53 protein-coding genes and 2 pseudogenes (1 of these 55 running past the window's edge) are annotated in these 57,671 nt (G+C 42.6%); 25 read left to right on the forward strand and 30 right to left on the reverse strand.

All coding sequences use genetic code 11. From position 1 onward, the window contains the following. Together EYW48_RS05315 and EYW48_RS05320 are read left to right on the forward strand one after the other, a co-directional pair. Positions 1-117, forward strand: a pseudogene (locus EYW48_RS05315) (IS630 family transposase); the annotation flags it as partial. Positions 118-994: 877 nt separating this feature from the next. After that, positions 995-1,873: a hypothetical protein gene (locus EYW48_RS05320; RefSeq protein WP_277431974.1), complete on the forward strand. Its 879-nt coding sequence runs from the start codon at positions 995-997 to the stop codon at positions 1,871-1,873. A gap of 114 nt (positions 1,874-1,987) precedes the next feature. On the opposite strand, the gene EYW48_RS05325 is transcribed toward EYW48_RS05320, so the two are convergent. Next, positions 1,988-2,509 (reverse strand): DUF2058 domain-containing protein, encoded by a 522-nt coding sequence (locus EYW48_RS05325; RefSeq protein WP_053311701.1) that lies wholly within the window; start codon positions 2,507-2,509, stop codon positions 1,988-1,990. 71 nt (positions 2,510-2,580) lie between these two features. After that, the gene (locus EYW48_RS05330) at positions 2,581-3,711 is read right to left on the reverse strand and encodes an MFS transporter (RefSeq protein WP_053311700.1); all 1,131 of its coding nucleotides are present in this window, start codon (positions 3,709-3,711) and stop codon (positions 2,581-2,583) included. A gap of 98 nt (positions 3,712-3,809) precedes the next feature. Between EYW48_RS05330 and EYW48_RS05335 the strand changes: the two genes are divergently transcribed. Beyond that, positions 3,810-4,592 carry a helix-turn-helix transcriptional regulator gene (locus EYW48_RS05335; RefSeq protein WP_277431975.1) on the forward strand — a complete coding sequence of 261 codons (783 nt, stop codon included), beginning with the start codon at positions 3,810-3,812 and terminating at the stop codon, positions 4,590-4,592. A 33-nt stretch (positions 4,593-4,625) separates the two neighbouring features. Here EYW48_RS05335 and EYW48_RS05340 read toward each other — a convergent pair whose 3' ends face one another. After that, entirely contained in the window at positions 4,626-5,597 is a 972-nt protein-coding gene (locus EYW48_RS05340; protein WP_277431976.1) for a hypothetical protein, read from the reverse strand. Then, a complete protein-coding gene (locus EYW48_RS05345) occupies positions 5,598-6,929 on the reverse strand; it encodes a sphingomyelin phosphodiesterase (RefSeq protein ID WP_277431977.1) in 1,332 nt (443 codons plus the stop codon). Positions 6,930-7,290: 361 nt separating this feature from the next. Between EYW48_RS05345 and EYW48_RS05350 the strand changes: the two genes are divergently transcribed. Then, positions 7,291-7,794: an RNA methyltransferase gene (locus EYW48_RS05350; protein ID WP_080996412.1), complete on the forward strand. Its 504-nt coding sequence runs from the start codon at positions 7,291-7,293 to the stop codon at positions 7,792-7,794. On the opposite strand, the gene EYW48_RS05355 is transcribed toward EYW48_RS05350, so the two are convergent. The 9 genes from EYW48_RS05355 to EYW48_RS05395 all read right to left on the reverse strand — a co-directional run bounded on the left by EYW48_RS05355 (position 7,791) and on the right by EYW48_RS05395 (position 18,664). Then, positions 7,791-8,342, reverse strand: coding sequence for a hypothetical protein (locus tag EYW48_RS05355; protein ID WP_053311696.1), 552 nt, complete (start codon positions 8,340-8,342; stop codon positions 7,791-7,793). The genes EYW48_RS05350 and EYW48_RS05355 overlap by 4 nt on opposite strands. Before the next feature lie 37 nt (positions 8,343-8,379). Further along, positions 8,380-9,456, reverse strand: coding sequence for a beta-eliminating lyase-related protein (locus EYW48_RS05360; RefSeq protein ID WP_171980633.1), 1,077 nt, complete (start codon positions 9,454-9,456; stop codon positions 8,380-8,382). Positions 9,457-9,575: 119 nt separating this feature from the next. Next, positions 9,576-10,592: a substrate-binding domain-containing protein gene (locus tag EYW48_RS05365; protein ID WP_171822935.1), complete on the reverse strand. Its 1,017-nt coding sequence runs from the start codon at positions 10,590-10,592 to the stop codon at positions 9,576-9,578. A 56-nt stretch (positions 10,593-10,648) separates the two neighbouring features. After that, complete coding sequence (locus tag EYW48_RS05370) at positions 10,649-13,234, reverse strand: glycoside hydrolase family 3 protein (protein ID WP_277431978.1); 2,586 nt, start codon at positions 13,232-13,234, stop codon at positions 10,649-10,651. Positions 13,235-13,248: 14 nt separating this feature from the next. Continuing rightward, a complete protein-coding gene (ugpC, locus tag EYW48_RS05375; protein ID WP_171980634.1) occupies positions 13,249-14,343 on the reverse strand; it encodes a sn-glycerol-3-phosphate ABC transporter ATP-binding protein UgpC in 1,095 nt (364 codons plus the stop codon). Between the two features lie 79 nt (positions 14,344-14,422). Continuing rightward, positions 14,423-15,289, reverse strand: coding sequence for a carbohydrate ABC transporter permease (locus EYW48_RS05380; RefSeq protein WP_053311691.1), 867 nt, complete (start codon positions 15,287-15,289; stop codon positions 14,423-14,425). Between the two features lie 4 nt (positions 15,290-15,293). Then, positions 15,294-16,280: a sugar ABC transporter permease gene (locus EYW48_RS05385; RefSeq protein ID WP_261918352.1), complete on the reverse strand. Its 987-nt coding sequence runs from the start codon at positions 16,278-16,280 to the stop codon at positions 15,294-15,296. 101 nt (positions 16,281-16,381) lie between these two features. Continuing rightward, positions 16,382-17,626: an extracellular solute-binding protein gene (locus EYW48_RS05390; protein ID WP_171980636.1), complete on the reverse strand. Its 1,245-nt coding sequence runs from the start codon at positions 17,624-17,626 to the stop codon at positions 16,382-16,384. Between the two features lie 30 nt (positions 17,627-17,656). Beyond that, positions 17,657-18,664 (reverse strand): LacI family DNA-binding transcriptional regulator, encoded by a 1,008-nt coding sequence (locus EYW48_RS05395; protein WP_261918351.1) that lies wholly within the window; start codon positions 18,662-18,664, stop codon positions 17,657-17,659. Between the two features lie 244 nt (positions 18,665-18,908). Here EYW48_RS05395 and codB point away from each other — a divergent pair. Beyond that, positions 18,909-19,087 (forward strand): annotated as a pseudogene (gene codB, locus EYW48_RS05400) (cytosine permease); the annotation flags it as partial. A gap of 9 nt (positions 19,088-19,096) precedes the next feature. Beyond that, a complete protein-coding gene (locus EYW48_RS05405; protein ID WP_171980639.1) occupies positions 19,097-20,374 on the forward strand; it encodes a cytosine deaminase in 1,278 nt (425 codons plus the stop codon). A gap of 133 nt (positions 20,375-20,507) precedes the next feature. Here EYW48_RS05405 and EYW48_RS05410 read toward each other — a convergent pair whose 3' ends face one another. Then, positions 20,508-21,746 carry a carbohydrate porin gene (locus EYW48_RS05410; protein ID WP_171980640.1) on the reverse strand — a complete coding sequence of 413 codons (1,239 nt, stop codon included), beginning with the start codon at positions 21,744-21,746 and terminating at the stop codon, positions 20,508-20,510. Positions 21,747-22,207: 461 nt separating this feature from the next. On the opposite strand from EYW48_RS05410, the gene EYW48_RS05415 reads away from it, so the two are divergent. From EYW48_RS05415 to EYW48_RS05425, 3 genes are read left to right on the forward strand one after another with little or no spacing between them, the layout of a single operon-like run. Then, on the forward strand, positions 22,208-22,822 hold the full coding sequence (locus tag EYW48_RS05415; protein WP_277431979.1) for an NAD(P)H-dependent oxidoreductase: 615 nt from the start codon (positions 22,208-22,210) through the stop codon (positions 22,820-22,822). Next, positions 22,819-24,747: a monovalent cation:proton antiporter-2 (CPA2) family protein gene (locus tag EYW48_RS05420; RefSeq protein ID WP_274676754.1), complete on the forward strand. Its 1,929-nt coding sequence runs from the start codon at positions 22,819-22,821 to the stop codon at positions 24,745-24,747. Before EYW48_RS05415 ends, EYW48_RS05420 begins: the two co-directional genes overlap by 4 nt. A 20-nt stretch (positions 24,748-24,767) precedes the next feature. Next, on the forward strand, positions 24,768-26,099 hold the full coding sequence (locus EYW48_RS05425) for an MATE family efflux transporter (protein ID WP_277432005.1): 1,332 nt from the start codon (positions 24,768-24,770) through the stop codon (positions 26,097-26,099). 247 nt (positions 26,100-26,346) lie between these two features. Here the strand turns inward: EYW48_RS05425 and aroG are convergent, their stop codons facing one another. Further along, a complete protein-coding gene (gene aroG / locus EYW48_RS05430; protein ID WP_261927171.1) occupies positions 26,347-27,399 on the reverse strand; it encodes a 3-deoxy-7-phosphoheptulonate synthase AroG in 1,053 nt (350 codons plus the stop codon). Positions 27,400-27,698: 299 nt separating this feature from the next. On the opposite strand from aroG, the gene EYW48_RS05435 reads away from it, so the two are divergent. From EYW48_RS05435 to EYW48_RS05455, 5 genes are all read left to right on the forward strand, one after another. After that, positions 27,699-28,418, forward strand: coding sequence for an amino acid ABC transporter ATP-binding protein (locus EYW48_RS05435; RefSeq protein WP_171980644.1), 720 nt, complete (start codon positions 27,699-27,701; stop codon positions 28,416-28,418). Further along, positions 28,418-29,218, forward strand: coding sequence for an amino acid ABC transporter permease (locus tag EYW48_RS05440; protein WP_168780539.1), 801 nt, complete (start codon positions 28,418-28,420; stop codon positions 29,216-29,218). Before EYW48_RS05435 ends, EYW48_RS05440 begins: the two co-directional genes overlap by 1 nt. A gap of 20 nt (positions 29,219-29,238) precedes the next feature. Then, positions 29,239-30,081 (forward strand): transporter substrate-binding domain-containing protein, encoded by an 843-nt coding sequence (locus tag EYW48_RS05445; RefSeq protein ID WP_176246356.1) that lies wholly within the window; start codon positions 29,239-29,241, stop codon positions 30,079-30,081. 48 nt (positions 30,082-30,129) lie between these two features. Continuing rightward, positions 30,130-31,011 carry an amino acid ABC transporter permease gene (locus EYW48_RS05450; RefSeq protein WP_171980656.1) on the forward strand — a complete coding sequence of 294 codons (882 nt, stop codon included), beginning with the start codon at positions 30,130-30,132 and terminating at the stop codon, positions 31,009-31,011. A 117-nt stretch (positions 31,012-31,128) separates the two neighbouring features. Continuing rightward, positions 31,129-32,832, forward strand: a complete 1,704-nt coding sequence (locus EYW48_RS05455) for a phospho-sugar mutase (RefSeq protein WP_277431980.1) — start codon at positions 31,129-31,131, stop codon at positions 32,830-32,832. A 59-nt stretch (positions 32,833-32,891) separates the two neighbouring features. Here the strand turns inward: EYW48_RS05455 and EYW48_RS05460 are convergent, their stop codons facing one another. Further along, the gene (locus tag EYW48_RS05460; protein WP_168786984.1) at positions 32,892-33,527 is read right to left on the reverse strand and encodes a LysE family translocator; all 636 of its coding nucleotides are present in this window, start codon (positions 33,525-33,527) and stop codon (positions 32,892-32,894) included. Between the two features lie 229 nt (positions 33,528-33,756). On the opposite strand from EYW48_RS05460, the gene EYW48_RS05465 reads away from it, so the two are divergent. Together EYW48_RS05465 and EYW48_RS05470 are read left to right on the forward strand one after the other, a co-directional pair. Beyond that, on the forward strand, positions 33,757-34,488 hold the full coding sequence (locus EYW48_RS05465) for an AzlC family ABC transporter permease (protein ID WP_171980646.1): 732 nt from the start codon (positions 33,757-33,759) through the stop codon (positions 34,486-34,488). Continuing rightward, positions 34,485-34,805, forward strand: coding sequence for an AzlD domain-containing protein (locus tag EYW48_RS05470; RefSeq protein WP_053311673.1), 321 nt, complete (start codon positions 34,485-34,487; stop codon positions 34,803-34,805). Before EYW48_RS05465 ends, EYW48_RS05470 begins: the two co-directional genes overlap by 4 nt. A 52-nt stretch (positions 34,806-34,857) precedes the next feature. On the opposite strand, the gene EYW48_RS05475 is transcribed toward EYW48_RS05470, so the two are convergent. Then, complete coding sequence (locus tag EYW48_RS05475) at positions 34,858-35,472, reverse strand: fumarylacetoacetate hydrolase family protein (RefSeq protein ID WP_171980647.1); 615 nt, start codon at positions 35,470-35,472, stop codon at positions 34,858-34,860. A 491-nt stretch (positions 35,473-35,963) separates the two neighbouring features. Between EYW48_RS05475 and EYW48_RS05480 the strand changes: the two genes are divergently transcribed. Together EYW48_RS05480 and EYW48_RS05485 are read left to right on the forward strand one after the other, a co-directional pair. Beyond that, on the forward strand, positions 35,964-36,848 hold the full coding sequence (locus EYW48_RS05480; protein WP_053311736.1) for a DMT family transporter: 885 nt from the start codon (positions 35,964-35,966) through the stop codon (positions 36,846-36,848). A 59-nt stretch (positions 36,849-36,907) separates the two neighbouring features. Further along, a complete protein-coding gene (locus EYW48_RS05485) occupies positions 36,908-37,528 on the forward strand; it encodes a glutaredoxin (RefSeq protein WP_171980648.1) in 621 nt (206 codons plus the stop codon). Positions 37,529-37,634: 106 nt separating this feature from the next. Here EYW48_RS05485 and EYW48_RS05490 read toward each other — a convergent pair whose 3' ends face one another. The 3 genes from EYW48_RS05490 to EYW48_RS05500 all read right to left on the reverse strand — a co-directional run bounded on the left by EYW48_RS05490 (position 37,635) and on the right by EYW48_RS05500 (position 39,499). Next, positions 37,635-37,772, reverse strand: a complete 138-nt coding sequence (locus EYW48_RS05490) for a hypothetical protein (protein WP_168524445.1) — start codon at positions 37,770-37,772, stop codon at positions 37,635-37,637. Positions 37,773-37,875: 103 nt separating this feature from the next. Next, positions 37,876-38,226, reverse strand: coding sequence for a hypothetical protein (locus tag EYW48_RS05495; RefSeq protein ID WP_277431981.1), 351 nt, complete (start codon positions 38,224-38,226; stop codon positions 37,876-37,878). Positions 38,227-38,302: 76 nt separating this feature from the next. Continuing rightward, positions 38,303-39,499 carry a multidrug effflux MFS transporter gene (locus tag EYW48_RS05500; protein WP_171980649.1) on the reverse strand — a complete coding sequence of 399 codons (1,197 nt, stop codon included), beginning with the start codon at positions 39,497-39,499 and terminating at the stop codon, positions 38,303-38,305. A 134-nt stretch (positions 39,500-39,633) separates the two neighbouring features. On the opposite strand from EYW48_RS05500, the gene EYW48_RS05505 reads away from it, so the two are divergent. Together EYW48_RS05505 and EYW48_RS05510 are read left to right on the forward strand one after the other, a co-directional pair. After that, positions 39,634-40,521: a LysR family transcriptional regulator gene (locus EYW48_RS05505; RefSeq protein WP_171822933.1), complete on the forward strand. Its 888-nt coding sequence runs from the start codon at positions 39,634-39,636 to the stop codon at positions 40,519-40,521. A gap of 170 nt (positions 40,522-40,691) precedes the next feature. Next, complete coding sequence (locus tag EYW48_RS05510) at positions 40,692-42,524, forward strand: bifunctional diguanylate cyclase/phosphodiesterase (RefSeq protein WP_176245762.1); 1,833 nt, start codon at positions 40,692-40,694, stop codon at positions 42,522-42,524. Between the two features lie 50 nt (positions 42,525-42,574). Here EYW48_RS05510 and EYW48_RS05515 read toward each other — a convergent pair whose 3' ends face one another. The 3 genes from EYW48_RS05515 to EYW48_RS05525 all read right to left on the reverse strand — a co-directional run bounded on the left by EYW48_RS05515 (position 42,575) and on the right by EYW48_RS05525 (position 45,140). Continuing rightward, positions 42,575-43,885 carry a peptidoglycan DD-metalloendopeptidase family protein gene (locus EYW48_RS05515; protein WP_171980652.1) on the reverse strand — a complete coding sequence of 437 codons (1,311 nt, stop codon included), beginning with the start codon at positions 43,883-43,885 and terminating at the stop codon, positions 42,575-42,577. A gap of 188 nt (positions 43,886-44,073) precedes the next feature. Further along, entirely contained in the window at positions 44,074-44,373 is a 300-nt protein-coding gene (locus EYW48_RS05520; protein ID WP_053311665.1) for an isoamylase early set domain-containing protein, read from the reverse strand. 104 nt (positions 44,374-44,477) lie between these two features. Continuing rightward, positions 44,478-45,140, reverse strand: coding sequence for a hypothetical protein (locus tag EYW48_RS05525; RefSeq protein WP_171980653.1), 663 nt, complete (start codon positions 45,138-45,140; stop codon positions 44,478-44,480). Between the two features lie 169 nt (positions 45,141-45,309). Between EYW48_RS05525 and EYW48_RS05530 the strand changes: the two genes are divergently transcribed. From EYW48_RS05530 to EYW48_RS05545, 4 genes are all read left to right on the forward strand, one after another. Then, positions 45,310-45,996: a YoaK family protein gene (locus tag EYW48_RS05530; RefSeq protein ID WP_171980654.1), complete on the forward strand. Its 687-nt coding sequence runs from the start codon at positions 45,310-45,312 to the stop codon at positions 45,994-45,996. A gap of 210 nt (positions 45,997-46,206) precedes the next feature. Next, positions 46,207-47,583, forward strand: a complete 1,377-nt coding sequence (locus EYW48_RS05535; RefSeq protein ID WP_053311663.1) for a YjiH family protein — start codon at positions 46,207-46,209, stop codon at positions 47,581-47,583. 188 nt (positions 47,584-47,771) lie between these two features. Beyond that, complete coding sequence (locus tag EYW48_RS05540) at positions 47,772-48,239, forward strand: molybdopterin-dependent oxidoreductase (RefSeq protein WP_253910142.1); 468 nt, start codon at positions 47,772-47,774, stop codon at positions 48,237-48,239. Then, positions 48,239-49,339: a GGDEF domain-containing protein gene (locus EYW48_RS05545; RefSeq protein WP_261918549.1), complete on the forward strand. Its 1,101-nt coding sequence runs from the start codon at positions 48,239-48,241 to the stop codon at positions 49,337-49,339. The genes EYW48_RS05540 and EYW48_RS05545 overlap by 1 nt, the downstream gene beginning before the upstream one ends. Positions 49,340-49,389: 50 nt before the next feature. On the opposite strand, the gene pstB is transcribed toward EYW48_RS05545, so the two are convergent. The 5 genes from pstB to EYW48_RS05570 all read right to left on the reverse strand — a co-directional run bounded on the left by pstB (position 49,390) and on the right by EYW48_RS05570 (position 54,584). Further along, a complete protein-coding gene (gene pstB / locus EYW48_RS05550) occupies positions 49,390-50,139 on the reverse strand; it encodes a phosphate ABC transporter ATP-binding protein PstB (protein WP_053311661.1) in 750 nt (249 codons plus the stop codon). Between the two features lie 42 nt (positions 50,140-50,181). Continuing rightward, entirely contained in the window at positions 50,182-51,045 is an 864-nt protein-coding gene (gene pstA / locus EYW48_RS05555; RefSeq protein WP_053311734.1) for a phosphate ABC transporter permease PstA, read from the reverse strand. Positions 51,046-51,050: 5 nt separating this feature from the next. Beyond that, positions 51,051-51,983 carry a phosphate ABC transporter permease subunit PstC gene (pstC, locus tag EYW48_RS05560; RefSeq protein ID WP_053311660.1) on the reverse strand — a complete coding sequence of 311 codons (933 nt, stop codon included), beginning with the start codon at positions 51,981-51,983 and terminating at the stop codon, positions 51,051-51,053. A gap of 90 nt (positions 51,984-52,073) precedes the next feature. Beyond that, positions 52,074-52,895 (reverse strand): phosphate ABC transporter substrate-binding protein, encoded by an 822-nt coding sequence (locus tag EYW48_RS05565; protein WP_053311659.1) that lies wholly within the window; start codon positions 52,893-52,895, stop codon positions 52,074-52,076. Positions 52,896-53,237: 342 nt separating this feature from the next. Beyond that, positions 53,238-54,584, reverse strand: coding sequence for a DEAD/DEAH box helicase (locus EYW48_RS05570; RefSeq protein WP_080996408.1), 1,347 nt, complete (start codon positions 54,582-54,584; stop codon positions 53,238-53,240). Positions 54,585-54,924: 340 nt separating this feature from the next. On the opposite strand from EYW48_RS05570, the gene EYW48_RS05575 reads away from it, so the two are divergent. Beyond that, positions 54,925-55,191, forward strand: coding sequence for an Lpp/OprI family alanine-zipper lipoprotein (locus EYW48_RS05575; RefSeq protein ID WP_053311657.1), 267 nt, complete (start codon positions 54,925-54,927; stop codon positions 55,189-55,191). A gap of 172 nt (positions 55,192-55,363) precedes the next feature. Here the strand turns inward: EYW48_RS05575 and EYW48_RS05580 are convergent, their stop codons facing one another. Continuing rightward, positions 55,364-56,284, reverse strand: a complete 921-nt coding sequence (locus EYW48_RS05580) for a L,D-transpeptidase family protein (protein ID WP_053311656.1) — start codon at positions 56,282-56,284, stop codon at positions 55,364-55,366. A 5-nt stretch (positions 56,285-56,289) separates the two neighbouring features. Then, on the reverse strand, positions 56,290-57,671 hold the 3' portion of the coding sequence (gene phrB / locus EYW48_RS05585; RefSeq protein WP_172533299.1) for a deoxyribodipyrimidine photo-lyase. Its footprint extends 31 nt past the window's final position; the window shows 1,382 of its 1,413 coding nt (coding positions 32-1,413); its start codon lies off the right edge, out of view; the stop codon is at positions 56,290-56,292.

The following is a 57,671-nucleotide window of genomic DNA, read 5'->3' on the forward strand; positions in this document are numbered from 1 at the left end:
GACTTCAAGGCGGCAATAGACCAATTTTTTTCTGTGACTCTTCCAGAGATCGCAGGCTCTTTGACATCTCGAATTAATGATCATTTTCAGGTTCTCAAGCCTGCATCTTCAAGTTGATTCGGTATAGGTACTCCTTTGTATATTGTGTGTATATTGCAAATTATTTTGCAAACAACCACAGTAGATATAAAATCAGTATCATATTCAACTGTGTTGATTTGTATTTTAAATCTGATTTTGTGACCGCCTGACTTATTAAAAATTTAAAGAATGAAATTTTTATACAAAACACATTTATATCAGTAAATAATATTAAAATTTAGTAATACTAATGTAATTAAAATGTGCCCCCAGTGAGGTTTATTCATAGATAATCACTAGAGCCATTGCAGTAATAACCAAGGGGAAAAGGGAAAGGGTTCAACATTAATGGTAGTCACTCGATCACACTCGGAAATGCGATCCCATCGGTGTATTTTCACCACAGCCATTTTACTATCGAGTAATCAGAAAAAAGCCCCTTTCTGGGCTTTCTAATAATGACTTATTGAGTAAAGGCTTTTAATACAGAGCCTAATGTAAATCAGCTTAAAGTTTTTAGCGATCATAGTAAAACTCCAATAACTTGAATTAAGTCTCCAATATCTAACTATTATCACTTTAATTCTCAATAGAATCACATGACTTTTCATGAGTAAATAGCTTTGCAGATAGGCTAACTATTTTTAGTGTTTTGCTATTTCAGTATAAAATACACCCAAACTATTTATAGTTGCAGGTAGGAAGGGTATAGAAAAATTAACCAGTCAGAGGGAGTAAGTATAGATATAAAATATTTATGTCGGATGCTTATGCTCAATGATGAAAAGAGCGCTGAGTAAGTCAATATTAGTGAATGAAAAACGGAATAACAATATTTCACATAAATTCTAGTGACATACCTTTCGATTTCAAACGATGATGATCAGATTAATGTTGAACATGGGTGATATTTATGTGTCCATCTACTATTTCTTCAATAAGCAATATCAATTCAGTTGTTACAAGTAATGAGCATCTCAGACCTCCAACTGGAGGTGAAAATAATTTACCAGAAAAGATACGGCATATAAAAAATGTTCTGGAAACATCTGAAACCAATGCCAACGAAATTATAACTAAAATACTTACCAAAGCAGAAGAGGAAAAATTAGATCCTGACCTTTATATAGAAAAAATACCAAAACAGGAATTAAATCCAGAAATTGAACAATTATTACAACAACTATATACAGAACTGGATAAGCAAGATAAATATCAATCACAATTGCCCACACCGAATTTAAAAAGAGAGAGGCTATCAGAACTTGGTATGGATCCCGATTCCAAACGGGCTAAAATGGCTTCTAGTACTCCCTGTCAAAAACCTGAGTTATCAATGACTGAAATTCAGGTTGCTAGTGATGGACTCTGTTTTTTTAGGGCCATTCTTGTTGATCAAACTAAATGTACGGATTATGCCTCTGGGCAAAAAATAAGTGCTCAGGAGATAGAAGGCTTAGTCAAAGGCTCTCTTAATACTGAGCTAGAATTTGCGCTAAAATCAGCATTGTCTAACTTAGTATCAATGAATATGAGACCATCACTCATGCAGTCTAAGAGTGATGATGAAATCATCACGTTACTAAAAGATAATCCAGCAAAATGGTATTCAGGAACTGCACTCGCCCAATTATTTAGTCACTCAGCCAATGACAACGATTTTGAAGAGTTTAATGTTTTTTCAGACGTCATCTTTACGCATTTAAGTACTCAATTCGACACCAGCAACTTAGTTCATAATGGTCGGGATCACTATAACGTAAAGATTAGTAAGTCTACTAAAGGTTCGTAAGCCTATTGAAAACGCAGCACTGTAGTTATACTAAGCAGGAGATAAATGGTGTACGTGTAGCGTTTTTTGCTTATACCTAAACCACTTGAAGTGGTATACACGTACACCAACGGTTTACCACATCAAATCATCAGGAACGACGAAATCGGCATATGGGTCGTCTTCTTCAGGAAGGGATTCATCAGCGGTTTTATTTTCGATGATACTGTCTTCATCTCGCATAAAGATTTTGTCTGCCACCACTCCGGGAATAACTGCGTAGCTCTCTTCATAGCGCGCAATAGCCAGAATGCCTTTACTTAGTTGGTCACGAACCAATGAGTCAACGTACAGTGACTTAACCAACTTACCATCAACAAAGTTGTATTTGATCTCACCATTTTTAAGATCCAACTTGTTCATTTCAATCAGCTGTTTTACTTGTGCTTGAATTTCTTTGCTCAATAGCTGTTCTTTCTGCTGTTTGTTGAGCACTTTGTCGCGCTGTTGCTGTTCAATTTTTTTCGCTTCAACCGCTGCTTTCACTTCACGTGCTTGTACGCGAGATTTTTTAGAGCTCTTTTTTGCCTTACTGAGTTTTTTGGCGTTTACCAAACCCGCTTTTAGCATTTGCTCTTGTAGAGATAAAGTTGCCATGATCAATCCAAGTCAATTATTTACCCGTCAGTTTAACGTTTCATGCGTTGCGAATAAAGCGGTCGATGTATCTAAGTCTGTGGCTTCATAGTCCAACTGATAATAACGACAAACAATGCGCAAACCACCAGTGTTGCTCCTAGATGCTGAGCAGCACCTACCAGCGCCAAGCCTAAACCGATAAGAAGGTAATACAACAGACCAAACCACGCACCAGCCGAACCTACTTGCGCTTTGTAGTTCTTTAAAGCTTGGCTAAGTATATTAGGAATACCAATACCAAACCCCATTACGATCAACATCATAGGCAATAAAAACAGAAGGCTGTCGTCCAGCAGGTAAACACCTATCGCCCCACACAATGACATGCTTGCCGCTATTTGTAGCAATATTGGTTGAGAGGCATCCATATCAAGTAGTTTCTTATTGAGTAGACTACCTAATAATGTCCCTAATGCTAATATCGCACCACTGTAACCAAATATTTGTGGCCCAAAGCCTAACTTTTCAAACAGAAAAGGCCCCTGCAGATAGTATGAGAACAAGAGGATATTAAAACCAGCAACCAGCAGCGCATTACGCCAAATCTTAGTATCAAAAAACATGACTGTTACTAATGCTAAAACTTTGGGTTTGCGAGTATTCTTTGGTTGAGTTTCAGCTAAAGCCACTAAACACGTTAACCATAAAATAACAGCCAACATACTAAGCACCATAAAAACGGCTTGGTAGCCACCCCACTCAGCTAATAAACCACCAGCAGCCATACCCAAAACTGGACTAATCGATAACCCAATACCCATATAGGAAAAGACTTTTGCCAGTGATGCCCCTTCGAAACAGTCACGCAGCATAGTTTGTGTCACTACTGAACCAACTGCGATGCCAAAAGCACTGATGGCGCGCAGTACCATTAGGTACTCAAACTGTTGCGTTTGCATCGCGCCAAAAGCTGCCAGAGCATAAATCGCAATACCTAACATCATCGTTGTTCGACGGCCAAGATGATCCGATACGATTCCCCAAGTCACTACCCCTAGCGCAAAAGCAGTAAAGTAGACGGATAAGGTTTGGCTGGCGACTGCAATCGGCACACTAAAGCCACGAGCAATATCAGGAAGCGCAGGGCTATAGATTGTTTCAACAATCTGCGGGAACATCATTAGAATGACCATCAGGCCAATGGAAGGCGACGTTTTCATTTTTGTTTTTCTCGTTTTAATCAAAGTTGGGCAGAGTTTACGCAGCTTTGTTATAGTCCCAATAACATAACTAAGACAAAAAACAGTAGGATTCAGACATGGCACTGATTAATGAATCGACTCATTTCGATGCCGACGCCTTAGCGGCCGATGTGGTTGGTATTGCAGCACACATAGGTAAACACGATTCCGGTATGCATAAACACCAAAAGGCGCAATTACTTTATGCACCAATAGGGTGTATGAACATTGTACTGGATGGACAGCTTTGTGTGTTGCCTCCCACACGCGCCGCGTGGATCCCTTCAGGTGTGATGCATTGTGCAAAAATGAATAATGTGGTCGAGTATCGGTCACTCTATTTTGATGAATTAAAAACTCCACGACTGAGCGACAGAGTAAAAATCATTGCCGTCACACCATTGTTGCAAGCACTGATTGAGCGCATGTCAATGTGGCCATGGGATAAACCGAGCGGTGAAATGAAAAACACATGTGCTCTATTTTTTGAAGAGTTAGTAGCGGCACAAGAAGAGCACTTATCGCTGCCAACGCCACTTGACAGCAGGTTAAGCCGCTGGCTAAATATTTTTGCTAAAGGTGAGAGCGTTGCGCCAAGTTTGAATGAACTCAGCCAACATATCGGTGCCAGCAGTAAAACCATTACACGAATTTTCCTTAAAGATACCGGCATGCCATATCAAGACTGGCGTCAGCAATGGCGACTCTTGAAAGCCATTGAGCTACTTGCTCAAGGCCTTCAAGTTAATGATGTCGCCCACCAACTGGAGTTTTCTAGCGATAGCGCGTTTATTGCCTTTTTCAAAAAACAAACCGGACGCACTCCGCTAAAATACTTAACTGCCAGTACTTGTTGCTAACCTTATTGATCACCGTTTCGCTATTGGCAATATTTAGCGATTAGCAAAAAAGCTTTGTCTGAATTCATAGCGCTTCTGAGCGACATGCTGCGACCATTGCTCTGCTGTAAGAGAGGCAAATTGCGTTTTCCTTTGTTCTGACAATGTGTCATTAAACTGCGCCAAAGCTTGCTGGTAGCTTTCTATCTGCTGCGCCTGCACCTTTTCTTCAACTTGACGTTGTACGATTTCACCTCTTTCTTGGTCATTTAAATAAAACTCGGCAAGGCGCTGTTGCAGCTCCCCACGTTGCTCTAACGAAAAATGCTCAGGGATCAGGCGCAGTGCTTGTTCATAACGAGCATTGTTAGTGGAAAGTGAGAAACTATCCCACTGATTTTCATACTGCGTCAGTCGCTGAGTGATATGCTGTGATGCTTCTTCAACAGAAGAATACCCCACGCTTTCATCTTGCAGTTGAGCTAAGTCGTAATAGGCGTATTGATCGGCAAACAGGATGTCAGCTTGTTGTCCCCACACTTGTTGATCAATCGCTTTCACATTAGCAATTTTTTCACCTAACTCTTTATTTTGGCTCATAAAATCCTCGCCAAAAAGAGCATCACGTTGCGTTTGCTTTTGCCAATAGGTTGCCACTAACTCAAGCCGTTCTGGCGATAAATTTTCCCGAAGTTGGTCCAATTGCAACTCGCAGTTCTGCTGGTGGCGACATTGCTGCCAAAAGTGCTCGATATTCTGTCTCAGCACACTTCCCAGCGCAGTTTTCAGGTTTTCCTCTAGCTGACTTACAGGGTCTGAAGCGTCATTGCCACCTTTGGACAACAGTAATGCTTCATCTTGGTTTTGTGAGGATAGAGCCTTCGTCAAAGACGCTTTGCTTTCACTTAACTGCACTTGAGAAACCACTGCTTGAACTGGAACAACCACAGAATGCTCCGGCTTTATCCACCAGTAACTTGCGCTACCCACTAGGGCAACGCAAGTCAATAACCATGCATGACGCATTTAACGAATCTCCGCTTTTACTGGGAAATGATCCGACAGGTTATAGTGCTGCCATAAGCGTTTGTCTGTCGTTCTTGGCACTAAAACTGTATTGAGGTTATGCTCACTCGGTTGGGCAAATTCTTTACTAACAACAACATAATCGAGATATTCCACATTACCATCACCTGATGATGGCTTGCCTGCAAAATCATTAATGCGAGGATCAAAGGTTGATTCAGTGTACCCTGCATAGCTTGGCTCGGTAACCGCAAGATTAGTCAGCATACTTTGGTAGTCATCTGCAAATTTTCGTTTGTTGACATTGAAGTCACCACCATAAATAACCGTGTCACTAGGCAGAATAGCTAGAGATTGGGCAAAACTTCGCATCTGCTTAAATTGACGCTGACGATAATGACGAGCGGTATCCGTATCAAAAGCAGCAGTATGAGTGGCAAATAAGTGATAAGCCTTACCATTTTTTATGATCTCAGCGTAGTTGATTCCTTTATCAGCAAAGCAATCAGTCCCCGAACAATCTGGAAATGCATACTGCCCTTGATTGACGATCGGGTAACGGCTGACAATGGTCACACCACCGTCATAAATATTCAAACCGGGTTTATTGAGCATTTTTGTTTGGTATGGATACTCTTTCGCAAGGTCACGCAAAAAAGCGTCTCGCCCTGAGGCAAAGACCTCTTGCAGCATTAACGCATCGTACCCTTTGAGATATTGAGGAATAACGGAAAAACGGTCAGAGATGTGCGATGCAACAACGGGTAATGCCCATACGTTGTAAGTTATCACTTTGAATGTATTGGCATCTGCATCAGGTTTTTCATCAATTTTAGCCGGCGTTATGGTGTAATAAATATCATCATATCTCGCTGTCCTGGCTGATTTAAAGGCAAGTTCCGCTGGTTGGTTAGTCAGTTCCTCCGTTTGGTAACGATGGATATTTCGGTCATCTTGCCAATGCAGCGAAACATCTTGTGCTTGCACGCCATATTCCATTGACGAGTTATACCAATGGCCTTTGACCTTCTGCTGTAATGAAAAGACTTGACCTTGTGGTAAAGTCACTTTGGTCTCAAATTGATAGGTTTTTCCAGAACGGACCCCTTTCCAGCGGTTAAAACTGAGCACCATTTTCGTTTCCCACGGCGCAAGAGTTTCAATGTGCTGCTGCCATTCGCGACCGAGTTGTAACTTGTCTGTCCCTGTATGGTTAACTTTGATTGACATTGGCATATCAGAGTTATTGGTTAAATAAACATCTGTATCTGCGAAAGAAACTTGAGAGGCAAGAGCTAACCCAACCAACAGGGTACTGTTTATTATTTTCATGCGACCATCCTTCATTTGCTGAAAATATAAATGTAACCATCCACATATTAAATATTCATTGAATTAATGCGACATTTTATGTAATTAGATGGATATCACCTAAAAAGTCGAAAATACGGATATGTCACAAATACAACTACACCGCCATTATTTGATAAAGAGGGACTGATTAGTTTTAAAATACGATCGGAGTGAGCAATGAATCAGAGAAGAGGTAGGGCAGCTCACCTGATATCGATATGGCTAACCTTCTGTGTTCATCATCTTTAATCAACAAAACGAGTTTCTCCCTTATCAATTCTCATTTTCTCGGTATACTGCCCATCCAAAATATTTAAGGGATCAGTTTGTGGTGAGTGATATGTCTGTGATCATTGGTTTATGTAACCCGAAAAGCCCGACCAATGTGGGTGGAGTAATGCGAGCAGCAGGGTGTTACCAAGCTTGCGCGGTACGTTATAGCGGTGAACGCTATGATCGCGCGGTGAAGTTTCAAACCGATACTAAAAATGTCAAAAACAGATTACCACTCACGGCAATGGAAGACATCACGCTAGATTTACCCAGTGACATGAAAATCGTGTGTGTCGAGCTGGCCGAAGGAGCAACGCCCTTACCTGAATTCATTCATCCTGACAAAGCGATTTATGTCTTCGGCCCAGAAGACGGTTCTATTCCGCAAGCCATCGTCAACAAAGCCAGTGATGTGGTTTATGTGCCGACGATCGGTTGCATGAATTTAGCCGCAAGCGTTAACGTATTGCTTTATGACCGATTAGCCAAAGCCAATCTCGATATTGACCATAGCGAACGTATCATTAAGAGCAGAGATGTGAAGAACCGTTTGAAATTTCAACGCGATTAATCTCTCGCCCATTCGTGACGAACCCCATTGTTTTGTTTATCGAAATAGTGGGGGTTAAGTTGCATAAATTGGTCTTTTATTAACATTGCCGTATCCCAACTGGCGATATCAGCATGCAGCTCAAAGTTATCAACCGTTAAGGTGAATGTCGGCGGTTTTTTCCATACCTGCCTATACAGTTGCGTTTTGCCATCGCCACTGCACACAAATGCGATAGAGTGAGTCGGCCCATTTTTCTCGGTTAAGTGGGCGGGTTGTGATGCATTTGGCTGGCATTCTTGCTCGCGAATAACCACGACTTCAAATTTGTTATCGATCGTCGTATGAGCAAACACAGCAACTTTTTGGCTGATATCTACTCGACGTAAAAGCAATTGGTTGGTGTCATGCGTACGAGCAATTTGTGCACCAAAACCTGCGGGGCTAAAGTGATACCAACTCCAATCAATATCCATATTCAAATAATGGAGATCACGATATGCTGAGTACCCAATATAAGCGGCACTCGTAAATACCAATGTCACCATCACCGCTAGCAGCTTGTTCATACAGCGTCTTATTACTGAAAACCAAATTGGTGCTATTCTACCCCATATGATTGCTCAGCCAATCTAAAATCTCGGTCAATTTTTCATCTGACATATTCAGCAGATGGTCACCAACATACCATTCAATCATACTTTGCTGTGGCAACGCGGTGATTTGTGGGTTGCCAATCCATACACCTTGTTCGCTCGCCAGTTTATCACGCATCGCGACTGCGTTTTCATAACTAACCGGCAGATAAAGATGGAACATATTGGCTTGCGGTTGCGTGGGATTAAGCACAAATTGAGGGTAGCGACTTAAGATTTGATAAACTTGTTGGGTTCGCTCAAACAACTGCGGCATAGCTGCTATTCGCCGTTCAAACTGCATTGCCGCAGAAACAATATACGGGGTGCGATGATAAACATTACCACCTTGCCGTCTCATCCACATACTGGCGCAATCAAGCAATGGTTTATTTCCTAGCAGCATAGAGCCACCTAACCCATTGATCCCTTTATATAAAGAGACATAGACAGAATCAAAGCCTTGCGCTATTTCTTGGTAAGACTTTTGGTAATAAGCAGAAGCTTCCCACAAACGCGCGCCATCCATATGCAAATGTATTTTCTGCTCGTGGCAGTACTCTTTGATTTCCTGTAATTGCTGCCAAGTCGGTAATTGTCCACCAATTTCACGCATTGGCAACTCGTATAGCACAGCGGCAATATCATCTGGCCACTGTTTAAGATCTTTTAAGGTCCATGGACGAAACATGTCGCCAATCGTCAAAATATTAAAACGATTTTGCAGTTGGTAACCCTGTCTTTCATGACGAAAGATATGACTAGACTCATGCATAGCAACAAGAGAATTATTTTTCTGGTCGCACACTAACTGCAACACAGTGGGCTGAGTCATAGTACCGGAGATAACAAACAGCCCCGCTTCAAAACCCAATAATTGGGCAAGTTGTTGCTCGAACTGCTGAATCAATAGGCCTTCACCATACACATCATGCTCAATGTCATTTTCCAAGCACCAAGTCGACATATTTGCAAACAGCTCTGCTGGGCTGGGCTCTCGGTTGCCAGCAATGAAAGTGTGACACTGTTGACGTAATTCTTGGGCCATCTTATTTCCTTATTCTTTTGACATAAATATGGTTAACCACAATAACATCGACGATAGTGAACGCAACCTACACCGCAACCAGTCCCATTGCGGAGTATTTTACCGATAAAAATTTTTCATTATCGATAGATAGACTTTGTTGATTCTCGAACAATTAAATCAATCGGCGGCAGCCGCGCATCATGCTTTTCCCCACTGAGTAAGTTAAGTATGGAATGCGCGCACACAGCGCCGATTTCCTCAATAGGTTGACGTAACGTCGTTAGTGCTGGGGTAAAGTATTGCGATACCGGTAAATCGTCAAATCCTATCACCGAAACATCTTCAGGCACTCTCAAACCGTGATCAGTTAAGGCTTTAATGGCTCCATAAGCCGTTTGATCGTTGGCGGCAAAAATGGCGGAAAAATGTATTTTCGATTGCAGTAATTCAGCGGTTTTTTCATAGCCAGTTTCTGAACTAAAATCACCTTGCTTAACCAGCTTGGGCATCGGTTTAATACCCGCTTCTCGCAGTGCTTTTTTATACCCGTCGAAGCGAGCGGTCGAGTCAGGTTGATTCGATAGCCCCTTAATATGCGCAATATTGACGTGCCCTTGCTGCAATAAGTGCAACGTTGCTATATAGCCACCGAGCACATTGTCGACATTGATACAGCGAACGTTATTACCAACAATATGGTGCCCAACCGCAATAATAGGAATGGATTCTGAATATTTTAGTATTTGCTCACTTTTCAAACTGCCAGTGACAATGATCATGCCATCAACATGGCTTCGAGTGAGGTATTCAATTGCATGAACTTCTAATTTTTTTTGCCACTGTCCCGTTGCTATCAACATTGAGTAACCCTTCGCCATCAACACTTTTTCCATATCGTTCAAAATACGGCTGGTATGGGGGCTTTCTGCATGCTGCACTAAAACACCGATGGTCATCGAACGTTTATTTTCTTGTCGCTGAATAGAGTAATTGGGTTTATACCCCAGCGCCTTTATCGCCTGCTCAATATTCTGACTTTTCTCGTCTGATACATAAGTGGTGCGATTTAAATAGCGAGAAACGGAGCTGGCAGACACACTGGCAAGTTTAGCAACATCATAAACGGTCGGTGCTTTTTTAGATTTGGTCATGATAATAAGCTCTAAAGGGTAATTCCTTCTCGTCAACGAGAAGGAATTAATAGTTCTATCTATAGCGTATCCCAACAGATGTTGGCGAGCACGAACTTACACTCTCCATGTGTGAATAATGAGAAGGGCGTGTCGAGATGGCTAAAACTTAGCCCTTGTTGTGAAAAATGCGTACATGGAATACGGACATGAACAAAGGTTTCACTTTCGACTGTGAAATATTCACTGACATCCACTTTTAGCAGATTGTCAATGTCACCCATACGCCCTGGAACAGCCGAACGTTGCACAGCCAGATACATAGGCTCAGTCGCCGCGTTCAGCACCTTAATTTCAAAACTGATCACGCCTTGCTCATTATCATAATGGCTGAAATCTTCAGCATGCCCTAATCCAGTTTGCGCGTAGACCATAGATCCACCGCCCATCATGTCTATCTCAACCGCATCTTGCTGCTGTTGGTAGTTGTATGGTCTGGTGTTTAATGTGCTGAGTTTCATCACATTATTGCGCGAAACATCGGTACCCATCCAATGATCGGCATCTGAAACCTTAAGCTGATAATCACCAATGGTTGCCATGATGCCATAGAGATGCTCGGCATGCGTTGCTCGCGTTTTAGCTTCGGTTGGGTCGATATCCAGATCAAGGTTATCCAGATCGCGAGTCTGCTTTTTGTCACTGTAGTCAAGCCCATAGCCATATTCAAATAACGGAGCGTGTTCTCCCAATGGTGACTGTTCGCACTCTGGCACTACATAATTGGGAATATGTCGAGGAATGCGGTTTACGCACGCACTGCGCTTTTTATTTGGCCAACTGAACGATAACGTACCGGTAAAATCATAGTTCGCTTCACCGTCAGCATTCGCTATCAATACATCAGTAATACCCCGCCCTTCACTACCGGGTAGAAACGCAGCGACAAACGCTTCAGACAAGGCAATTTCTTCATTAACAAACAGCGGGCGACCGCTAAAGAATATCGAGACGACTTTCACACCACGTTGATGCAGCGCTTTAATTTTTTCACTGTCAGCGCGGTAGCTGCGTTTTAATGTCGAAAACTCTAACGATTGCCACGCTTTAATGTCACCCATCATTTCAGAATAGGGGTCCTCACCAAACACCACCAACGCGATATCTCCGGCTTGGTATTCATTGGTCAGTTCTGGATCGTAGCATACATTTTTCTGACCCAATTCCGCCTCTAACGCCATTTTCACCGTGGTTGCACCAGGAAAATCCGCTAAGCAGTTTTCATCACCCTGCCAAGTTAAATTCCATCCACCAGACTGTTTTTGTAAGTCATTAGCACCACTGCCCGTCAGGAATATTTTGCGACCACGTTTTAGTGGCAAAATGGATCCCTTATTTTTCAAAAGCACCATAGATTGACGTACTGCTTGACGCGCAATAGCGCGATGTTCTGCACTGCCAATGAGTGATTGATTTCCAGCTAAAGCACGCACAGAGGGATGAGGTTTATGCCATAATCCAGCACGCATTTTTACCCGTAAAATGCGAGTAACAGCATCATCAATGCGGCTCATGCTAATCACACCGCTTTTAGCATCGCTTACCGCTTGATGATAAACCGACTGCCAGTGTTCGCGGATCGGAATCATCAAAATATCATTGCCCGCGTTGATCGCGTAAGTCGCATTGCCGTCGGTGCATTTGCTGATTTCAGAATGACCATGCCAGTCGGTCACTACCAATCCATCAAAACCCATTTTTTCTTTAAGAACGTCTATCAGTAAGTACTTACTGCCGTGGATCTTAAAATTGTAATCAGTTTGTGTTTGTGGTGAGTGGTCGTAGTTCGCCGCATTATCCCAAGTATTAAAAGAAGACATCACCACTTGTGCGCCCGCATTTAAGCCACTGAAGTAGCCCATAGCGTGAATATTACACAATAAATCTTCACTGTAGATATTAGTCCCACGATCAACACCGTTGATTGTGCCGCCGTCACCAACCCAATGTTTCACATTCGAGATCACATGATGCTCACCTTGCAGATCAACTGCATCACCTTGTAAACCGACCACCATTTCACTGGCGTAAGCATAGGTCACTTCAGGGTCTTCCGAATACCCTTCATATACGCGGCCCCAACGTAAATCACGTGGCGTTGCAACCGTTGGAGCGAACGTCCAATCGATGCCCGTTGCTGCAATTTCTATCGCGGTAATACGACCGATTTTACGAATAAGAGCGGTATCTCGCGCGCAGCCAAGGCCGATATTATGCGGAAATACAGTGGCACCATATACGTTATTATGACCGTGAACCGCGTCCGTTCCCCACATAAAGGGAATATTGAATGGGCGTCCTGCAAACGCTTTTTGCGCAGCAAACCAATATTCATCGGCTTTAGCAACCCACTCACTAGCAGGTGCATGTTTGTTATTGTTCGGCCATGAGCCACCGCCATTCAATACCGTGCCTATTTTGTATTGAATGATCTCTTGAGCAGTGATATCGCGAATTTCTGGCTGAATCATTTGGCCGATTTTTTCTTCCAGGGTCATTAAACTGACAATTCTTGCGACTTCTTGCTCGATGGCAGGGTTGCTTTTAATCGCCGATTCAATTTTTGGCCAAGTATCAAAATAAGGAGCTTTGCTGATTGTTGTCATCGCCTTTACCTCTATTAAAAACTAGCCAATGAGTTTTCACTCAAGGCATCAAAGAGGTGAATTGCATCCAAATCGAGGTAAAGCGTAACATCACTCACATCCAGTTCCGCCGCCTGAGTTTCAACCATCAAAGGTTGGTCTGCAATTTGTGTTTTTAGCAAAATGCTCGCACCCAGTAGCTCTTTATCTTTAATTTTAACCGGAATTGGCAACACGCGATCGTGATTCACTTGCTCGGCTCGTAGATGAATATCAGTTGGACGAACGCCAAAATGCAGTGCAAGGTTTTTTGATGCATGCGCTTTAAAACGCTCTGGCAGCGGGATCAGCGTTTCGCCAAGTTTGATCAACCACTCGCCATCTTGTTGAACTAATTGCGCATCCAACATGTTCATTGAAGGGTTGCCGATAAACTGGGCAACAAATTTATTCGCAGGGCGTTGAAATACTTCGGTCGGTGTACCAACTTGCGCGACATAGCCATCTTTAAGAATGACGATACGATCAGCTAATGTCATCGCTTCAATTTGGTCATGGGTAACATAAATGGTGGTGGTTTTAAGTTCGCGGTGCAATTGTTTGATCTCCTCACGCATCACGCCACGTAATTTTGCATCAAGGTTAGAAAGCGGCTCGTCAAACAGGAAGACTTTCGGTGTGCGAACCATGGCACGCCCCATCGCCACACGCTGACGCTGCCCACCAGAGAGCTCTTTTGGCTTACGATCAAGTAGTGGATCTAATTCCAACATTTTTGCCGCTTTACGTACTTCAGTATCAATCTCTGCTTTCGGCATGCCTTTTAGCTTCAGCGCGAACGCAATATTTTCATATACGCTCATGTGCGGGTATAGCGCGTAACTTTGAAACACCATTGCCAAGTCACGGTCTTTGGCATCTATCTTATTCATCAGCTTGTCGCCAACGTAAATATCACCCGATGTGATCGACTCTAAACCCGCCAACATACGTAATGTGGTCGATTTTCCACAACCAGATGGGCCAAGAAACACCACAAATTCGCCATCGTTAACCGTGAAATCAAAGTGCTTCACAACATCCACATTACCAAATGATTTCTTAATATTCTTAAATTCTACTTTTGCCATGATTTGTTCTCCTTCGTGCGCTGCGCGTTAATCGAGGCTGCTCCTGCACACGCAATTAAATTGTCTATTAAAAAGCCGATTAACCTTTTACTGCGCCAGATGTCAGACCGCTGATCATCTGTTTGGAAGCAAACAGATAAATAGTCACCAATGGCAATATGGAAATAGTGGTGCCAAGCATTACAGCACCCCATGGCGTATTCGGAATACCTTGCACACTACGTAGTGCTTGAGTAATGACGTAATTTTCTGGCGACGTCAGCACCACTAACGGGTTCATAAAACTGTTCCAAAAGAAAACAAATTGCACGATAGCCAAGGTAGCAAGTGCTGGTTTCATCAAGGGTAAAACCACACTCCAGTAAGTACGAAATTCTCCCGCACCATCGAGCTTTGCCGCTTCCAACAACTCTTTAGGAATGGATGCCATCACGTGTTGACGCATTAAAAAAATCCCAAACGGAGTGGTCGTAAACGGCAGCCAAACCGCCATGTGGTTATCCATCAAACCCAAGAATTTGACGATCATAAAGTAAGGGATCAAGCTCAATACTGGTGGGATCATCATTGAAGCCACCAACATACCGAACAGGGCGTTTTTACCTTTGAATTTGAATACCGCGAACGCGTATCCTCCCATGCTACAAAACAGTAATGAGATGGTGGTCCCTAAAAATGCAATGTAGATAGAGTTAAACATCGCCTGCCAAAATGGCATGATCTCCAAAAGCTTCGCATAGTTGATCGCCAAGCTATCCCCAATAGCAAAACTAATACCCGAACCAAAAATTTCGGTACGGTCGCGGGTAGAAAGCAGTGCCGACCATAGAAATGGGAAGACCGTAATTAACGCTGACACAATCAACACCACGGCCAGCATAGCCATCGCAATTTTGGTGATAATTTCGATACTGCGATCGCTTGGTTTTAAAGCGTGAATCGACATAGTATTACTCCCCTAACCCTTTCTTTCCAAAGAAGAAAAATTGAACAGCGGTACACATAGCAATCAATGCAAACAACAGCCATGAAATCGCCGAAGCTGTACCCATCTCTAACCATTCCCAGCCCACTTTGTAGAGATACATTGAAATCGTTAAACCAGCTTGGCCCACGCCACCTGTACCACGAGTTAATACAAACGGTTCTTCAAACAGCTGTAAGTTACCGATAATGGTCATGGTGACGGCAAAGAATACAAATGGACGAATCATAGGCAGGGAGATGTTCCAGAAACGGCGAAAGGCGTTGGCACCATCCATACGTGCCGCTTCTAAGATATCCTTAGGAATTGTCATCAAACCGGTAGTGTAAAGTACGATGTTGAAACCGGTATATTTCCAGAACACCATGATAGCAATAGAAGGTTTTATCATGGTTGCATCATCTAACCAGCGAATGGGTTGATAATCATTGACCCATGAAAAGGCCCAACCAAGTAGCGAGCTATCAGCTAGTGCCATCAAGCTTTGGTTGATGATGCCAGAATTTGGCGAATACATATTGAAGAAGATGAGTGAAGCCGCCACCGTTGAGGTAATGAACGGTAAGAAATAGGCTGACGTTAACCAATGACGCAGACGATCACCTAATGACACCAAAATATACGCCACAGGAATAGCCACTAAATGCTGCGCTACACCTGAGGTAATCGCAAGCCATAATGTATTGCTTAGTGAGCGCCATAACCAAGGGTCGGTTAATGCAATTTCATAGTTATCAAACCCAACATAACTCATGGCAGCAACCCCTTCGACAGGGTTCCATTCATGAAAAGACAAATACACCGAAAATAGAAGTGGAAACACTCCAAAAACAGAAAAAATAATCAAAAACGGCAATAGGAATCCATACGGTGTAAGCGCTTTCAAACTCAGGCGAGAAAAAAAACTTTGCGCGGATGATACTTCCATGGCGTTGCTCGTAGCTTGATTCATAGTAACGACCTCTTACCTAGAGGCATGCAATCATGTCTCTATTAACTTGCTTTGATGAACCACCAGTTTTACTGGTGGTTCTTTTAACTCACAATGAGTAATTACATATTACGTGTGCGACGCTTAATAAGACGTTCTGCATCTTTAAGCGCTGTCTTAATGTCTTTGCCTTCATCCAACACTTCCATCAGTGCGTTTTCTAAGATGATAGAACGAGCCACATGGTCACCTTTTGCGGGCGCAACAGGTTTGATGTTTTTTGCTACATCAGCAAACAATAGACGTGCTTTTTGCCCACCAAGGAATTCAATCTCTTGGTTGAATATTGGGTCATCATAAGTCGTAATGTTTGATGGGAAAGCTGCAATGGTTTCAAACGCTTTTAGTTGAACATCACGCTGAGTTGTCATGTATTCAATCAACTTCCATGCTTCGTCTTGGTGTTTTGACTGAGTAGGAATCGAAAGGAATGAACCGCCCCAACTACCGTAAATACCATCAGGCAATTGTGAAACTGCCCATTTGCCCGATGTATCTGGAGCAATCCAATTTTTCAAATGACCAAGTAACCATGCACCGGAAAGTTGAGTCGCAAAAGTGCCGTTGCGGAAACCTTCATACCATTCGTTTGACCATGCCAAAATGCGCCCATCTAACCCTTTATCGCGGATCTCTTTGGCCACTTCAAAAGCGTGCACGAAACGATCAGATGTGACTACAGAGTTACCGTCTTTATCAAAGTACAACCCCTCACCTTCTGGCACTGTGGTAAAGATGATTGCTTGTGCCACGTCAGCGGCTGATGCTATCAACTGAACATTTTGCTTTTTCAGCGCTTCACCAGCCTTGATATAAGAATCCCAATCTTTGATCGCTTCATTAATATCAACGCCTGCTTTTTCAAACACATCGGTGCGGTAATACATAACACCAGGGCCAAGGTCGACCGGAATACCGTACATATTGCCATCAGCACCTTTACCTTGTGTCCACGCGTAAGGTGCAAAACTTTCTTGGAACTTGTCTGCCCCATATTTTTCAGACAAGTTAACTAAGCCACCAGAAGCAACGAAAGGACCGATTTTTTCGACATCCACAACGATGACATCACCGGCTCCTGACCCTGTTGCTAAGTTAGTGGTTAATTTGGTGTGATGGTCGCCGTGGTTATTCATCAAATAATCCACTTTGATGCCAGTCTTCTGTTCAAAATCGGGGAGCAGCACTTTCAAACTGCTATCAAAGTCTGGAAAACCGTCAAAACGAATATTGGTATCGGCAGCGTGTGCAAGCGAAGCAAGTCCTAGAGCCACGGCGCTGGACAGCGCTAAGGTCTTAAATTTCATGATTCATCCTTAATATCTTTATTGTTAGGTTTATAGGGTACTAATTACATTTTTGACTGACTCTCGCACCACCAATGAAGGTGATAACTTGAAGTCTACGTCACGTTTGTTCTTGTGCAGTTTTTGAATAACGAGCTGAACCGCTTCTAAGCTCATTTGTTCAAGGGGAAAATTAACGGTGGTTAAAGCCGGTGTCAGATAGCGAGCAAACAAAATATTGTCAAAGCCGACCAATGAAATATCATTGGGAATTTGCATTCCAACACGACGCAACTCTTCAAAGGCACCGAATGCCATATGATCATTGGATGCAAACACGGCGCTAAATTCACACTGACGCATCAGCAATTTACGCATAGCTTTCACACCTGACTCTTCGGTAAAACCAGCCTCAGAAACCAACGCTTCATCATACTCAAGCCCGGCCTCCTCTAATGCTTTACGATAGCCTTGCAAACGGCCACGGGCATCCGATTTCTCTAATGGTCCTGTAATGCAAGCAATGCGTTTATGACCTTGATTGAGCAAATGTTGTGTCGCTAAAAAACCGCCCAACTCGTTATCAATATCAATACAACTGCACGCTATTTCAGGAATAAAGCGATTGACCAACACCAGATTGATGCCCTGTTGATCCAATTCAATCAAGTAATCATCGGTCAGGTTTTGCGTATGAAGAATAAGGGCATCGACACGGCGGCCTATTAAAAATTGTACCGATTCTTTCTGACCTTGCTCGGTGTTGGAACCAGCAGTAACCACAACGTGATAACCAAACTTACGCAGTTGCTCTTCAATATTATGCAAAATACTGGAATAAAACGGGCCACCTAGCTCTGGCACAATCACACCGATACTTCCTGTGCGGCTAGAAGCTAAAGCTTGAGCAATAGAATTCGGGCGATAGCCGAGATCTTTAATTGCTTTTTCAACTTTGAGTTTTTTGTCGTGGCTGACGCGGCTCGTACCATTGATGACTCGCGACACCGTTGCTTGCGACACACCCGCATGTTCAGACACATCTTTTATCGTCGCCACATTTGCTCCAGTTCATTATTGATAGAAAAAACACGAAACCGCTTTCATGGGGCAATTATTAGAGATCCCACCTTGCTTTAGCGTGAGTAAAGTCACAGCAAAACAGGCATAAAAATGACAATTATCTAAATATTGAAAGTGACGGCAGTTTCACGATGAGCCATGAAACTGTTTCATGATATAGGAACTGCAGAAAAGACAATCGGAGCAACCTTTCGGTCTTTCAAATGCACAAAGCATAATCATTGGCACATGAAACGCGTTATGGTTGTACAATAACCTTGTGGGTTAACATTCTTATTTTTGACCATTGTACCTATTGCTGGCGTTGTACCACTTAATGCTGTCCTAGGTGGTGCTATTAGCTACCTTATTCTTAATCCAATCATTAATAAAAAAGTACTTGTCGAACAGGCTGCTTAAGGATTTTTCATGAATACGTTATTAATCAAAAACGTTGCATTACAGCACACGCAAGGGTTACATCAAATCCTGATTGAAGATGGGCTGTTTAACACCATTACTGCCAATGATGTCGATTTAGCATTTGAAGGTACAGTGCTAGATGCCGAAGGTGGCTTAGCAGTGGCACCATTTTGTGAACCACACATTCATTTAGATACCACCCAAACCGCTGGTGAACCACACTGGAATATTTCAGGCACTTTATTTGAAGGTATTGAACGTTGGGCTGAACGCAAAGAGTTGCTTTCAGTTGAAGACGTGAAAGCACGTGCAAAACAGACATTGAAATGGCAAATTGCCAATGGTGTACAACATGTACGCACCCATGTTGATGTTTCTGACCCAACATTAGTGGCACTAAAAGCAATGCTTGAAGTGCGTGAAGAGATGAAACCTTGGGTAGACATACAAATCGTTGCTTTTCCACAAGAAGGGATTCTTTCTTACCCCAATGGTAAAGCGCTGCTAGAAGAAGCCGTAAAACTCGGCGCTGACGTCATTGGTGCGATCCCACACTTTGAATTTACCCGTGAGTACGGTGTGGAGTCACTACACTACGTCTTTGAACTGGCACAAAAATATGATCGTCTGATTGATGTGCATTGCGATGAAATTGATGATGAGCAGTCACGTTTTGTCGAAACGGTTGCAGCACTGGCGCACAAATTTAAAATGGGCGAGAAAGTCACTGCAAGCCATACCACAGCAATGCACTCTTATAATGGTGCATATGCTTCGCGCTTATTCCGTTTGTTGAAAATGTCTGGTATTAACTTTGTTGCTAATCCATTGGTTAATATTCACTTACAAGGCCGCTTTGATGACTATCCAAAACGTCGTGGTATTACGCGCGTTAAAGAGATGTTGGCAGCAGATATCAATGTTTGTTTTGGTCATGACGATGTATTTGATCCTTGGTATCCGCTTGGTACTGCAAACATGTTGCAGGTACTACACATGGGGTTACATGTCTGTCAAATCATGGGGTATGAGCAAATTAATAATAGTTTGGATTTGATTAGCACCAAATCAGCACGAACTTTAAATATCCAAGATAATTATGGCATTCAGCTCGGTAAGGCTGGCAGTTTGCTGATCCTTCCTGCCGAAAATGGCTTCGATGCTTTGCGCCGCCAAGTTGCCGTTCGCTATTCAATTCGTCATGGTAAAGTGATTGCCGAAACGCAACCAGCTAGCACATGTATTCACCTAGAAAAAACTGAAGCAGTAACGTTTCAGCGTTAGCCCCTATTTCTGAAAAAAAAACGGGCCACCGAGGTGGCCCAAAAGCATAAGTGTATTGCTGAGGTTAAGGTTCGCCTTTCATATTGCAAAAAAGCGGTTAAATAAAATGGACAGTAAATTATTTACAACAGGTTTACCACCATGCCTCCCACATTGCACCAATCGTGACAGTATCTGGGTTAGTTGCCGTTTTAAATAAGCCATCTTTGTCAATAACGGCTTCGTTATCTGCATCACCGACGGTTGCGTAGAAACGCAACATAGGTCGAGCACCAGCGCCTTTACCAAAGGAAATATTTTGCGATAGCGTCACCTTCCAAGAAGAGTTCGTAGCATCGATGTTGTCAAAATCGACCACATCGTAACCCGCTTCTAACCATGTTGAATTGACATCGTCCCAGAAATACATCGGGCGAACCACCACGTTGTAGTTAGTGCGATCATACTGTTTGTATTCACCATCTTCATACGCTTGATAGGCGGCTAGGTATTCAATTGCAGCATTGTCTCCCATCGCTTTATTACCATCAAAGCTAACCAACAACGCCGATTGATCTGCGGTTTTCCAAAATACACTGTCTTTTGCGTTGTCAGAATAGCGAACAATGAAACGATCGCTGCCAAAATTTAATTCTCCCGCAACTTGAAAAGCGTTCAGCTTTTTCGCATCTGGGTCAGAGTTATCATCAAAACCGTAGTTGGCATAAAGACTTAAATTGGTTGAATCTGAAAAATTAATGCCATGCCATTTGGTGGTCAATGCATAATTACCGTCTTGATGATCATTAGGTCCTGCGCCTGTTGCGCTCACTACGCTGGCATCTAGCTTGACGCTTCCTAAATCAAGGTTATAAAAACCACCGCCTTGACCATCGTGCATCATCCAGAAATAGTCATTCAACCCCGTAGCTGGACGTTGATGAAAATCACGACCTGCCCATACGTAAAGATCTGGCTGGCTTTCAAAAATGTTGGTTCCACCCGCGTAAGCTTTTGGTACACCAACATCATCGCCCCAGTGGTTAAACATCACCACGACGTCCCAAATCGCGCCGCTATCGCTGACAAATCCTTTACCAAATTGGAACTCACCACCATTACCCTCGTTACCTAAACGACCGGTTGAGTTACCATTTAAGCGGCCATTAGTTTCAACCAACTTGGCGTCTCCATTTTGGTAAGCAGCACCGTAGCGAGCATAACCAGAGAACACGATACCAGCAGGCACTTTAATGTCTGGTGTCAAAACAAGCGGTTGCTGATCTTGCTCCAACACTTCGGGATTAGGCATTGGATCATTAGCCAATGATGGAGCAGAAGAGAGTACGGCAGCCACTGCGAGGGACAGAGGTAGAAGCTTATAATTTTTCATGTTAAATCCTATTAATCACTGTGTTTGTTTTTGTTCTGCAACCAGTTTAAAAAATGAAACAAGTGAAAATTAAGATTCGCTTCACAGCGCCAGTTTACGCGACAGGTTATGAAATTTATCTGGGGTGGGATTTAAAAAATTAGTTATAAATATCATAAAGATATGCTGACAATATAAGTTAAAACCATTTTGAAAACGGTTTCATTTCATGGGAATAGCTGACTTTTATCACGATAATTCGTCAAATGACGGATCAATTATTGTTACTGGCAATGAATATTTTCATATTGATGAAATCTTTCATCGTCAACAGTAATAGCCATGCTTGCAAAGTGAATAAACGATTGAGGACAAAACAATGGCGGCACTAACAAACTCGCTCCTTACGCGCTTTTAATGTACTGTTTATCTTTAAAAGTACGGTTTATTTTGCAGGCATCGTTGCAATGCAAGGAGCAATAATGGCTACACAAAAAGTTCTCGTTTTATATGCGCATCCTTCTCAGAGCCGCTCCGAGGTCAATCTTCCCATGTTCAAAGCGGCGCAAAATATAGCAGGCGTCACCGCTGTCGACCTCTATTTTGAATACCCAACTTTTGATATTAATAAAGAGCAACAACGTTTATTGGATCATGATGTCATCATTTTCCAATTCCCGTTGTACTGGTATTCAACACCGGCATTGCTGAAAGAATGGCAAGACTTAGTGCTAGAATATGGTTTTGCTTATGGGCAAGAAGGCACAGCACTAAACGGTAAGGTTTTTATGTGCGCTCTCTCTGCTGGGGGGAAGGAGTCAGCCTATAACGCGGATGGCTATAACCATTTTACGATTCGCGAGTTGTTACAACCGTTAGAACAAATGGCAAACTTAACAGGTATGGTTTACTTACCGCCATTTTCACTGTTTGGTGCACGAACCGCAGAAGAAGATCATCGTGTCCAACAACATCTCAATGAGTGGACAATACTGCTTCATGCATTGGTCGATAACCGCATTAACCTTAAGAAAGTTCGCCATCTGGCCAATATGAACCTTTATTTAACTTCTCTCAATAATGGAGATACTGCATGACCAGTTACTTCCTCCAAGCGTTTATTTATCTCGCTGCCGCTGTTATTGCAGTTCCTCTGGCGAAACGTTTTGGATTAGGTTCGGTACTCGGCTATTTAATCGCTGGGGTAGTGATTGGACCGATTATCGGCTTAGTGGGTGAAGAAACAACAACCATTCAACACTTTGCTGAATTCGGAGTGGTGATGATGCTGTTTTTAGTCGGTTTAGAACTTGAGCCCAAAATGCTGTGGAATATGCGCCATCGGCTGCTTGGACTTGGTGGGTTACAAGTGGCTATAACCACGCTAGCGGTTGCCGCGATTAGCTTGCAATTCCAGCTCTCTTGGGAATTATCACTCACGATAGGTCTTATTTTCTCCCTCTCTTCCACCGCTATCGTTTTACAAACCTTTAATGAAAAAAACCTTGGAAAAACAGAAGGTGGCAGTAGCGCTTTTTCAGTACTGTTGATGCAAGACATTGCTGTTATCCCAATGCTCGCGTTTATTCCCTTATTGGCGATGCCTGAATTAGTCGAAAAAGCGCAACAAGCAGCCGCACATATGGCTGAAACACATCAAGAATTGAGTTTAGTCGCAGGACTTCCTGGCTGGGGCTATGGCATTGTCATCACCTTATCAATTGCTATTCTCGTGATCGGTGGTCACTACTTGAGTCGCCCACTATTTCGCTTCGTCGCCAGTTCCGGTTTAAGAGAAATATTTACCGCTGCCGCACTGATGCTCGTAATTGGGATTGCCGCTTTAATGAGTTTGATCGGTTTGTCGCCAGCTTTAGGCACCTTTTTAGCGGGTGTGGTATTAGCTAACAGTGAGTTTCGTCACGAGTTAGAGTCGAACATTGACCCATTCAAAGGATTATTACTTGGTCTATTCTTTATTACCGTAGGGGCAGGAATTAATTTTCATATTCTGTTTGGTGACTTCTTCTTGGTCATTGGCCTTACTCTGGCCACTATGATATTAAAAGCCGCCATTTTATTTAGCCTTGGTTTTGTTTTTCGTATCAAAGGGGTCAATCGCTGGTTGTTTGCCCTCAGTTTGGCTCAAGCGGGAGAGTTTGGTTTCGTGCTATTAAGCTTTTCAGTACAGAGTCATGTAATCGCCCCTGAAATGGCGCAAATACTATCCTTAGTGGTCGCCTTATCGATGTTCCTGACACCAGGGCTATTTATCTTATTCGATAAAGTGATCATCCCTCGTTATCAGCATGTGCTTAATGATCGCGAAGCCGATGTGATTGAAGAAAAAGGAACGGTAATCATTGCGGGCATCGGCCGCTTTGGACAAATTGTTAACCGCATACTAGTAGCCAATGGGGTACGCACCGTGGCGCTAGACCACCAAGCTGACCAAGTTGAAACCATGCGGAAAATTGAAACTCAAGCTTTCTTTGGTGACGCAACAAGACCCGATCTCTTGCATACCGCCGGCATTGAAGAGGCCTCTTTATTAGTTGTGGCGATAGATAACCGAGAAAGCAGCATTGAATTAGTCAAATATGTTAAACACACTTATCCTCAAGTGACGATTTTGGCACGCGCATTTGATAGAGGCCATGGCTACCTGCTTAGGCAAGCAGGCGCGGATCATATTGAATCAGAAACCTATCATTCAGCTCTTGAAGTGGGCGCACAAGCGTTACGTAGCTTAGGTTTACACCCTTTTACCGTTGAGCAACAAAAATCAGCCTATAAACGCATTGAACGAGAACAATCTGACGAACTATATAATGCTTGGAGTTCAGAATCGGGCGAGGATCGGTTCGATAATAATTATCGTAAACTCTTTATGCAATTAGAAAAAAGACTAGCCAATGCCATGAATTCTGACCGCAGTGATCAGCATTCCTTATCCGAACGAGGGTGGACTCCACCACCTAAAGACTATGCCTCCGAATTAGAAGAGCCGAAAAACCAGTGAGCAAACTACAAAAAAATTCAATGACAAACAACAGCCAATCCAACGCCTTGGCGCGCCAGTTATTTCAAATGACGTGGCCAATGCTGTTTGGGGTATTATCCTTAATGAGTTTTCAACTTATTGACAGTGCCTTTATCGGCCAATTGGGGGTACTACCACTGGCAGCGCAAGGCTTTACCTTACCGATTCAAATGATCATCATAGGTATCCAGGTTGGTCTCGGCATTGCAACTACCGCAGTGATTGCACGCGCCATCGGCGCTAACCAGATCCGCTATGCTAAGCAATTGGGCGGGCTCGTGATGGTGATGGGCAGTGTCGGAGTAGCTCTGTTTGGCGTGATTATCTATCTGCTCCGTCATCCAATTTTAGCTCTGCTCAGCGCTCCAGAATCGGTATACCCTATCATTGACAGCTACTGGATTTACTGGATTGTTAGTGCTTGGGTTGGCGCGGTGCTCTATTTCTTATACAGCTTGTGCCGTGCCAATGGTAATACCATGCTGCCAGGCAGCATGATGATGGTTACGAGCGTCCTTAACCTCATTTTAGATCCACTCTTTATTTTTACCTTCGATTTGGGGATTCAAGGGGCAGCGCTGGCAACAATTGTTGCGTTTGGAGTTGGCGTTTTGGTCGTTGCACCTAAAGTATCAAAGAAACAGTGGATGCTCTTTGATTGGCAAGATCTCAATGTAGCAAGCAGTATTCGTTCTATCAGCCATATCATGGGCCCAGCAATGATAAGCCAGTTACTTCCTCCTTTATCTTCAATGCTAGCAACAAAATTGTTAGCCAGTTTTGGTACAGCGGCAGTGGCTGCATGGGCTCTAGGCTCTCGTTTTGAGTTCTTCGCCATGGTTTCCGTTTTAGCCTTAACCATGTCAATGCCGCCGATGGTTGGACGTTTACTGGGCGCTAATCAACTGCAAGACATCAGAAAGCTAGTCACTATCGCTTGCCAATTTATTCTCGGCTTCCAATTAATTATCGCCGTACTCACCTACTTATCTTCCAGTTTCTTAGCAGCATTAATGACCAGTGAAGAGAACGTCGAATCAATCCTACATTGGCATTTGATGGTTATCCCCATTAGTTTGGGTCCGTTGGGGGTATGTATGCTGATGGTGTCTGTTTCCAATGCATTGGCTAAATCTTATGTCGCTTTGACCATTTCCGCCTTACGTTTATTCGCCTTTTTCTTACCTTGTTTATGGGTAGGAGCACAAATGGCGGCTATTCATGGCTTATTTGTCGGGGCATTAATCGGTAATGTTCTTGCTGGTTTTGCGGCATGGTTTTTATATCGTCACGTACTACGTCAAATCGAAAGAAAGATACTGTCTATTTAAAATATACCCAAACAACTTGAAGTTGCAGGTAGGCGGCAAGTGAGTTCACCCCCATGAGCATAGATAAACTATGTGATTGGGGTGACCAAACGTAACCAACACTGCTGCAACTTCAAATAGGAAGGGTATATCGACTTATTTTCCTTCTATAAAAATAACAGATGAACCCACTGTTAATAAGGCTGGTCTCATACAATATAAAAGGCTCCCAATAATGGGAGCCTCATTAATATAGAATGGCTAATAATTATCGTGAACGACGTGCTTGAACTGCATCGGCTAACTGACGAAGAACGGCTTCCGTATCATCCCAACCAATACACGCATCAGTAATCGATTGCCCGTACGTTGCAGCGCAACCATCGACTAAATCTTGACGACCTTCCACTAAGTGAGATTCAATCATCACCCCAAAAATAGCGTGTTCACCATTAGCAAGCTGTTCACTCACATCTTGTGCCACCACCATTTGACGATTGTAGTCTTTCGAGCTGTTTGCGTGGCTGAAATCGATCATCACTTTTTGTGGTAAACCCGACGCTTCAAGCTCTTGCTTAATCACACCTACGTGTTGTGCACTATAATTTGGCTCTTTACCACCACGCAAAATAATGTGGCAATCTGGATTACCCGCAGTTTGAATAATGGCAGAATGGCCAAACTTCGTCACTGACAAAAAATGGTGTGAAGCACTGGCAGAGCGGATCGCATCGGAAGCGATTTTTATATTGCCATCCGTACCATTTTTAAAGCCAACTGGGCAAGAAAGTCCAGAAGCTAGCTCTCGGTGAACCTGAGATTCTGTTGTACGAGCACCAATAGCGCCCCAGCTGATAAGGTCGGCCACATATTGAGGGGTAATCATATCCAAAAATTCACTGGCTGTTGGCATGCCCATATCCGTTAAATCAAGCAACAATTTACGCCCCATGCGTAAACCATCATTGATTTTATAGGTATCATTTAGGTAAGGGTCGTTAATTAAACCTTTCCAACCCACCGTGGTACGTGGCTTTTCAAAATATACGCGCATCACGATTTCAAGGCGATCACCCAACTCGTCACGCAATACTTTCAGTCGCTTACCATATTCAACCGCCGCTTCAGGGTCATGAATTGAACATGGACCAATAATAACCAATAGGCGATCATCTTTATCTTGCAGAATGTTATGGATCGCTTCACGTGCTTGAAATGTGGTTGAAGAAGCAATTTCTGTCGCTGGAAACTTTTCTAAAACGGCAACAGGGGGTAATAACTCTTTAACTCTTTTAATTTTTACATCATCGGTCTGGAACATTGCTTACTTCTTCCTTTCTATTCTTTCTACTGCCTGCCATATGAACAGCGATGGCGAATCTAATTTGCAGCCTTGCTTTCGGCCTTCCCTTGTAACTTATCCACTAAAAACCTCAACTTCAATCATTATTTTCATCAAAAGGCAATATTATTGTATTTTTTACAAAACAAGCATCATGTAAAAAATTCGTTACATACAATGCGGTTGTCAGATTTTTTGCTTTATGCTGTCTCAAGAGTGCAATATCTTGTTGATATTGCTAAGGTAGATGAATAACAAATAAAAATAGAAGTTCAACAATGAACGTGATCGAATTTAGTAACGTCAATAAATGGTATAACGATTTTCACGCTTTAAAAGATATTACGCTGCAAGTCCAACGTGGTGAAATATTAGTCGTTTGTGGTCCCTCCGGCTCTGGAAAATCAACGTTAATCCGGACTGTAAACCGGCTAGAAGCCATTACTGAGGGCAGTATTACACTACGCTCAGCTCAATCAAACGCTTCATTATCAGCAGGAAAAATCGGTATGGTTTTTCAACATTTCAATCTGTTTCCGCATTTAACTGTTATCGAAAACCTAACACTTGCTCCTATTCGCACCTTGAAACTCTCAAAACCCGCAGCAAGGGAACGCGCACTGCATTTTCTAGAGCGCGTCAATATTGTTGAGCAAGCCGATAAGTACCCGGTGCAACTGTCTGGCGGCCAACAACAACGCGTTGCTATTGCTCGCTCACTGTGCATGCAGCCAGAGATTTTACTGTTTGATGAACCCACTTCTGCGCTTGATCCTGAAACCATTCAAGAAGTGTTGGATGTTATGGTCGATCTCGCTCAAGATGGCATCACCATGATGTGCGTGACTCATGAAATGGGCTTTGCGCGCAAAGTGGCAGATCGCGTTATCTTTATGGATGAAGGAGAAATCTTGGAAATTGCGACACCAGAGGTGCTGTTTAGCCAACCTAAACACCCTAGAACACAACAGTTTCTCAAACAAATCCTCAGTCACTGATGATAAAAGTCATGATCAAACCTGTGCTGTCTGCTGCTGCACAAATGGTACTACTGTTGTTAGGTATGATGTGGTTACTCAACTCTGGGGCTCAAGCGATGGGCTACCAATGGCAGTGGGAGCGTGTTCCTGACTACATTGCATTTTATGAAGATGGTGAATGGTGGCCTGCAGAGCTTATCGAGGGCTTAGTGGTTACCTTACAAATCTCTGCCATCAGTCTGTTTTTAACACTGGTGATTGGGCTTACGACAGCACTATTAAAGCTCTCAAACTCTATCGTTGGACGGCTATTAGCGAATGGTTATATCGAGCTTATCCGTAACACACCTTTGCTGGTTCAAATTTATCTGCTTTACTTTGTGTTTGGTCCCGTTATTGGGTTGGATCGCTTTTCCACTGCTGTTGTTGCTTTGTCCTTGTTTCAAGGCGCGTACACCGCTGAAGTGTTTCGTGGTGGATTAAACAGTATTGCCAAAGGTCAGTTTGAGGCGTCTCAATCACTCGGGTTATCGCGCTTTTATACTTACTACGATGTGATCCTCCCGCAACTACTTCAACGTACATTACCTCCGTTGACCAATGAAGTAGTGTCGTTAATTAAAAACTCTTCAATAGTCAGTGTAATGGCGATTTTCGACCTCACCACACAAGGTAGAAACATCGTGTCTGAAACCGCTATGCCATTTGAAATTTGGTTTACCGTCGCGGGTATTTATTTGCTGTTAACGCTTTCTTTATCGGGGCTTTCAGCTTGGCTAGAACATAAACTGGGCGCTCAGTGGCGCTCTCAAAAATGAACCAGAAGAAGGGAAATAACATGCAACCATATGGAAAAATAAGCTGGCGAAAACGAGGCTTTTTGAGTATTGCATTCAGCGCACTATTGGGATTGGCCGTGTCACTACCAGCGACTGCAAGTGACACGCCTAACCTAGATAAAATCAACGAACGAGGCACGCTACGTGTAGGCATGTCGACGTTTGTACCTTGGGCAATGCGCGATAAGCAAGGTGAGTTGATCGGTTTTGAAATTGATGTCGCTAAACGCTTAGCTGCGGACTCAGGTTGGAAAGTTGAATTTGTACCGACAGCGTGGGATGGAATTATCCCCGCACTTTTGGCCAAAAAATTTGATGTAATCATTGGTGGTATGTCTGTCACACCTGAACGTTCAAAAAGCGTACTATTTAGCGCCCCTTATTCTCACTCGGGGGTACAACTTGCGGCAAGCAAAGCACTCGCGACTGGCTTTTCAACTTTTGATGACTTTAACTCTCGCAAAGTGAAAATTGCGGCTCGCCGCGGCGCGTTTACAGTGCAAGTCGCACGTGAAACCTTTCCCAAAGCAAAAGTTCTGCAATTCGATGACGATGCGCAAGCGTTCCAAGAAGTGCTCAATGGTAATGCTCACGCAGTGATTGCCTCTAGCCCTAAACCAGAACATGAAACGGTCAAACACAGTGATAAACTGTTTATTCCTTTTAGAGAACGTTTATCAAAAGGCAATGAAGCTTTTGCTGTTCGTCTGGGTGAAAACGATAAAAGAGTCTTTTTTGATCAATGGATTGAAGCTCGCACTGCCGATGGTTGGCTCAGTGAGCGTTATGAATATTGGTTCTCAACGCTAGATTGGCAAAAGCAAATTGCTTCAGGGCAATGATGCTAGGGAACAAATGTGAATACAACAACAGCATTGACCACTAAAACGATGAGTCCACCCAAGGTGTCACGCCTATCACTCAATAAGCTAGATTACTTATTACTGGTGTTATTTACCTGCTTCGCGCTGTGGTTGACCTACCGCGCAGATGTTGGTGTGAACTACCACTGGCGCTGGAACGATGCTTTTGCTCTGATATTCACACCAAAAGCGGACGGCAGTACGCCCTACTTCTTTCAAGGGCTTGCTGCTACTTTACGCTTGAGCATTTGGGGCATGTTGCTTGCCCTAGTACTTGGCACGCTACTCGGTGTGGCTCGTCACGCAAATAATCCTTTGTTTAAACTGCCCGCTAATGCCTTTGTGCAGTTGGTGCGTAATATCCCACCATTAGTATTTGTCTTTATCTTCTACTTTTTCATCTCAAACCAGTTGATCCCTTTGCTTGGGTTAGACACTTTACTGCGTGATCACCATGGGCAAATTAATACCATTCAACAACTACTGTTTGGCCCTGCTCATTTATGGGAAAACTTACTTTCTGGCATTTTATGTATTGGCCTACTCTCTTCGGCTTACATTGCTGAAGTAGTCCGTTCCGGACTGGCAGGTATTGCGCAAGGTCAATGGGAAGCGTCGCATTCTCTCGGACTTTCTCCTTGGGTCAAATATCGCTATATCATTGCTCCGCAAGTGCTCAGTGCCATCACGCCAGCATTAGCAGGACAAGCTATTTCGCTGGTGAAAGATTCCTCTATAGTCTCGCTTATTTCTATCCAAGAAATGACGTTTGTTGGCACTGAAATGGCCAATTCATCAGGATTAATTTTTGAAATTTGGTTGCTGGTGGGTAGCTTTTATCTGGCCATATGTCTAACTCTGTCACTGCTATTTAAGCGCCTTGAGAGACACAGTTTACGTCACCTTTAATGCGTTTAAGATCGGCAACTGACATTTAATTCTTGAATATTTAGCGATTGCGCCCCCATAATTGAGAATGAATATCAGTTAAAATCTATATCAATCGACATTAAGCAGGTAAGAATCATGATGGAATACGTTGCCGAGTGGTTAGAAAAAGATCCCGATCCTAAAACGCGTAAAGAGCTTCAATCATTAATTGATGAGCAGCAACTTGATGCCATTAAAGAGCGCTTTCAATCACGCCTTGAATTTGGTACCGCAGGTTTACGTGGCAAAGTGGGATGTGGGCCTAATCGCATGAACCGCCTTGTCATTCAAGAAACCGCAACGGGCTTAGGGCACTACTTAATTCAAAAAATAGCTGATGCGAAAAGCCGCGGGGTTGTGATCGGTTATGATGGACGACCAGATTCACAACAATTTGCACATGATACCGCTTCTGTACTGACCGCATTGGATATTAAGGTTTACCTTACTTATAAAGTCGCCCCTACCCCCGTAGTGGCATTTGGCGTTAAACATTTTAACGCAGCTGCTGCCGTGGTGGTGACTGCCAGCCACAACCCACCAGAATACAATGGGTTCAAAGTGTATTGGGAAAATGGCGCGCAAATTATTCCACCTCATGATGGCGGTATTGCCTCAGAAATTGACCTAGCAGCAACGCGAGCGGTTTCTCTAATGCCCCTAGAAGAAGCACATAAAAAAGGGCGACTGGAATGGCTGACTGACGATTATTACCAAACGTATCGCCAGACAATCAACCAAAATCCACTGCTTAACCATCATTCTGATCCAAAAAGCATCGCCATCACTTACACAGCAATGCATGGGGTCGGAGCTGAAATGGCAGAAACGTTACTCCATGATGCAGGTTTCACTCGCGTCAGTAGTGTAAAAGAACAGCGCGAACCCGATGGCAGATTCCCGACCGTCAACTTCCCTAACCCTGAAGAATTAGGGGCAATGGATATGGTTACCGCGCTTGCTCATGCGCAACGTGCTGAGCTCGCTTGTGCTAACGACCCTGATGCTGACCGATTTGCCGTTAGCGTAAGAAAAGCCGATGGCACTTATCAAATGTTGACTGGTGACCAAGTTGGCATCTTATTTGGGCACTACTTATTATCGAAAAGTGAAGCTAAAAAACAATTAGTCGGTAACACCATTGTTTCATCCAGTTTACTTGGAGAAATCGCTCAATCAATGGGGGCGAAATACTTCCAAACGCTGACGGGTTTTAAATGGTTAACCAATGTGGCCATGCAAGAACAAAGTGATGATCATCAATTCTTATTCGCTTATGAGGAAGCCTTAGGCTACACCATCGGTAGTACTGTTTGGGATAAAGATGGCCTGTCTGCATTGGTCGCTTTTGCTCAATTAGCCGCAGAGCTCTACAGCCAAGGCAAGACCATTTGGGATCAATTAGAAGCGATCTATCGCCAACATGGTTTATACGTCAATGCACAGCGCAGCATCAAATTAGATCCGAATTCGCCGCCGGTGGGGGATAAACTTCGCGCACAACCTCCGACAGAAATTGCAGGGCGCAAAGTGTTGGTAATTGAAGATCTAAAATCATCGATTCGCTATATCAGCAGCGGAGTAAACGAAGTGATCAACTTACCCGCTAGCGATGTGCTCATCTATCATCTAGAAGGTGGGGCGCGAGTGATCGTTCGCCCTTCTGGAACTGAGCCGAAACTAAAATGTTACTACGAAGTGGTCGGCATTTTTGAAGGAGATGAAGATTTCGTCTCTGCTCAGCGAAAGGCAGATGAACAAATGGCGATGTTGATTGCCGAGCATCAACGCAGTTTGTAAAAACCCATTGATATTGCGCAGCAGTGAAAGCGGTTATGCCGCTTTCACTGGCAATTTGACTACTTAGCGATAAAAGAACTGAGCATCCAACAAGCAAGTAACACAAAAACAACGCCCATGAACTTGTGCTGATTAGTTCGAAACTTCTCATTTTCTAGTAAGGAACGTCCAAACGTTCCGGCCAATGCGACCAATAAAAAATTAAACGTCAAGCCAAGAATATTCAGTAACAGTCCTAACGCGAACATTTGTTCACCCGAGGTTGCACCAATATTGCTTGAGACAAACTGCGGTAAAAACATGACAAAGAATACCAGTGCCTTGGGGTTGAGTAAGTTACTAACCAAAGCACGTTGGTAGAACTGAGCCGCCATTTTATGGTCGTTATCAAGATCAGGCATATCTGCCGGGGTTGCACGCAAGCAATCCCAGCCCATTTTTAGCAGGTACGCACCACCTAAAAAATGCAATACGTTTAACGCTAAAGGACTCATGGCGATTAACGCAGATACCCCCAACGCGGCAAGTAGCGTCAGAATGATGCCCGAAGTAGCATTACCTAAACTTGCAAAAATGCCTACACGTCGCCCATAACTCATACTTGAACTGGCGATCAACAACATATCTGGTCCAGGAAGCAACAATAGGGCAATCACTGCCGTAAGATAAACAGGCAAGATGGAAATATCGATCATGATGAGATTTTATTAAAAACAAGAAGCGGCGGATTTTATAGCAACAATTTCATTATTACCACCACCAAAAACCACTTTAAACGACATTGTTAGATTATTATTTCACACAAACTGAACTAAGAGTAACACTACAGCGCTGTTTTCTATCCTCGTAGATTCGTCATGTAATACAATCACTTGATCAAATTTCGTAGCTTGATATGTTCACTAGCATGAATAAGGATTTTTGATGAGTACCGTGATTTTGGATAATCAACACCCAACCTCTAAGGGATATTGTTTCTGGCAAGGGACACTTGCCATGCTGCCACTAAGTATTGCCGTCTTACCATGGGGATTACTTGCCGGCTCATTTGCTATAGAAACTGGCTTATCTCCATTTGAAAGCCAAGCTTTGTCTGCGATTTTGTTTGCAGGCTCTGCGCAGTTAGTGGCTACTGGCATGTTCAAAGTGGGGGCTGGGTTGTTCACCATGCTAATCACCACATTTTTCATAACGTCTCGCCATTTTTTGTACAGCGTATCGATGCGCAGCAAAATTAGCCTACTCCCTATGCGCTGGCGCATAATTTTAGGTTTTTTGCTTACTGATGAACTGTTCGCGATTTGTGGGCAGCATGACGAAAAGCAGTTTAACCGCTGGTACGCATTAGGAGCAGGACTTAGCTTTTACCTCATTTGGAACCTAGCCACCCTAGCCGGTATTATTGCAGGCAGCTATATTCCCTCCTTAAACGAACTTGGATTAGAATTTGCGGTTGCTGCAACCTTCATTGCCATTGTGATCCCCAACGTGAAAACCTTACCAGTGTTCATGGCAGTGCTAACCGCTTTGATACTTTCTGTTGCATTAAAAATGTGCAACGTGAACGGCAGCCTTATGTTTGCCAGTATTGGCGCTATGTGCGCGGGTTATATAACCGAGCTTGCGCTTGAACCTCGCAGAGGAAAATCATCATGATTATGCTTTCTATTCTTGCGATGACCGCGCTTGTATTTACCAGTCGCTACCTGTTTTTAGAGCCCAAACTGCCACTGCGACTCAGTCCTGCTATTCAACGTTTACTTAGCTATTCAAGCCCTGCGGTATTGACTGCCATATGGGCGCCCATCGTATTTATGCCAGAGACCGATTTATGGATTAATGCGCACAATCCTTATTTATGGGCAGCAGCACTCGCGGGATTGATTGCTTGGAAAACCAAGAATGTGCTTCTAACCACGGTCGCTAGCATGGTGGTATTTCTGGTACTTAATTTGATAATTTTCACTCATTAATAGTCGTGGTTAACGCCTAAATAAGACTTGGTTGGAATCTCCACTCGCACCATTATTCAGCTAACCATTCAATTTCAATAAGAGTTTCTTGAGCGGATTTTAAACGTCCTAAAAATACATCACCACGGTGTACTTCCCCTACACCTTGAGGAGTGCCGGTCATGATCACATCGCCATCACGCAACGAAGTATAGGATTTGAGCTCTTCTAAAATGGTGGTCGGTGAATAAAGCATCTGATTGACACCACCGCACTGAACTCGAACGCAGTTGATGAATAGCTCTAACTGCAAACTATTGATGTCGATACCATCAAGCGGAACAAATCGACTGAATACTGCTGAGCCATCAAACGCTTTTGCTCTCTCCCATGGCAATCCTTTCGCTTTAAGCTTTGATTGCAATTCGCGCTTTGTGAGATCCAAACCCAAACCAACCGCTGAATACTTTCCGTTTTCAACTAAAAAACAAATTTCCGTTTCATAATGCAGTGATTCTTGATGGAAAGAAGTCAAGGTGGTGGTAATGCTGGTATTCGGCTTGTTAAATACTACCATTTGCTCTGGTATAGCGTTGTTGAGCTCTTTAATGTGCTCAACATAATTACGACCAATACACAGTACTTTTGAAGGGGAGATTCGTTGGTCACCCAAACGGACTGAATACATACAATCTTCCTTGATATGAATGAGATGAGCGCAGAGTTTAACCGATATTCCTAACTAGGAAATAAATTTGATGATTCAAATATCAAAAGTAAGATCTTCAACTCAAAGCGAGCCAATCGCGACTATCCATTCTTGCACCACAACAACACATATCGCACTACCTTAGTTCACTCTTCGAGACGGATAAAAAACAATATTATTATTTTTCATATAGTTAAAAACTGGCACGCCATCTGCTATCTATAAAATACAAATGCACGGCAGCGTTTGTGCTTCTTTTCAGTGTTAGGCAGAACACTGGCAAATTCATGTTCTTTGACCTCCCTATGGGAGGTTTTTTTTGATACAAACACCTCTCCCATTTATAAACCAGATCATTCAATTTCTAAGCAACTAACGCTATAGCCTCAAGTAGCAAAGAGAAATCCTTGATTGGTTTAATCATGATAAATCAGTATGATTCAACCACTTTTCATGTCTGTACGATTTATATGAGCCTAAAACATCATCACCCACTCCAAGGAGCAAGCTGGATGCTGCTTGCCGGACTCGCTTTTGCGATAGTTAATAGCCTCGCTCAAGTCGCCAGTATCAATTATGGTCTGTCATCCACCACTGTTGCACTCATCCAATACGCTATTGCACTGGTAGTGATTTTGCCTTATTTATCAACACTCGGCATTCGTCGTTCACTCCGTACCCAACATTTGGGGTTACATATTTTCCGTGTGTTTTTATCCGTTATCGGTATTCAGCTTTGGTTATGGGCCCTCGCCTATCCTGTACCTATTTGGCAAGGTATTGCCCTATTAATGACATCGCCGCTCTTCGCCACCATTGGCTCTGGGCTCTTTTTAAAAGAAAAAGTGGGGATGGCTCGTTGGGGAGCAACACTAACTGGTTTTATTGGCGCGATGATCATTCTAGAGCCTTGGGCTGATAATTTTAATTGGGCTTCACTACTCCCTGTGGGGGCTGCTTTTTTCTGGGCTTGTTACTCATTAATGGTAAAAAAACTCTCTTCTGAAGATTCACCTTCAACCATGGTCGTTTACTTGTTAGTGCTTATAACACCCTTTAACCTTTTATTAGCACTACCGGAATGGCAAACTCCAGAAGGCAATACATTATGGCTAATATTACTTTTCGCCGGTGCAATGACAGCATTAGCTCAATGGGCTATTGTCAAAGCCTATGCCGTGGCCGACGCTTCTTTTGTTCAACCGTTTGATCACGCAAAATTGCCATTAAATGTGCTGGCTGGCTGGGTTGTATTTGGTTGGGCACCACCAGGACGTTTATGGCTAGGCGCAGCTATCATCATTGCTTCGGTCGCCTTTATTACTCGCTGGGAAACAAAAAAATCATCACGCTGAAATAAAAGGTGTGATAAGCCTTTCCTATTCTTTAAGCGAAGATTGTTGAGGAAAATACAATGGCGGAACCCATTAAAATCACGTTATACCGTTGGGCTGGCAGTTGGGGACCATTTAAAGTCAATATCCCTTGTGGAGAGTGCACGCTAACCAAAGATATTCTAACTGACACCTTTAACAACGAATTGGTGGATGTTGCTGTTGAACTTGAAGTGAAAGATTGGCTTTCTCACTGGTGGGAGCCGCTCAAATTAGGGGCATGGCATGCACCGATTCTAGTGATAGAGGGAAAAGTTGTTAGCCAGGGTGAAGCTTTGAACCGTGGAGTCTTAGTTCAAGCTGTGATCAACGAGTGGGCTCAGCGTGATAATTTAAAAGGCAATATTGTTTATGGTAAAGCAACATGCCCATACTGTATTAAAGCGAAAAAGTTGCTCGATGAGGCTGGTATTGAATATACCTACCATGATGTCGTTAAAGAAAGTGCCGCTTTGTATCGAATGATCCCTGAAGTCAAAGCAATTATTGGTCCTAAAACGCCTGTGACTGTCCCACAGATCTGGTTGGATGATCGTTATATTGGTGGGTGCGATAAGTTGGAAAGTTGGCTGAAAGAAAAAAAATTGGATACCGTGCCTGATAATGTGCTCGACCTTGGAAAGGTAACCGCTAATCGATAACACTACCCTAGACAATCATTAGTATCTCAACAGTCTCAGTTTACATTGAATAGATAAAGTAAAGCCCCAGCCTAGTGATAGGCTGGGGCTTTTAATTCGTCATCGTTTATTTGTGGCTAAACTTCTTAACCAACGCCTTAATGAAAGACTTTTTCTTTGCTTGTGGCTTACCATTCATTGAGTCATACATTGCTTTTTTAGCAATGATTTGTCCAACGTAAGCTCCACCTAATTCATAACCCATGAATCACCTCAAATGTAATTTAATTACTTAACTGAGGCAGATTGTAGCTATAAAAACCAATAAAACAAGACAAATATCACACTTTTAAGTAATTAAATTTCAATCAACTACGTTTGGGTTGCTTGTAAGTCTTGCCAGCCGACAAATAAGTCTCTTTTTGTTTGACCTCAAACATCGCATCAAAAAACCACGCAATAAATTTGATCACATCGTCACCTTCATTCATGATGTGCTCAACAAACTCTTCCTCTTCACCTTGCTCATTTTCTTGAATGATCACATGGTAAATTCGTTGTTCACCATCAACTTCCGCCAAAGCAAATTGCCCAGTTAATGACTGCGCAGCCTCAGCAATCTCTTGATCTTCATTGGTTTTTAGTACTTCTAATGCTTGAGGTAACATTTTCTGTTCACACAGTTCTTTGACTAGTGCCTGAAATTCTTCTTGATGCATTCTCATTTCCATCGGTTAACGTATTGGAGATTATATATCTAAACCAGATCAATATGGATGAGTAAGCCTAGAAAAATTAGGCGAACTCGGTTTGCAAGTGACGCTGGGATGACAATAGAACCAGTAACATCAACGACCCCGTGGCCAAATAGAAGATGCCTAAAGCTGGCTGATTAGTCACCCAAACTTTAACAAGATGCCCACCGAGTAACCCAGCCAAACACATTTGAACTGAGCCCGACAAAGCAGAAACCGAGCCTGCTTGCGTTTTATGTGGAGCAAGCAGCATGCTGGTTGATAAAGGAAAAGAAATACCTTGGGCAATGGTCAACCAAGTAAACGCCCAAACTAAATTAAATACACTCAACGGTGTGGCTAACAACCACGCTCCAGCAAATGACATCAGTATTATCGCTAACATCAGTAATTGCCGAGAAGAAAAACGACCATTAAGTAAATTAACCAAAACACTGCCGATCATCAACCCAGCCGAGGGAACAATCATCACAGTGCCATACTCAGCAGCCGTTAAGCCAAGTTGATTCTGTAACAAGAAAGGTAAAACAGATAACGTTACTAAGCTCGATAAATAACTAATCCAGTTGTAGCTGGCACTACTCAATACCTGTGGGTTTTTAATCAATAGCAAATAATTATGGCAAATTTTGCTCGGTTCAAATCGACGCTTAGAATACGGTAATGTTTCAGGTAGTACCCACAACCCTAAAATAAAAATAGCGCAAATATAAGCCAACACGAAGACAAAAACGGCATGCCAACTTAAGTGAAATGCTATCCAGCCGCCCATCACTGGGGCGATGATCGGCATCACTGAAGCGGTGATCGCGATATAAGACAACGCCTTGGTCAGTTGTGAGCCGTCGTAACTATCTCGTAATACGCTACGCCCAAGAACTGAAGCACTACCAGCCCCAAGACCTTGTAATAAACGTCCGGCTTCTAGCATAGTGAAGTTATCAGAGAAGCAAACACAGAGCACAGTGCCAACTAGGTAAATACCTTGTCCTAAAATGAAAGTCGGCCGCCTTCCTACGGCATCAGATAACGGTCCGTAGAAGAGTTGAGAGGCACCAAACCCAAGCAAAAACAAGGTCACCAATAGTTGCACTGCAGCTTGATCTACCATCAAATCTCGACTGATGAGTGGCAATGAAGGCAAATAAATACTCACCCCGACTTGTCCCGTCGCAATGATCATCATCGCAAGTAACATGGGGGTTTTCTTAAATGATGTGCTGCTAGCGCTATTCATAGGTAAGTGAGTTGGCCTTTATCAGTGACAAAAGTGGTATTACGGAAGGTTTTCAGTATATATTGGCAACTCATACATGATAATTTAGCTTTCAGGAAATGGATTAGTTCCCCTTTGGAATTAATAAGGTAAATATGGATTGGATACAAAGTGTTAAAACTTATATTAGAGTGGTGGAAGATGGCAGTTTTAACGGCGCCGCTCGTAAACTCAATACTACCAGCTCAGCCGTCAGCAAACGTGTACATTTATTAGAAGAAAGAATTGGCGTGCAACTGCTTAAGCGAACCACACGTTCCGTCACTCAAACTGAAGCTGGTGCACTATTTTATCAACGCGCTAAAGCCCAGTTAGACAGTTGGCAGTCTGTGGTCGATGAAACCCGTTCGGTCAATCAAACCCCCGCAGGCTTATTAAAAATTGGCGCAACGCTTTCGGTCGGCTCTAAGTTTCTCATGCAATATTTGGATGAATTCCTACAACGCTACCCAGACATTCGCATTCAACTTACCACCACTACACCAGGTCAACTTCCTGAATTACATTTAGATTTATTTATCAGCCGTGAAATAGAGCAGCTCAACTCGTTAAGCTTCAAAGCTACCCCATTGTTTGAACACAAAGCTGGGTTTTACGCATCCCCTCAATATATTGAGAAATATGGAATGCCCAAAAATGCGGATCAACTCGAACAACATAACATTCTGATATGGGGAGAATATACGTCGCGGGAACTGAAAACATCCACCGGCCAACGTCTTTCTTTGTCAGGCAATTTCGCAACGACCAATCCAGAAGCACTGTTTTATGCAGGTAAAAATGGCATGGGAGTCATTGTTACCAACAATGTGATGATCAAAGAAGACCTTAAATCAGGAAGTTTAGTTAGGATATTACCTGATGTGACCGTCGATCAAGCCACAGTTTATGCTTATTACCCAAAGCTTGACTATCAACATACTAGGACTCAGTTATTCCTCAATTATTTAAAAGAAAAACTGCCACCTCAACTCACTCTATAGCCAATATTTTGCAACCCATTAGTCACAAAAAATTATTTTGTCTAAGCGGTTGAATGAACGCCACTTTCACTTTCTACACCTAAAGTCGTAAACAAAGTTGCTGGAAAAATAGACTAACCTGCACCATAGTAACTAAGTGCATATTATTAAAATAAACTGAGTGCAACATTATGACTAAGACATCATTGGCTAGAGATGCAGTTAGTCTGGATACCATAAACGAGCTATTGGCACTTGATAATAACGAGCTATTCGATAGAGCAACTTTGGTACTGCATACCCATTTTCAAAGTTTTTGTACATGCATTATCGAACTGGATAAACTGCATCACAAAGCCCATACCTTATCTTATGCCTGTGAAAACCGGCTTATCAACGATACATGCTATCAACTGAAGAACACTCCTTGCGAACAAGTGGGTAAATCGAAGCAAGAATACTGCTTATACCCTTCACAAGTGGCTAAAATTTTCCCCGATGATAATTTTCTTCGTGAAAATCATATTGAGTCTTACATCGGTATCCCACTACGTGCTAAAAATGGAGAAGTGTTAGGCATCCTAGTGTCTACTTTCTGCTCGCCAGTTGACGATGAACACCCTATCGTAAAGTATCACAGCATTATTGCCAGTATGGTGGTACACAGCCTACGTAATAAGTGGCTCAGTGAACGTTCAGATAGCCTTGTTAACCAGCTCAGCCACGAAGTATCTCACGATAACCTAACAAACTTAATGAACCGCAGTTATCTCTCAGACAAATTAGAGCGTTTGATCGAAACCGTCAATGAACCGTTTACTTTAGCGTACTTAGATATTGATAACTTTAAATCTATCAATGATTTATATGGACATTACATCGGTGACCAAGTCATTAAATTTGTTGCAAATACAATACTAGAACATATTCCTGAAAAAAATTTAGCCTTTCGTATTGCTGGTGATGAATTTGCCTTCATTACCTTCTCCAAAGACCCACTGGCCATTTGTCGAAACATAATAAGCAGCATTGAAAGCGGCTACGTCGATACATCACATCGGATAAAGATGAGCCTTAGTATTGGTATTGCCAAAAAACACCAAGAAAATATCAGTTCAGATCAATTGATATTAAATGCAAGCTTGGCACTGAAAGATTGTAAACAAGTGCGAGGAGAACACATCAAGTGCTACGACAGTGTTCTCAGTGTACAATATCACCGCCGCACACAGATCATTGATGCCTTACGCTATGAACTGGATAAAGCGCCCGGTTGTGATAGTGAAATATTCGTTGTTACACAGCCCATTGTCAGGCGAGCACATGATGAGTGGGACTATTTTGAAGTCCTTGCTCGCTGGAATAGTGAAACACTTGGTTCCATTTCTCCTTTAGAGTTTATTGAAGCTGCCGAGCAATCAGGGCTTATTGTTGATCTCGGTAAAAAAATTGTTGAACTCGCTTGTATCGCAAAACTCGAGCTTGAAAAAGGTCTCGGTCATAAGGTAAAACTTGGCCTTAATTGCTCCGCTTATGAATTGTCAAATTCAAACCGTTATATCGACCACCTAATGAAAACTATTGCTCAATTTGGTTTTGAGCCAAATGAATTTACTATCGAGCTCACTGAAACCGTTCTGCTTTCTCAAACTAGCGAAGTACTGGATATCTTAGATAAATTAAGGTTTGTCGGCTTTACCATCGCTCTAGACGACTTTGGTACGGGTTACTCAAGCCTCAACTATATCCATAGCTACCCTATTGATTGTATTAAAATTGATGCAACGTTCATTAGAAATATGTTGTGCAATGAAACTTCAGAACGAGTGGTCTGGCTTATTGTACAACTCGCTAACCAGCTGCAAGTTGATTTGATTGCTGAGGGGGTTGAAAACCAAGAAGCGCTCGAAAAACTGTATGCGATGGGGTGTGATCAAATTCAGGGTTATTATTTTTCTCGGCCAGAGACACCGCATTCCATCGTCAGCCACTGGGACAATATCAAACAAGCACGCCGGGCATAAAAAAACCTCTCACGAATTCGATGAGAGGTTTTATGGATGCAAACAGTGGATTAAGAGCCGACGTTTACTGATGTATCGTTCGCTGCGTATCTGCGTTCTTGCTTTAATAACATCTCATCCAATTCATTGCGTCTCGCGATGAAACCCGCCATTTCTTTCTTAGGAACCGAATTAGCCATCGGGATATTCGCTGTCATCGCATTGACAGCACGATCACGCACCATCAACTCATAGTGAAGGTGAGGACCTGTAACGCGTCCTGACTTTCCAGACAAACCAATTTTCTGACCACGTGTTATTTTTTGCCCTTTGCGAACTAAAATTTTGCTCAGATGAAGGTAACGCGTTTTGTAAGTAGTACCGTGCTGGATAACCACATAATTTCCGGCATAGGGGTGTTTACGAGTCATGATCACCGTACCATCACCCGTAGAAAATACCGGAGTACCAACGGGAACACCAAAATCGGTACCGTTATGCGGTGAAACACGCTTGGTTACAGGATGTAAGCGATGTGCATCAAAATTAGAGGTTATTCGGTGGTTTTTCGTTGGGTAACGCTGAAACGCGCGCTGTAGACTGTCCCCATTTTCATCGTAATACTGACCATCGCGGTGCAAGTAAGCCGTGACATTCTTACCACGAGTGAAAATCTTGACCGCTTGAATTTCATTATTACCCGTTAGCTTATCATCAACAAACTGACGAGATTGAACAACTTCAAATTTGTCACCAGCTCGCAGATCCCGCGTAAAATTCAGCTTATCTTTTAACAGAGAAACCATCTGTTCAATCTCAGCACTACCTAACCCTAGCGAATTGACCGACTGAGAAAAACTACCTTGAATTTCACCGACCATGGCAAATTCTTTCCAAACACCAGGAAGGGTAACATTCTTAAACTCGTAGCTACCGTCATCGAGACGTGAATACACCGCACGTTCAACCAAACTAAATTCCAACTCCATTTTGGAAAGAGCAACTCCATTTTGCGCTTTCCAAAACCTTAGAATATTCCCAGGTTTGAGGGTATCTAGTGCTAAGTAGTTTAAATCGGTTTCCATGATTTTCATCAAATCTTGATATTTGAAACCGAGTTGATTGAATATGGTACTTAAATTATCACCGGAGCGAATCTCATATTCGTAATCTGGTAGGTTTTTTACGTCTACCGCATCCGACAAAATCGATCTGACAATTTGGGTTTCTGGGATTGACAGCTCAATACTACGTTGCTGTGAAGTATCCGAAATAGAAGAAGAAATCGCGATGGCAGCAGCTATAATGGGCAAACCTACCACTGAGGTTTTCTTGCGCATTGAAAGCTCAGAAAATCGCATAAGAAGAGAACGAGGAAGCACTATCTACCCTGTTGATTAAGTCAAAAGTGCTCCAAGATTAAGACTTTCTGCTGTAAAAGTCACCTATCACATTGCATTCAGTGATTAAAAAAGGCACCGAGGTGCCTTCGATTAAGTATACATTGACGCGTAAGCAACTACTTACTTATTTGTTATTACTTAAATGCCATCGCAACAAAAATGATAACTTATTGATATGTCGATACTAGGCTGTTGTCCTCTCCAAAACCATTAGCAATATATTGATCAGCCTGAGGATCATTCACCCATTTTTGGTCATCTAACAGATAACGAAATTGAAACTCGGCATCTTTAGGCAAACGTGTTTTGAATTTAAAACAGTTACTTTTCGCCACTTTCTTCATCGGCTCTGGTTGCCAATCAAGAAAATCCGCCACAATAGCGACTGTCGACGACACATCAGCCGCATCCACTTCGAAAGTCACTTCGACTTCCTGTTTTGTTTTAAAAAAACGTTTATTGATCATCTCAAACTCCATCTCAGTATAAAAAACATCCTACAAAGAGGAATCATAAGAAAATAGACTCACATCTACAATACCGAATTGCAATCTGATTAATTTTTTATTCACTACGGGTAACTTTTTGTTGATTCACCACGTAGCGATGGCGCGATTAATCGATACTCGCTATCGACTAAAAATCGACGCTTCTGACTGATAGTAGGCGCTTGTGCCATAGATTGTTCCCTCGTTCGCTCTAAAAGATCAACATCAAGCTGTTTTTCCTTATACTGAACGTTTTCGACAACAATCCGATCACCTAACCACTGACTATCCACAGAAATCATACGACTACGCTTAGCATCATACCTAAAGGTGGCAAGATAATAGAAAACTCCCGAACCTTGGTTTGAAACCATCAGAATCCCAGCAAAAACTGGGGCTTGGTGAGCAGGCTGCGAAATTAGGCTTAATGTTGATGTATCTATGAGTACTTCGCCTCTTTCAGCCTCAGCACTATATTGAGCAGAAGCAATCCCTCGCTCAACATCCAAGTGGTCAACGAAAGCAAAAACATCACTTTGTGGAACTTGAATGGTTAGTGGTTGTGACACTTGGATACTGAAAAGCTGTTCAACAATAGGATCAACATTAACCGTTGGTTGGTAATGTTGACCTAGTATCTCTTGATCGGATAGCGAAAATCGGTAGATACCCGCGACAATGACCATTACCAACAACAAAATGGGAATTAGTAGTATGAGCGGAATAGGTAGAGTACGTTTTTTCATCTCAGTTTCATGGGGAAATAATAATGAGATGTACTTTATCCTAACGGGAAACGCGAATCTGCAATAAGTTTCTTCTCTACTGAACAAGATCAACATCAAATTTAGATTTTTACTGCTGAATTTAACGCCCTCACGTTATACTACGCCACTTCAACTTGAGGGCGTTACCTTGATTTCAAAACTTCCACGCTGGGTAGAATATGGAGCTTTTTTACTCGCAGCACTTGCAGGGACAGTCAACGCCATTGGTTTACTCGGTTTTCAGCATCAATCTATCTCACATTTATCCGGAACCATCACACTACTTGGTACTGGGCTTGAAACTTTTAATGACCAATCTCTTCATTTATTAATGATCGTTGTCAGCTTTATGATGGGCGCCACACTCAGTGGTGTTTTTATTGAAAGTACCGCATTAAAATTAGGCCGACGCTATGGTGTCGCCTTATGCATTGAGGGCTCATTGCTCTTTGCCGCACTTTATGCATTGAACCATGGTTCATTAGCGGGCCATTATTTTGCTTCCGCAGCATGTGGCTTACAGAATGCGATGATCACCACCTTCAGCGGTGCGATTGTACGCACTACACATATGACAGGGATTATTACTGACCTGGGTATCATGATTGGTGCGCGTTTTCGCGGCCAACCTTTCGATTACAGAAAAGCAAAATTGTTCTTGTTTATTGTTTTTGGCTTCTTACTCGGAGGGCTACTCGGCGCTCGTTTCTATACTGTCTATAGCTTAAATGCACTATTGATCCCCGCCTACTTTGCCTTTGCTCTAGCACTGGTTTATTGGTTTTATCTATTTATAAAAAGCGTGATTAAACCCAAAACCAATAGCAACAATTAATCAAACAATGTAACATTAACAAAACAAACAACCAATTCCTAGCTATGCAACAACATTAAAATAATGAATATTTAGCCCAATACAATGAATAGTATTGCAAAGAAAAACAAAGCTAGATACTCTTGCCGACAATGCTTAAATAGGGATGTTTAGTGAATTAATATGCCAGGGAGTTGGCATAAATTGACTAGCGGTAACACGAGAAACATAATGCAAGATAATGCTCAAACTTTAGAATCGCCAACGCAAAATAAGCAAGGCAACTTTTGGATGTTCTTCATCCCTTCTTTGATTGGTCTATTTCTATTTATGGCACCTATCAGCTACGAGGGTGACCTAACTATTCCTGTCGCAGTCCTAGCGAAGTCTATTCAAGCTATTTTAGGTGACTATTTAGTGCCATTGGTTACTATCATCATCGCCTTTATGTCTGTAGCATCGATTGTATGCAAACTTTTCAAACCGACATTTATAACCAAAAGTGCCTTCCTAGATAGCCTATTTAACCCATCCTTACTGTGGCTGGCGGTACGCGTGTTCGGCGGTATTGCGGTGGTTATGACTTATTTCCAAATTGGTCCTGAAGCAATCTGGGAAGAAAACACTGGTGGTCTGGTACTCGAAGGCCTATTGCCGACACTATTTTCAGTCTTCATTTTTGCCGGTTTACTATTACCTTTGCTACTTAATTTCGGCTTATTAGAACTGTTTGGTAGCTTGCTGAGTAAAGTAATGCGTCCAATATTCAACTTACCAGGACGCAGTGCGATCGACTGTATGGCCTCTTGGTTAGGTGATGGTAGTGTCGGTATTTTGCTAACCAGTAAACAATACGAAAATAAATTCTATACCCAACGTGAAGCTGCCATTGTTGGTACCACCTTCTCAGCGGTGTCTATCACTTTTAGTCTGGTTGTAATTGCTCAGGTAAAACTGGAACACCTATTCTTACCTTTTTATGGCACGATCTGTTTAGCTGGTTTCGTTGCAGCCATCATCATTCCTCGCCTGCCGCCACTTAGTTTGAAAAAAGACACTTATATTGACGGTAGCAAACCAGAAAAAGACGCCGATGCAGTTCCCTGTGGGCACACATCATTTTCATGGGGTATGGAACTAGCCTTAGCGAAAGCAAGCCAAGTAAAATCAGCCAAGTCTGTATTTGGCGAAGGCATTCGTAACGCAATGGACATGGTTTTTGGTGTACTTCCAGTTGTTATGGGCTTAGGAACTATCGCGCTAGTCATTGCTGAGTACACCTCTGTATTCTCGATTTTAGGACAACCATTTATCCCATTCTTAGAATTATTAGGCGTACCAGAAGCGGTTCAAGCATCACAAACGATTGTCGTAGGTTTTGCCGATATGTTTATCCCTGCGATTTTGGCTTCTTCTATTGATAATGAAATGACACGCTTTGTTATCGCTGCAATGTCTGTTACCCAGTTGATCTACATGTCTGAAGTAGGTGCATTAATGCTTGGTAGCCGCATTCCTGTCAACGTATTGGAATTGTTCATTATCTTCATTCTACGCACGCTTATTACCTTACCGGTCATTGCTGGTGTCGCGCATCTGATTTTTTAATCTAGATTGAGTTGCAGTACATCCATCGAAAAATCCTCACTTATGTGGGGATTTTTTTGATCTAAACTAAAGTTTGAACTCATTGAATTAACAAAAATATAAATAAAAAGTGATGTCATTGATTAAAATCTCACCTTATACTTTTAGAGGATATAGCAATAATAAAGATAATATAAATTAGGTCATTGATGATGAAATGGATAGCCACCCTACCACTTTTGTGTTTTAGCTTTTTGGCTCACGCTTCGCACTTAACAATCACACTGCCGAATAAACAGGTGGTGACATACTCACTCTCAGAACTTGCAGAAGCTTTACCTAAAGATACCTTTACGACCCAGTTACCTTGGTACCCACAAGCCAATACTTTTACCGGTTTTAAAATTGTTGATTTACTGAACTACCTGAAAGTCGGACATGTATCTTCAGTTTCATTTTTCGCGATCAACGACTATGCAGCCAATATATCAATTGAAGACTTAAGCCGCTATGAGCCCATTATTGCTTACTATATGAATGGTTACGAAATGAAAATCAGAAATAAGGGACCGTTTTGGTTAGTCTATAATTTGGATAAATATCCACAAATCAACAATGAGGTCTATTACACACATATGGTTTGGCAACTCGAAAAAATAACGATTATCGGCAAATGATGAACTCTGAAAATGATAAAATTTTACATCCCTTCTTATCTCGGGCAAAAACACTGCTAATCGTGTTGTCCGCGGCCTTAATCATTGCCAATTTGTACATACTTTCAACCACTCGGACTTTAGCCAGCTCTTATACTGAACAGAAAAATTACACAACATGGTATCTTTTCCAACTGACTAAAGAATATTCAGAGCTGATCGCTTCAGCGCCTTACGCTTTAGAGTCAAAAGAAAAAATGGATCATATTTGGTTGCAGTATGAGCTGACTTGGAGCCGCTTTGACTTAATCTTAAACAGCAATGAAGGCGACAGTTTCATTAATTTAGATGATGGAAAACACTTTTTTAAAAGCAATTTTGATGATTTTAAAATTCTAGAAAATTACCTATTAGCCGCTAAAGACCAACCAACATTAGCCCAATTTGAAATACGTGCTAGAGCCATTTATGACCGAATTATTGGCTATGTAAACGAAAGTTTTCGGTTACAAAGCCCCCTTTATCAGGAACAAAAAGCACAGGCCCGCTTGCTAACCCAAATTCAGTTTTTACTGATGTTTTTGACATTCGGTTGTATTGGCTTAGTCAGCTATATTTTTCATAAAGAGGCTTTAGCGCATAGAAAACAAGCTTTAACCGACCCTTTAACTGGGCTTGCTAATCGCTTAGCTATGTTTGAAGCGCTGAATCATATTTCATCACAACAGCCCTTTTCTCTCTTTCTGCTTGATTTAAACGGCTTCAAAGAAATCAATGATCAAAATGGCCATAAAGTAGGTGACAGCGTGTTGCAGCAAGTCGCTTTTCGCTTGGAATATTCGATCCCCACTTTCGAGTATTCCGTATTCCGCATGGGAGGCGATGAGTTTGCTATCGTTATCAACAGCGTAGACGAGACTGAATTGAGCATTATGCAGCGTCATATCAAAGAATGCTTCCACGAAGATTTTTTCCTTGAAAATGGTACTGTGGGTAGGCTTTCTACCAGCATTGGTATTGCTTCTTTCCCTAAAGATTCAAGCAATATTAACCAGTTAATACATATTGCAGACAAAAATATGTATGCAATGAAGTTTCTACAAAAAAGCCCCTCAATATGAGGGGCAAAGTTACCATCGCTTTATAGTTATAATGAGTTCTTTATAGACGATTAACCAAAGTCACCATTAACGTAACCCATGGTTCTATCATCTTGTGGATTATTGAAAATCACTTGTGTGTCATTGTGTTCAACTAATTCTCCCATGAGGAAAAAAGCGGTGCGGTCTGAAATACGACGCGCTTGCTGCATGGAGTGAGTGACAATAACGATCGTGTAATTTTTCTTTAATTCTTCCATTAATTCTTCAATTTTATGCGTCGCAATCGGATCCAGCGCTGAAGTAGGTTCATCCATTAAAATAACATCTGGCTCCATCGCAATCGTACGAGCTATACACAAACGCTGCTGTTGACCACCAGAGAGGCCAAAAGCGTGAGACTTTAATCGATCTTTCACTTCATCCCATAATGCAGCGCCACGCAACGAACGCTCAACAACATCATCAATATGCTTTTTATCTTTGATTCCTTGAGCACGAAGGCCATAAGCAACATTTTCATAGATACTCATCGGGAATGGGTTTGGCTTTTGGAAGACCATACCAACTTTGATACGCAGATCAGACACATCAATATTGCCGTAGATATCTTGACCATCCATTGCCAACTTACCGGTGATTTTGACGCCTTCAATTAAGTCGTTCATGCGGTTCAAACAGCGCAATAGCGTGGATTTACCACAACCTGAAGGACCAATCAAAGCGGTGACTTGACGTGTAGGGATTGGCAAATTAATCGCTTTCAGTGCTTGGTTTTCACCGTAAAAAAGATCTAAATTTTCAATATTAAATTTGTTCATTATGCTGTCTCTAAATTCGGTTAATCGTGTTAAGCACGTTGCTTAATAAGAAGCAGTGTTAAATCGCTTGGCGATCAGCTTCGTTACCGTGTTGATCAATAACACGACCACTATCAATACTGTTGCTGTCCCGTAGGCTTGGTTCCATTCTTCTATGGTGAATAGCTCAGTCGTCAGCTTATAAAGGTGAACCGTTAAAGTGCGTCCTGAATCTAGCAATGAATCAGGAACACGAGCCACCATACCAGCGGTTAGAAATACAGGGGCAGACTCACCAATCACACGACCAATACTCAGGATGACGGAAGTTAGAATACCTGGCATTGCACTTGGCAAAATAAGACGCCAGATGGTGTAAATCTTAGATGCTCCAAGCCCATATGAGCCTTCACGAAAGGTTTGCGGTACCGCCATTAGAGCTTCTTCGGTGGTACGGATGATCACTGGCAAGATCAAAATACTCAGCGTTAGCGCACCCGACAAAATTGAGAACCCTAAACCCAAGATAACCACAAAGAATGTCATCCCGAACAAACCAAAGATAATAGATGGAATCCCCGCAAGGGACTCGGTACAAAAACGGATAACTTTAACAAGACGGCTGCCAACTTTAGCGTATTCCGTCAGATAAATTGCCGTCATGATACCCAGTGGCGCGGCAACGGAAATCGATGCAATAACCATGTATATGGTTGAGACGATCATCGGGAAAATACCGTGTTCTTCACCAGTACGCGTGTAATCATCCGATATAAAGTTCCAGTCTACATGCTGTAACCCGTTTGAAAGAATGTACCAAATGATCCAAAATAAAAAACCGACGGTTAGTGCAGCCGCCATCCAGATACAAAATTGCAGTAGGTTGTCTTTTAACTGGCGAGCGCGTTTTAGTTTTACTGTATCCATCGTCATTATCTCGCTTTCTCACGGTTTAAGTAGAGTAGTGCTGCATTAAGCATCATGATGAAAACCAGTAACACTACCCCCGTCGCGTATAACGCATTGGCATGCACACCACTGGCGTATGACATTTCAATCGCAATATTTGCTGTTAGCGTACGAGCCGAATCTAAAATACCTTCCGGCATCGCTGGTGCGTTACCCATCACCATAATAATCGCCATCGTTTCACCTAAAGCACGACCAATTCCTAAAATGACACCTGTCATAATGCCTGAACGAGCAGCCGGAACGAGTAACTTAAAGATAGTAAAAATACTTGAGGCGCCTAAGGCTAATGACCCCTCTTTATACGCTCTTGGTACCGCTCGAATAGAGGTTTCAGAGACCGTAATCACCGTAGGTAAAATCATCACACCGAGTACGATAATACCAGCCAAAATAGTATTACCGGCAGGAACTTGAAATACGTTTTGGATCAGTGGAACGATAATGACAAGGCCAAAGAAGCCGTAAACCACTGATGGAATACCAGCTAATAATTCAACCGCAGGACGAATAATATCAGCAAGACGCTTGGGAGCGACCTCCGCGATAAAAATAGCGGTCAGGACACCAACCGGCACACCAACAATAACTGCGCCGAACGTTGATACCACTGAAGCAACAATCATCGTTGCCACACCATAGAGGGCTGGCGGTAGCCAATCTTGTCCGAGGACAATGCCTGTAACACCCACTTCTTGGAAAGCTGGAATACTTTCGCGAAAAATAAAATAAGCAATAATGGCAAGGGAAACAATACCGATAATGGCACTGGTTAAAAATAAGCCGTGGAAGATTCGTTCCTTCCAGTCAACACGCTTTTTCGCACGTAATGTGCGTTTTGATGCTTGCGCAGAGACTCTGTTCATAAGCTTTTCACTATTAGTTGCGATGGTCATATTATCAATCTCACGACTCGACTAATCGAAGTGGATAGAAAAGGCCCAGCCCTAATCAGCGGGCTGAGCAAACTTAGAAATATAGTTTAATTAGTTGATTGAAATGTAATGGTGGCCTTCAACCAACTGCTGAGCTTCTGCTGTAAGCATCCAATCTAAGAATTTTTGTGTTTCTGCAGAAGGTTGGCCTTTTTTGTACAGCACAAGGAAGGGACGAGCGACTTTATAAGAGCCGTTCTTCACGTTTTCTACAGAGGCCGGTGTTCCATCAACCGCTAGCGCATGAACGGAACCATCTACAGTGCCTAAAGAGATGTAGCCAATAGCGTAAGGGTTAGATGCCACCATGGTTTTCAAACCACCGTTACCATTAGCAACTTGTGCGCGTTGAGAAATGGCCGAAACGGTTTTACCTGAGATTTTTTTCTTCAGTGACATAATGTCTTCGAAAGCACCACGAGTACCCGATGCCGTATCACGAGTAATTGCGACAATAGGCTTGTCTTCACCACCAACTTGTTTCCAGTTGCTGATTTCACCTTTGTAAATCTCAGAAACTTGCTCTGCGGTCAGGCCTTTCACTTTGTTGCTTGGGTGAACAACAACGGCGATACCGTCACGAGCGACAACTTCTTCAACTAGTGACGCTTCTTTTTCTGACTCTTTTAGGCTGCGTGAAGACATACCGATGTCAGCACTGCCATTTTTTGCCGCTTTGATACCTGCAGAAGAACCAGGGCCTTGAACTTCAATAAATACGTCCGAGTTTTTCTTCATGTATGTTTCAGAGAAAACTTCCATCAGTGGAGTAACGCTACTAGAACCAACTGCAGAAATTGTTTCTTTTGCGAAAACTGGGTTAACTGCTAATGCACCTAGAAGAGCGATTGCACCGATTACTGTCTTTTTCATCACAAATTTCCTTAAGAGGCTTTATTGCCGTTGTGTCTTGAACGAAGCTCACTTTAGGACTTAAATATGACAGTTGTGTTTCACTTAGTTGAAAACTAGATGACAGAGTGAAATATTTCCTTGAAGACGAGGATAGCATTGGGCGTTCCGACTGATTACAACCAGTCAACGAAAAAAATAATTTTTATAAAACAAAAAGATAAAACAAAACCAACGATAGAGAACTCATAAAAAACAAGTACAACACCGCGATAAACACTCAATGATGTAGATAGCTAACATATTCATAAAATACAAAAAAACCGCCACAACGGCGGTTTTTTAAACATTGCTGACGGCAAATTACTCATCGTCGACTTTAGGTGCCACTTTCTTTTTCGGTACAAATACCGCATCACCGACCGCCACATTTTGATAAAATGTTTTATCACGTTTAACCGGCTTCTTATCCGTTTGCTTCGCTTTTGGTTTCGCAGTTTTACTCTTCGCAGAATGATTTTTCTTGAAAGCAGGTTTACGCGGTTTTAAACCTGTAAATTTACCTTTAAGTCCTTCAAACACTGAAAATTCAATATCTTGTTGTAAGAATGCTTCTACACGTTTGAAGCTATCCCAATCTTTAGGACCCACTAATGAAATAGCATCACCTTTATTGCCCGCACGCCCCGTTCGACCAACACGGTGCACGTATTCCTCTGTGTGTTTGGGCATATCAAAGTTGATAACATGAGTCACGTTAGCAATATCTAACCCGCGCGAAGCCACATCTGTTGTCACCAAAATTTTGAACACAGCACGTTCAAACTGGCTCATGATGGTATTACGTTGCGTTTGATTCAAGTTACCGCTTAAAGCGATCGCTTTCAGTTTCTGTTCGTTCAGTTTTTCAGTTAGACGATCGGTGTCAGCACGCGTCGCGGTGAAGATAATCACCTGACGGTACTCCGCTTCTTCTAACGCTCGCTCTAGCAACGCTTCTTTATGATCTAAGTGATCACACAGATAAAACTTTTGGGTGATATCTTTATGCTCTTCATTGGCAACACCAATTGAAATACGCTTCGGCTCTTTGAGAAGTTCAGTACCGAAATCATTAACTTGGCCATGATCTAGTGTTGCAGAGAACATTAATGTCTGGCGACGACGGTGGTTGGCCGCATTGTGAATGCGTCGTAACTCAGGTGAAAAACCGAGATCAAGCATGCGGTCAGCTTCATCTAAGATCAGCGTATCCAAACCATCCAAACGCAAAGAACGATGCTCTAGGTGGTCAGCTAAGCGTCCTGGAGTCGCAACGATAAAGCGTGGATAACGGCGCAAAGCTTTAACTTGATCATTGAAGTTTTCACCACCAACAATTAACGCAGCTTCATAGCTTAAACCACTCAACATGGTACGCAGTTCACCGTAAACTTGTTTGGCTAACTCACGAGTAGGTGCAAGAATAAGCGCTCTAGGGTCTTTGGCAGACAATGCTTTTGTCTTCAGAGATTTATGCAGCATAGGTAAAACGAAGGCTAACGTTTTGCCTGAACCAGTCTTAGAGGATGCCAACAAGTCTTTACCCATAATAGCGACTGGTATCGCTTTTTGTTGGATCTCTGTCGCCTGCTTAAAGTCATAATGTTTAAGTGTCTTCAACAAACGATTATCTAAGCCTAAATCTTTAAACTGCAAAGGATTCTCCAAAAATTGTATGATTGCCGCAATATTGTGGGCAAGAGGTCAAAATGAAAACACAATATGATAGCGCGAAAGGTGCTTAAATAGATAGAGATCACATAAAAATAATCAGCAACCGTTGCAAGGGGGCTCCAATAATTTAAATGCCAATCAAATAGATAAAACGCTCTTAATTATGAGACATTGCTTTCATTAACCAGCACCAAATTGAAATTCTTGGATTATTTTGACGTTCACCTACTGTGTGAACGTTAAAATTGCGTCTACAATTGAATACGTCACTATATGATGTTTTAGAAAAGTATAGGGCGTTATAGGTAATTATCTTACAAACAAGGAGTTCATAATGAACAAAATGTTAATTGCAGCGGCAGCGTCTTCTGTACTTCTACTTGCTGGTTGTGCATCTGGCCCTGAAGAAGAAATGGCTAAAATGGACGAACTTACTAACAAAGTTAGTGAGCTAAGTGACCAAATCTCAGCACTACAGAGCGAACAATCTATGCTCGCTTCTAAAGTAAACCAAGCTGCTGATGCTTCCGCAGCGGCGCAAGAAGAAGCGGCTCGTGCTAATGAGCGTATCGATAACATTGCTCAGTCATACACTAAATAATCACGTTGACTAAGTGATTACATTGTTATCAAAAGGCCTGTCTCAAAGCAGGCCTTATTACTACCCCAAACAACTTGAAGTTGCAGGTAGACAGCCAGTGAGTACATCCCCATGAGCATAGATAAACTATGTGGTTGGAGTGAGCGAACGTAGCCAACACCGCTGCTATATTTTAATAGATCACCTCAGAGAAATCTGGCGCTACAATCTCAACCGGCACGCCATTTTGTGCCAATATTACTGCTCTTGCCTTGGCATCTGACTGACCAAACTCCTCTAACCACCAACTGAGTTCTTGTGGGATAACTAACGCCTTTTTACTACCATTGCTACGGGTTAATGGTTCATGAGCTTCAAGAAAAACACTGCGATCGGGCTCTAACGCCACCTTTATTGGTTCGTCAATCACTCGAACTTTTTCACCACGTTGTACTTGATTAAAAAGCCATTCAATATCCTTTGGATCCATACGGATGCACCCTGAACTCACCCGCAAACCGATACCAAAATCTTTATTGGTGCCGTGAATAAGGTAGTCACCAGCACCATATGCCAAGCGTAGTGCATACTCACCTAGGGGATTATCGGGACCAGCTGGTACCACAGCAGGAAGCTCTATACCTTTTTCTTGATATTCTTTGCGTATCGATTGAGGTGGCGTCCATGTTGGGTTTGGGCGTTTTTGACTAATAGAGGTTTCCATCTCTGGTGTATCACGGCCAATTCGACCAATACCGACAGGAAAAATGTGTACCTTGCGAATGTCAGGCTCAAAATAATACAAACGCAGTTCAGCTAAGTTGATCACTATCCCTTCATAAGGGACATGTGGCAAAATAATTTGTGACGGAATGGTTAACACAAAATCTTGCTGTGGCAAGAAAGGATCAACCCCTTTATTCGCAGCCATTAAAGACAAAAAACCAATATCGTATTGTTTGGCAATTTCAGCTAACGTTTCACCTTTCTCAACCACATGGTATTGAGTGCGCCCAACTAAACTGCTGCCATCGGCAGGAAAGTCATAAGACGCAGCAAATAGCGCAGAGTTTAACCCCCAACAGCAACAAAACATAAGTAGCTTACGTAACATGGTGATCAGTTATCCTTAGCTTCTTTATAAAGTCTCAAGGTTATCTCTCTTTCTACTTTGTGATCAACCATTGGCGCTGGATATGACAATGAGTTGACAGCAGGTGACTTCCACGGAGTATGAATAAGCTGATTGCTCAACGACGCAAGTTCTGGCACCCAGTGACGAATAAACGTTCCTTGTGGATCAAATCGCTCACCTTGACTGGTTGGATTAAAAATCCGAAAGTAAGGTTGGCCATCGCATCCCGTTGAAGCACACCACTGCCAGCCACCATTGTTTGCTGCATAATCGCCATCAACAAGCATTTGCATAAAGTAGCGCTCACCCAGTCGCCAATCAATGTGTAAATCCTTGGTTAAAAAGCTTGCAACAACCATTCTTAATCGGTTGTGCATCCAGCCAGTTTGGTTTAGTTGGCGCATCGCTGCGTCAACGATTGGAAATCCAGTTTGCCCCAACTTCCAACGTTCAAATGCTGCGGGATTATCCCACCATTCAAGCTGGGATCCCCACACTACGAAATCTTTGCTTTTACACAAATCCGGTCTGAACACAATGAGATGTTGATAAAATTCACGCCATACCAGTTCACTAAGCCAGGTTTGAGCACCTTCAGATAATACGCCGCTGTACGACTCAGCGTATAATCTCGCCATACATTGACGTGCAGAAAGAGCACCAATCGCGAGGTAGGGAGAAAGAGAACTCGTCGACTCCCTAGCAGGGAAATCACGCTCTTGCTGATAATTCTCGACTCTATCACGACAAAATTGTCTTAATTGCCCACGTATGGAATCAAAATCCACAGCCCAGTGCTCACTGCTAATACGCGTAAAAGAAAATACGCACTGATCTCCCCACAACTCCTTGGCATATTGCTTTGGGTTGGCATGACGCGCAGCCGGCTTAGCTGAAACAATTTGGGGAATTGTCACCTGTGATAACCAAGCACGCTTAAAAGGAGTAAATACTTTGAAGTGCTCGCCTTGTTTATTAATAACACTACGCGGAGCCAGAATGCACTTATCATCAAATTCACTCCAATTAATATCGCTTTGCCCGCATAACGTTCTCGCGCTTAAATCACGTGCCAATTCGTTGATTTCGTAATCCCGATTGACCACAACCTCATCAACGTTTAGCTGCTGTGCGAGATCAACCACAGTTTGCGACGCCTGCGTATAGTTGCCCACTTCACGATAAAGCAACGGAATGTTCAGTACTTCCAGTTCGCGTTGAAGTTCAAATAAACGGCGGTAGATAAAATCTGCCTGCATAGGGGCCATATGATGTTTTTGCCACTGCGTTGGTGTCGCGACAAATACTGCAATCACAGGCTCACCTGAATTGATGGCATAGTTCAACGCCGTATTATCAACGGCAC

It is taken from the genome of Vibrio sp. 1180_3, assembly GCF_029478545.1.
GTDB classification, from domain to species: domain Bacteria; phylum Pseudomonadota; class Gammaproteobacteria; order Enterobacterales; family Vibrionaceae; genus Vibrio; species Vibrio aestuarianus.

Excerpts from the sequence above, each read along its gene's own strand:
- EYW48_RS05380 (WP_053311691.1), bottom strand. The coding sequence starts at position 15,289 with ATGTCGATTCACGCTTTAAAACCAAGCGATCGCAGTATCGAAATTATC.
- EYW48_RS05460 (WP_168786984.1), bottom strand. The coding sequence starts at position 33,527 with ATGATCGATATTTCCATCTTGCCTGTTTATCTTACGGCAGTGATTGCC.
- aroG (WP_261927171.1), bottom strand. The coding sequence starts at position 27,399 with ATGTTCCAGACCGATGATGTAAAAATTAAAAGAGTTAAAGAGTTATTA.
- EYW48_RS05425 (WP_277432005.1), top strand. The coding sequence starts at position 24,768 with ATGACAAACAACAGCCAATCCAACGCCTTGGCGCGCCAGTTATTTCAA.
- EYW48_RS05350 (WP_080996412.1), top strand. The coding sequence starts at position 7,291 with ATGTCTGTGATCATTGGTTTATGTAACCCGAAAAGCCCGACCAATGTG.
- pstB (WP_053311661.1), bottom strand. The coding sequence starts at position 50,139 with ATGAACAAATTTAATATTGAAAATTTAGATCTTTTTTACGGTGAAAAC.
- EYW48_RS05355 (WP_053311696.1), bottom strand. The coding sequence starts at position 8,342 with ATGAACAAGCTGCTAGCGGTGATGGTGACATTGGTATTTACGAGTGCC.
- EYW48_RS05330 (WP_053311700.1), bottom strand. The coding sequence starts at position 3,711 with ATGAAAACGTCGCCTTCCATTGGCCTGATGGTCATTCTAATGATGTTC.
- ugpC (WP_171980634.1), bottom strand. The coding sequence starts at position 14,343 with ATGGCAAAAGTAGAATTTAAGAATATTAAGAAATCATTTGGTAATGTG.
- EYW48_RS05580 (WP_053311656.1), bottom strand. The coding sequence starts at position 56,284 with ATGTTACGTAAGCTACTTATGTTTTGTTGCTGTTGGGGGTTAAACTCT.
- EYW48_RS05420 (WP_274676754.1), top strand. The coding sequence starts at position 22,819 with ATGACCAGTTACTTCCTCCAAGCGTTTATTTATCTCGCTGCCGCTGTT.
- EYW48_RS05495 (WP_277431981.1), bottom strand. The coding sequence starts at position 38,226 with ATGCATCAAGAAGAATTTCAGGCACTAGTCAAAGAACTGTGTGAACAG.
- EYW48_RS05325 (WP_053311701.1), bottom strand. The coding sequence starts at position 2,509 with ATGGCAACTTTATCTCTACAAGAGCAAATGCTAAAAGCGGGTTTGGTA.
- EYW48_RS05340 (WP_277431976.1), bottom strand. The coding sequence starts at position 5,597 with ATGCGTCATGCATGGTTATTGACTTGCGTTGCCCTAGTGGGTAGCGCA.
- EYW48_RS05390 (WP_171980636.1), bottom strand. The coding sequence starts at position 17,626 with ATGAAATTTAAGACCTTAGCGCTGTCCAGCGCCGTGGCTCTAGGACTT.
- EYW48_RS05480 (WP_053311736.1), top strand. The coding sequence starts at position 35,964 with ATGAGCCTAAAACATCATCACCCACTCCAAGGAGCAAGCTGGATGCTG.
- EYW48_RS05510 (WP_176245762.1), top strand. The coding sequence starts at position 40,692 with ATGACTAAGACATCATTGGCTAGAGATGCAGTTAGTCTGGATACCATA.
- EYW48_RS05535 (WP_053311663.1), top strand. The coding sequence starts at position 46,207 with ATGCAAGATAATGCTCAAACTTTAGAATCGCCAACGCAAAATAAGCAA.
- EYW48_RS05565 (WP_053311659.1), bottom strand. The coding sequence starts at position 52,895 with ATGAAAAAGACAGTAATCGGTGCAATCGCTCTTCTAGGTGCATTAGCA.
- EYW48_RS05525 (WP_171980653.1), bottom strand. The coding sequence starts at position 45,140 with ATGAAAAAACGTACTCTACCTATTCCGCTCATACTACTAATTCCCATT.
- EYW48_RS05575 (WP_053311657.1), top strand. The coding sequence starts at position 54,925 with ATGAACAAAATGTTAATTGCAGCGGCAGCGTCTTCTGTACTTCTACTT.
- EYW48_RS05455 (WP_277431980.1), top strand. The coding sequence starts at position 31,129 with ATGATGGAATACGTTGCCGAGTGGTTAGAAAAAGATCCCGATCCTAAA.
- EYW48_RS05505 (WP_171822933.1), top strand. The coding sequence starts at position 39,634 with ATGGATTGGATACAAAGTGTTAAAACTTATATTAGAGTGGTGGAAGAT.
- EYW48_RS05405 (WP_171980639.1), top strand. The coding sequence starts at position 19,097 with ATGAATACGTTATTAATCAAAAACGTTGCATTACAGCACACGCAAGGG.
- EYW48_RS05450 (WP_171980656.1), top strand. The coding sequence starts at position 30,130 with ATGAGTCCACCCAAGGTGTCACGCCTATCACTCAATAAGCTAGATTAC.
- EYW48_RS05475 (WP_171980647.1), bottom strand. The coding sequence starts at position 35,472 with ATGTATTCAGTCCGTTTGGGTGACCAACGAATCTCCCCTTCAAAAGTA.
- EYW48_RS05465 (WP_171980646.1), top strand. The coding sequence starts at position 33,757 with ATGAGTACCGTGATTTTGGATAATCAACACCCAACCTCTAAGGGATAT.
- EYW48_RS05360 (WP_171980633.1), bottom strand. The coding sequence starts at position 9,456 with ATGGCCCAAGAATTACGTCAACAGTGTCACACTTTCATTGCTGGCAAC.
- EYW48_RS05485 (WP_171980648.1), top strand. The coding sequence starts at position 36,908 with ATGGCGGAACCCATTAAAATCACGTTATACCGTTGGGCTGGCAGTTGG.
- EYW48_RS05345 (WP_277431977.1), bottom strand. The coding sequence starts at position 6,929 with ATGAAAATAATAAACAGTACCCTGTTGGTTGGGTTAGCTCTTGCCTCT.
- EYW48_RS05320 (WP_277431974.1), top strand. The coding sequence starts at position 995 with ATGTGTCCATCTACTATTTCTTCAATAAGCAATATCAATTCAGTTGTT.
- pstC (WP_053311660.1), bottom strand. The coding sequence starts at position 51,983 with ATGACCATCGCAACTAATAGTGAAAAGCTTATGAACAGAGTCTCTGCG.
- EYW48_RS05440 (WP_168780539.1), top strand. The coding sequence starts at position 28,418 with ATGATAAAAGTCATGATCAAACCTGTGCTGTCTGCTGCTGCACAAATG.
- EYW48_RS05490 (WP_168524445.1), bottom strand. The coding sequence starts at position 37,772 with ATGGGTTATGAATTAGGTGGAGCTTACGTTGGACAAATCATTGCTAAA.
- EYW48_RS05540 (WP_253910142.1), top strand. The coding sequence starts at position 47,772 with ATGATGAAATGGATAGCCACCCTACCACTTTTGTGTTTTAGCTTTTTG.
- EYW48_RS05445 (WP_176246356.1), top strand. The coding sequence starts at position 29,239 with ATGCAACCATATGGAAAAATAAGCTGGCGAAAACGAGGCTTTTTGAGT.
- EYW48_RS05470 (WP_053311673.1), top strand. The coding sequence starts at position 34,485 with ATGATTATGCTTTCTATTCTTGCGATGACCGCGCTTGTATTTACCAGT.
- EYW48_RS05415 (WP_277431979.1), top strand. The coding sequence starts at position 22,208 with ATGGCTACACAAAAAGTTCTCGTTTTATATGCGCATCCTTCTCAGAGC.
- EYW48_RS05410 (WP_171980640.1), bottom strand. The coding sequence starts at position 21,746 with ATGAAAAATTATAAGCTTCTACCTCTGTCCCTCGCAGTGGCTGCCGTA.
- EYW48_RS05500 (WP_171980649.1), bottom strand. The coding sequence starts at position 39,499 with ATGAATAGCGCTAGCAGCACATCATTTAAGAAAACCCCCATGTTACTT.
- EYW48_RS05545 (WP_261918549.1), top strand. The coding sequence starts at position 48,239 with ATGAACTCTGAAAATGATAAAATTTTACATCCCTTCTTATCTCGGGCA.
- EYW48_RS05520 (WP_053311665.1), bottom strand. The coding sequence starts at position 44,373 with ATGATCAATAAACGTTTTTTTAAAACAAAACAGGAAGTCGAAGTGACT.
- EYW48_RS05370 (WP_277431978.1), bottom strand. The coding sequence starts at position 13,234 with ATGACAACAATCAGCAAAGCTCCTTATTTTGATACTTGGCCAAAAATT.
- EYW48_RS05385 (WP_261918352.1), bottom strand. The coding sequence starts at position 16,280 with ATGAATCAAGCTACGAGCAACGCCATGGAAGTATCATCCGCGCAAAGT.
- EYW48_RS05335 (WP_277431975.1), top strand. The coding sequence starts at position 3,810 with ATGGCACTGATTAATGAATCGACTCATTTCGATGCCGACGCCTTAGCG.
- pstA (WP_053311734.1), bottom strand. The coding sequence starts at position 51,045 with ATGGATACAGTAAAACTAAAACGCGCTCGCCAGTTAAAAGACAACCTA.
- EYW48_RS05435 (WP_171980644.1), top strand. The coding sequence starts at position 27,699 with ATGAACGTGATCGAATTTAGTAACGTCAATAAATGGTATAACGATTTT.